Genomic DNA, 55,471 nt, shown 5'->3' on the forward strand with positions numbered 1-55,471 from the left:
CGAACAAGCCCTGTGCCTGTCGCTGGTGACCAACGCCGTGATCACCTGGAACACCGCCTACCTCGAACTCGCTCTCGAGCGACTGTCGCAGCGGCGCGGGCGCATCGACCGGGACCTGTTGACGCACGTCTCCCCGGCGCTGATGGAACACGTCAATCCATACGGGACGTATGAGTTTCCGATCGAGGCCGAGTACGCGCGTAGCGGCTACCGGCCACTACGCAGCCCCAGCGACACGGTGTAGGACTGTTCGCCCGGTGGCGAAAGCCGGGCGGACGCTGATCTCAGGAGTTCTGGAGGTGGGTGTGGGGTCGTTCGTGGCGGAAGACCGGCACGGCCAGGGCGGCGGCGAGCAGCACTGCTGCTCCGAAGGTGCTCAGGGCGACGCCGAATCCGGTCGGCAGCAGGAGGGCTTGGAAGGCGAGGCTGCCCAGGCCCATGCCGGTGAACAGGGTGAAGACGTTGAGTGCCATGGCCAGTCCACCGTGTCCGGGCAGGTTGGTGACGATGCCGCCCAGGGGTGGTTGGGTCATGTCGTAGCCCAAAGAGAGGGCCACGATGCTGGCTTGGACCGCCAGCAGCGGCAGGGGGCTGGCCAGCAGCAGCGCGCAGATCCCGCCGAGGGCCACTCCGGCGGGGATGATGCGGGCACGGCCGTAACGATCGGCCAGCCGGCCGATGACCGGGCCGAGTAGTAGGCCGGGGATGCCGTAGCCGAGCAGGGTCAGTCCGATGCCGAACTCGCCCAGGTCGAACCGTTGCTGCAGATACACCCCGAGCCAGGTGTAGATCCCGGAGTGCAGCAGCGCGTTGATGAGCACGTAGGTGTAGGTGCGCCGCCCGCGGGTCTGACGTAGCAGGGCTGCGTAGCCGGCGGCCACGGTGCGCGGCGCCGGCGGGGATGCCGACCGCGGGGTCGCCGGTAGCACGGCGAGGGCGGCGACCAGCAGCACCAGCCCGGCCGCAGCGGTGGCCAGGAACAGTCCGGACCAGCCGACCAGTGGCTCGCCCAATGCTCCGGCGGTGGCGCCGACGGCGATGCCGCCGGCCATGCCCCCGAACAGCCACCCGAGGGCGTGCCCGCGCCGCTGATACGGAACCAGGTCGCCGACCAGGGCCAGCGCGATCGGCACGACACCGCTGGCGCCGATGGCGGTGGCCAGGCGCATCCCGATGAACGCCCCGGCACTGCTGGCCAGCGCGGTCGCGCCGACCAGGACGGTGAACGCGGCCAGCGAGCCGAGAATGACGGGCCGCCGGCCGAGGTGTTCGGAGGCTGGTCCCCACACCAGCACCATCGCCCCGTAGGGCAGCAGGTAGGCGGGCACGGCCAAGCCGACGAGGCTGGGGGCGGTGTGAAAGACCTCGGCCAGCCGGGGGATCAGCGGCGCGACCATGAAGATCTGCGCGAAGATCACGAACGCGGAGGCGGTCAGCAGCGCCAGCATGCCCCGTGGGGCGGCGGGCATCCTCGGTTCAGACACGTTTGTTTCCTTGTGCGGCAGTGTCGGGACGCGGCAGGAACGGGCGCGCGGCGTGCTCGAGCGGGCCGCGCGCCCGCCTGGTCTGGCGCCAGGGTTGTGTGGACGGTCAGGCCGCCGTGCGGTTTGCGGGTTGCTGCTCAGTTGTCCCGCGTGCGCGGCCGACGCTGGCGATGGCGTTGATCAGCAGCGAGGGTCGGGTGCCGAAGGAGTTCAGGAAGATCGTGGTTACCGAAGCGCCCATGGCCACCATCGCCCACACCGGGGAGATCAGGCCGGTGCTGGCCAGGGGGATGCCGAGTCCGTTGAACGTGAAGGCCAGGCCCACGTTGGTGCGGGTGCGTCGGTAGGCGCGGTCGCTGATCTCGCGGGCGTCGAGCACGGTGTGCACGTCCTCGCGCAGCAGCACGACGTCGGCGGATTCCACGGCGATGTCGGTCCCGCCACCGGCGGCGAGGCCCACGTCGGCCTGCATCAGCGCCGGGGCGTCGTTGATGCCGTCGCCGACCATGGCCACCCGGGCACCGTTGGCTTGCAGCTCGCGCACGAGCTCGGCCTTGCCGTCCGGGCGGATCCCGGCGTGCACCTGTTGGATACCGAGTGCTTCGGCGACATGGTCGGCGGCGCGTTGGTTGTCGCCGGTGACCAGCACCGGTTCCATGCCCGCCTGGCGCATCGTGGTGACGGCCTCGGTGGCGTCGGGCCGCAGCTCATCGCCCAACGCGATCAGGCCCAGGGCGGTGTTCTCGGTGGCCACGGCGATGACAGTGTGCCCGGAGGCTTCGAATCGGTCGATCCGCGTGGTGAGCTCGGCCAGGTCGATGCCGGCGTCAATGAGCAGTCCCGGCCGTCCAATGAGGACTCGCTGTCCGCCGACGGTGGCGCGCACCCCGGAGCCGGTCATCGACGCGAACTCGTCTGCGGTCTCCACGGCCAAGCCCTGGTCCTGGGCGGCGGTGACGACGGCACGCGCCAGTGGGTGTTCGGAAGGGTCCTCGGCTGCTGCGGCCAGCGCTAACACGGCGTTCTTCTCGCCGCCGTCGACGGATTCGACGGCTCGGACGGTGGGCCGTCCTTGGGTCAGGGTGCCGGTCTTGTCCAAAACAATGCGGCGGACGAGTCGGAAGGTTTGGAAGGCCTCGCCGGTGCGCATGACGATGCCGGCATCGGCGGCGTGTCCGGTGCCGCGCACGATCGCCAGTGGTGCGGCGATGCCGACCGCGCAGGGATAGCCCATCACCAGCACTCCCAGGGAGGCGAACACCGCCCGGTGCACATCCGGGTCGCCGGTGACCAGCCAACTGCCGGCCAACCAGGCGACGAGAGCCAGGGCGGAGATGCTGAGCACCGTGGGGGTGTAGACGCGCAGGACCTTGTCGACCAGGTGCAGGATGCCGGGTTTGAGTGCGCGAGAGTCCTCCACATGCCGCACGACCTGGGCCAGGAAGCCTTCCGCGCCGGTGGCGGTGACCTCGATGGTCAGGCTGCCGGTGCCGTTGATCGATCCGCCCACGACGTCCTCGCCGGGACCGCGATCGGCCGGAACTGGCTCGCCGGTGACCAGCGAGACATCCACCGCCGAGGCCCCCTCGCGGATGCGCCCATCCAGCGGGATGCGCTCGCCGGGGCGCACCCGCACGTGCTGGCCGATGGCGACCTGCTCGACCGGCACCTCGGACTCGGCACCGCCGTCGGCTCTGTCCACGAGCCGGGCGAGGTCGGGCTGTAGGTCCAGCAGTTTCTTGACCGACTGACCCGAGCGGGTCTTGACCAGCAGCGACAGCCACTCCGAGAAGATGTGATACGTGGCCACGATCGCGGCGGCCGCGAAAAACTCCGCGGTCGGGTAGTTCTCCAACAAGCCGGTCAGGCCGATGATGCCGCCAGCGATGCCGCCGAACGCGCCGGCCTCCAGCAGCACGTGCTGGTTGAGGATCCCGCGTCGTGCGGATTGATACGCCATGCGCAGAATGTGCGGGGCCACCCCAAAGACCATCGCCCCGGCGAGCACGGCGGCGATCCAGCCATTGACCGGGGACTCCAGTAGCCCGGCGAAACGCGCGGCCAGCGCGAGCGCACCGGGGGCGGCGACCGCGGCGGCCCATCCCGCCGCTCGGGCCTGCCCGGTCGGGCGCAGGATGGAAAAGACCAACCCGAGTGCAGCCACGAGCAGGGTGGCGCACAGCAGCGTCCACCATCCTTCGGCGATCTGGACCATCGCGGTCAGGCTCAGCCCGATCGCGGTGAACAGCCGTTTGCCCTCGGCCAGCAGGTCGGCCTCTTCGTCCTCGAAGGCCCGCAGCTTGCGGGGGTCGTAGAGCTCGTAGCCGATATCGCGCAGCGTGCCCAGGATCTCCTCGGGCTCGACTACATCCGGGTCGTAGTCGACCAGGGCTTGCTCGTGGGTCAGGCTCACCGACACCGTGCCGACCCCGTCCATGCGGCCCAGGGCCTTTTCGATCGTGCCGGTGCACAGCGAGCAGTGCAGCCCCGCGATCTTGGCCCGGATCCGTTGCTGGCCTTCAGTCGTACTCGGCTCCGAGGCCCACAACTGCGGGCGTTCCTCCACCACGGTGCTCACCGACTCGCCCCCTCGGTGACCTCGAAGCCCGCCGCCTCGATCCGCTCGACCAACACGGCACGATCGGCCAACTCCGGACCGAGGCGCACATGCACGTGGCCGCTGCTGTGATCGGCACTCACCTCCCGCACGCCGTCCACGCGGCCCAGCACCTTGGCGATGCGCTGCTCACATCCCGAGCACGACATGCCCGTGACCTGCAACTGCACCGTGTCCATGATCTCGTACTCCCTTGCGTGACCTGCGGTTGTCGTCGTCAACACGCACGCTAGAACCTTGCCCCAGGGGTAAGGTCAAGGATGACGGTTCGCGGCCACACACAGAGGAGGATCTGATGGGTATGACCGTCGGCGCGGCGGCGGCAGCCGCCGGAGTCAGCGCCAAGGCGATACGACTGTGGGAGTCCAAGGGGCTGCTGCCGCCGTCCGAGCGCACCGAGTCCGGCTACCGCGTGTTCACCGAGGACGATCTCGACGTGCTGCGCTTCATCCGCCAGGCCAAGACTCTGGGTCTGACCCTGCCCGAGATCAAAGACATCATCGACCTGCAACGCGACGGTGCCACACCGTGTGGCCGGGTCACAGAACTGCTCGACACCCACATCACCGAGATCGACCGCACCCTGGCCGACCTGCGCGCACTGCGCCGCTCGTTAGCCTCCGCTCGTCGGGCCGCCCGCGAGGGCCAACGCCGCGGCCAGGACGCCGTGGTCTGCCGCATCATCGAAAACCACACCGACCGCGACGACAGCGCGCGCACCGAGGGGTAGGCGGCCACACTCGCCTACCCCTCGGTCCCCGTGGGTTCGGGGCCTCAGGCGGTGACCGTGGCCATCGCCCGGCACTGCTCCGCGCACCGGCGACACGCCGCCGCGCACTCACGGCAGTAATCCATGTCGTACTTATCGCACTCAGCCGCGCACGCCTCACACACCTGGGCACACAGCTGGCACAACTGCGCCGCCCAGCGCGAATCACGGGCCAGCAGCGTCACGCAGGCCGCACAGATCGCCGCACAGTCCAGACACAGCCGGGCGCACTCGGCCATATCCGGATTGCCGGCGCAACAGTTGTAGTTGCACGTCTCACACGCCTGCTGGCATTCGGCACACGCATCCAGACACGCCTGGTTGCGCTGCTCCACCATCGTCGTAGCCATCACGTACCTCCCTGATTCGCTCGTTGGTTCGCTCAACCCCGCTACGGGCGCCCCACCGAGGTACCCATCACCCGAGGCTGCGCACCCCGAGGCGTAAGGGGTTGCCCCGGGAGGAAGGTCAAGGCGTCACGTTCATGGCCACCACATCGAGCCACGTGTCACAGACAACGGTGTCGACGAAAGGAACCTTTCTCGACATGATCAAAACTCTGCCCGGATCACAGCCTCGAGCTACCCGGCAAGTGTCGAAAAAACGCGTTGCAAAGTCGGAGTGTCCAAAAATCCGATCACGGCCCTTTGTCGTACAGTCGGCACGCCCGTGATCATGGAAGGTGCCGCCGATGACCCACGCCCCGCACGAGCTCGTCCTCGACGGCGACCCGCTCGAGGCCATCGGGGCAGGCGCCCGCGTCGGCTACGCCCGGGTGTCCACCGCCGACCAGAACCTGCGCCGCCAGGTCGACGCCCTCACCGGTGCCGGCTGCATCCGGGTGTTCGAGGAGAAGCTCAGCGGGAAGAACGCGGAGCGGCCCGAGCTGTGGACCTGCCTGGACTACCTCCGTAAAGGCGACACCCTCGTCGTCCTGGAACTCTCCCGTCTCGGCCGCAGCCTGCAAGACCTGCTGTCCCTGGTCAGCGAGCTGCGCAGGCGCGGCGTCGAGTTCACCTCGCTGCACGAGAACCTCGACACCACCACACCGGGAGGCAGGCTCGTGTTCCACGTCTTCGCCGCGCTGGCCGAGTTCATCCGCGAACTCATCGTCGACGGCACCCGCGAAGGCCTCGCGGCCGCAAAGGCCAACGGGGTCCGGCTCGGCCGGCCACCGGCCATGACCCCCGAACAGATCCGCCACGCGCGCGCACTGCTCGCCGAACCCGACACCACCGTGGCCTCCATCGCCCGCCTGCTCGGCGTCAGCCGCTCCACGATCTACAAATACCTCCCCGAACTCAGCGCCAACCGGGCTCTCGAACCCGCTGAATCCGGCCCGCCCCCAGCGCTCCCGAGCTAACCGTTGTTTTTTCGGCACCTGCTACCGCTACCCCGTTGAGCACGACCAGATCGACGTGCTTGGCTTGCAGCTGGTTGGACAGCTCGATGAGGTGCTCCAGCGACCGGCCGAGTCGGTCGAGCTTGGTGACCACGAGCTGGTCGCCGGTGCGGTTGGCCGCCAGTAGCGCTTTCTCCAGTTCCGGTCGGCGCGCGAGCGTGCCGGAGGCCTTGTCGACGAAGACCTCGTCGCAGCCTGCCGCAGTCAGCACGTCGTGCTGGGCTTCGGGGTGCTGGTCGCGGGTGGAGACTCGTCCGTAGCCGATCCGCATGGCCCGGACCGTATTGCGAAGGCCCGACAGCGTGACGGTGGCGCGGACACGGGTTGCGTTACAGACCCGACCTGCGAAAACACTCGACGGCTTGCAATGTCTCGTGAACGTTCGTTTGTGCGACGGTGCTCTTCCGAGAAGGTAAGGGCGCCGTCTGGTTGGTGAGAGTGTCGAGCTTTTGCGGATGCGGTCGACGGGAAGTCGGGTCAGGCGCTGGCGCCGTGCGTGATCGTCACCCGGCCCCCGTCAGCGGACCTGGATGGTGGCCATCATGCCGGCGTCTTCGTGGTCGAGGATGTGGCAGTGGAAGACGCTGCGGCCGGGATAGGCGGTGAACGGAATTCGCAAGCGTACCCAGCCTTGTGGTGGCACGAGCACGACGTCTTGCGGTGTTCCGGATAGCGGGGCGTTGTCGCTGGTGGCCAGCACGACGAACGGCCATACGTGCAGGTGGAACGGGTGGGTCATCGGGGTGGTGTTGACCACGGTCCACTCTTCGACTGTGCCGAAACGAACGAGTTGGTCGGTGCGGTCGGGGTCGAAGGCGCGGCCGTCGATTCCGAGGCTCATGCCTGCCGTGCCCATTCCCATGGTGAACGCGACCTCGCGCCGTTTCCCGTCCGTCGTGGCGCGCGGTTGCTCGGCGGGCAGCGCTGGCGGCAGCGGGGCCGGCTTCGCCTCGGGGCCCCCGGCCATCAGAGTGGCCAGCAGCACCCGTTCGCTGCGGACACCGCCGCCCATACCGCCCATGCCCATGCCGCCGCGGTCTACTGGCTCGGACAGAAGGGGGAAACGCCCGGGTGTCGTCGGACGCACCAGGACGTCGGCGCGGCTACCGGGCGGGAGCACGACGCGTTGCTGGCTTTCCGGGGCGGGCAGGAACGCCCCGTCCCGAGCGACGAGGTCGAGTTCGTGTCCGGCCAGCCGCAGCGCCAGTACCCGGGAGGCGCAACCGTTGATCACGCGCCAGCGCTGCGCGGTCCCCGGCGCGGCGCCGAGGGTGGGTTGATGCTGCCCGTTGACCAGGACCAGTTCACCCTCCCGGCCTTGCATCCGCTCCATCCGGTCGGGGCGGGCAACGACGCCGTCCACGGTCATCGTCGTGTCCGTGACCAGCAGAACGCGGTCCTGTTCGACGGGCAGGTCCGGGCCGTCATCGACCAGCAGCGCCCCGCCGAGCCCGCCGAAGACCTGATCGGCGACCAGCCCGTGGCGGTGCGGGTGGTACCAGAAGGTCCCGGTCGGGTGGTCGCGTGGGATACGGAATAGGTAGTCGAACGAGGTTCCCGGTTCGATCCGCAGGAATGGATTGTCGCCGTTGCCCTGCGGCGAAACGCGAAGCCCGTGGGTGTGCAGGTTGGTGGGCTCGGCGAGCCCGTTGATCAGCCGGACTGCGAGGTCGTCTCCCGGCCGGACCCGCAGTGTCGGTCCTGGTGAGCTCCCGTTGTAGCCCAGCGCCTCGGTGTCGCGCCCGGCCAGCGCCACGCCCGCGGCGGCAGCGAGCTCCACCTGCAACCTGCCGCCGCGGCTGCTGAGCACGCGTGGTTCGCGCAGCGGCGCTGCGGTGGCGGCCGGACGGAACCCGCCGCCGGCCGAGTTTGCGCTCCACAGCCATCCCGCGGTGCCGCCTGCCACACTCGCGGCACCCGCCGCGGCCACACCCATCGCGCGCCGCCGGCTGATTGGTCGGCCACTCACTGCAGCTCGTCTCGCATCTGGCGGTACTGCTGCTCGTCGATCTCCCCACGAGCGAACCGCTCGTCCAGGATCTGGCGCGCCGACGGCACCGAACGCGGCGGAGCGGTTGCCCCACCCCGGACAAGCCGGAAAGCCACGTACCCGAGCAGGATGAGCCCGACCAGCACCAGCAGTGGCCAGACCAGCATCCAGCCCATCATGCCATCCATCATCGTGCTCACCTCACTGCTCTGAGTGCCGGGTCACCCAGCGGGGCTTGCGGCGGCCAGGCGTTCGACGATGCCGAGCTTAACCACTCATGCTGGTGGTGACCGTGCCGTCGGAGCCGACCACGGCCAGCTGATCCGGCGTCAGGTCCCGCACCACAGTGCCCCTCGGAGTTACCGCGTCAGCCTGCCTGCGTGGGCAGGTCTGCCTGTTTCCAGGCGGTCATGCCGCCGAGGACGTTGCGCACGTCGGTGTGCCCGTGGCGTTGCAGCAGGCTGGTGGCCACCGAGGAGCGGTAGCCGCTGCCGCAGGTCACCGCCACCGGCTTGCCGTCGGGGACCTCGTCGAGGCGTTCGGGCAGTTCGGCGCCGGTGATGTAGGCAGCGCCGGGCACGTGTCCGCCAGCCCACTCACTGGGTTGGCGCACGTCCAGCAGCTCGGTCTCGCCGCGGGCGAGTTCGTCGTTGAGCTCGTGCACGGTGATCTGAGGAGTTTCCTCAAGGGGTTTGGCGGCCGTACGCCAGGCGCTCATGCCGCCGCGCAACCACCCCAGCGGAGGTGGGTAGCCGATCCGCAGCAACTGCCACGTGGCCTCCCATAGCTCCCCTGGTTGGTCGAGGATCAGCAGCACCTGCGCGTCCGCGGGTAGCACCGTGCCCGCCCAGGTGGGAAACGCCGTGCCGAGACCGACGTTGAGGGCACCGGGGATGTGTCCTCCGCCGAAGGCTTCCGGTGAACGGGCGTCCAACACGATCGTGCCGGTTTCGCGGTGTTGTTCGAACTCAGCGACGGTCAAGGCCGGTGGCTCGGCCAGCACTCCGAGTGGCTGGACACCGGTCATGTTGCGGCTGCGCATGCGCAGCCAGTACGGCGGTACCGCAGGCAGGTTGTCTAGTCGGAGGCATTCGCGGACGAAGCCCTCAGTGTTGTCCACTTCGGATAGGATCGCGTTCGAGTGCCGCTCGTAGCCCAGGGTGGTCGAGAGGCGGCTGCCGATGCTGCCTCCGCACAGCGAGCCCGCCACGTGGGTGGGAAACACCTGCACGTGGTCGGGCAGGGCCAGCAGCTTGTCCTGAATCGTTGCGCAGAACGTCCGCGCGGCTTCCTGTGCTTTCTCCTGACCGCCGAGCAGGTCCGGGCGAGCCAGGTCTCCGACCAGCAGGGCCCCACCGGAGAGCAACAGCGCCGGATGATCGGCGCTCATGGCACGGTCGTAGACCAGCAGGCTGATGTGCTCCGGTGTGTGCCCCGGGGTGTGCAGCACTTCGAGCCCGACGTCGCCGATCTCGATGACCTGCCCGTCGCTGATCGGCTGGTGGGAATAGCCGAACTCGCCGGCTGCTGATCCCCACACCTGGGCACCGGTGCGTTCGGTGAGCTCGGTCAGCCCGGACAGGTAGTCGTTGTGGCCGTGCGAATCGGCCGTGTAGGCGATGCGCATGCCATGAGTGCGTGCTGCTTCCGTGTAGACGTTCACGTCCCGGCGCGGGTCGAACACCAGCGCCTGCCCGGTCTTCTCATCCCCGATGAGGTAGGAGGCGTGTCCCAGGGACTGCAGGTAGAACTGCTGGAACAGCATGGTCTCACGCCACCTCTCCCGGCTGCTCATCGTCGGGAGTGCGCACCGGTAGATCCTGCTCGGACCAGGCCTGAATGCCTCCGTCGAGATTGTCGGCGCGATAGCCGTGCCCAGTCAGGAACTCGGCCATCTTGCCGCTCCGGCTGCCGCTGCGGCACACCGTGACAACCGGTTGCTGCTGATCCACCTCCTCGAGCCGCCCGGGCAGTTCGTTCATCGGGATCCACCGCGAGCCAGGAATCCGCCCGGCCTGCCACTCCTGCGGCTCCCGAACATCGACCAGCTGTATCCGATCTTGTTGCCCGTACAGGTCCTTGGGATCCATGGCCACTCCCTTTCCGAAGCGATCCCGCAAGTCGGCGACACCGACATGCCGGAAGGACGAACCGATTCCGGTCCCTTCCTCGTCCGTTACCCGGTAGCCGCTCCCCCCATGCAGGCACACACCCTGTCCTTCCGATGTTCCCAAGCCCCGGAGAAGGGGGCCGCTGGTCACAGGCATGGCCCCGGAGACGGTGGGCCGCCCGGCAGTCGCAGGGGACGGGTCAATACTCGAGTTGTTTTCTGCGCGCGCTACCGCGGTGGCTTGGTGACGAGCACGAACTGCGCGGCACTTATCCGAGTGCGGTGGGATTGAGGATGGCCGCCGTGGCCACACCGGCGGCGACGATGAGGACGATGTAGGCGAACCAGCGGCGCAGGGTGGCTGCCGGCAGGCGGGGTGCCAGCCGGCCCGCGAGTGTGGAGATGACCAGGGCGGTGCCGGCGAAGACGGCGAGGAGGGTGTAGTCGAGCGAGGCTGCCGTGGTGGCGTGGGCGGCCAGCCCGGCCAGGGAGTTGATGAGCACGATCACCAGTGAGGTGGCCACGGCCGCGTGGGCCTCGAGCCCGAGCAGGGCGGCAAGCGCGGGGACGATGACGAAGCCGCCGCCGACGCCGAACAGGCCGGTGAGCACCCCGACGCCGGCGCCGGCGCCCAGGGATTTGGGCAGGCAGCTGCGCCAGTCGATGCCGCCTTCGCCGGTGCGGCAGGCGCCGGCGTGGTTCTCCCCGCCGCGCAGCATGCGCACGGCCACCACGACCATGAGCGCGGCGAAGGCCAGCAGCAGCCAGCGCTGCGGAACCAGCCGTCCCAGAGCGGTGCCGGCGAAGGCGGCCGGGATGCCGGCGGCACCGAAGACCAGGGCCACCGGCCACCGCACGTGGGCGCGCCGTGTGCGGGGGGCGATGCCACCCACCGAGGAGACCGCGACCACGGCCAACGAGGTGGGAATCGCCATCTGCAGGGGTTGTCCGACGCCGTAGACCAGCGCCGGCACCGCCAGGATCGACCCTCCGGCACCCAGCAGCCCCAGGGCCAGCCCGATGACCGCGCCGAACAGACCCGCCAGAACCATCATCGTCTCCTGCTTCCTCGAGAACGCGCGGACGCGCCTCGGAACTCACACCGGGGGAGGGAAAGAGAAGGGCGGGCACGCCCGGGGCGGTCAGGTCAGCGGGACGGGGAACCCGCTGGGGCCTGCCCGCTGGTCAGGGCTTGAATCATGCTCGCCCCGTCGAAGTTCGGGGTGCGGTTGTGCGGCAGCAGGCCCAACACGCGCGACATGGCGCAGGTGTTGGTGATCGCGGCGACGGTCAAACCGCCGCCGACGAAGCCGGCAAGCCACTTCAAGGGTTCGTAGGCGGTGCTGGCGAGTACGCCGGTGAGCACGAGCAGCCCGGCGGCGAGCCGCACCTGGCGTTCCATGCCCCAGGTGCCCGAGCCGCGGTTGACGGGCGCGTCGTGCTGCTGCCACCCGGTGATCCCGCCGGACAGGACGCTGAGCTGGTCCAGTCCTGCAGACTCCAGCACGCTGCGTGCTTGATCCGCACGGACGCCGGAGGCGCACACCAGCACGATCGGATCCTCGTGGTCGGCGGTGAGCTCGGTGCGGTGCTCGCGCAGCAGGTCCAGCGGCACGTTGTAGGAGCCGGGAATGTGGGTCGCGGCGAACTCGCCGGGGGTGCGCACGTCGATCAGCCGGGTGCGCGGGTTGTTCTCCAGCAGGCTGCGCACCTGCGGGGTATCCATGCTCACCGGTGTCGTGCGAGACATCGGTCTCCCTTCCTTGTTGGTCCTGTGGCGTGGTCAGTCGGGTTCTCGGTGCCGTGTCTCAGCGGGCTGGGGTCAGGTCGAGGCCGGCGTCCTCGGCGTTGGCGAAGAAGTCGTCGACGAGCACGACGTCACGAGCGGCGTGCTCCAGCAGGGAGGCCGCTGCGGTGGCGCGGTAGCCGCTGCCGCAGTGCACCCACACCGTCCCGGTGGGGACCTCGTCGACGCGGTCCTTGAGCTCGTACAGCGGAATGTGCACGGAGCCCTCGATGTGCGCGGAGCGCCACTCGTTGTTGGTGCGCACGTCCAGCACCACGTCCGCTGCGGGGAACCCGTCGACGCCGCCGTCGCGGACGGCGGCGAGGTCGGGGAAGGTGGCGGTGGTGGTGCTGCGCAGCTGATCGACCTCGGCGGCCAGCTCCCGCGGGCGTCCTGATGCGGCCGCGGAGAACGTGTCGATGCCGATGCGGGCCAGTTCCCGCTGAGCGTCGGCGACCTGCTCGGGTGTCTCGCCGAGCAGAGTGATCGGTGCGCCCCAGTCGATCATCCAGCCCAGCCAGGTCGCCATCGGCCCGTCCAGGCCCAGGCTGACCGTGCCCGCCAGGTGCGAGGCCACGTAGGCAGTCCGCGAGCGCAGGTCCACCACCCACTCACCGGCCTGCAGGCGCCGCCGCAGTTCGTCCGGCGTGGCCCGGGCAGGCATGCGCAGGTCCAGCGGCTCGGGACCGGTGGTGTTGTGCACGCCCATGTGGGCGTAGTAGGCGGGATAGGCATCCAGACCGGACAGCATCTGCTCGACGAACTCGCCCTCGGCCAACGTCAGCGCCGGGTTGACCTGCTTCTGCTCGCCGATGGTGGCCGAGTCGCCGGAAGCCTGGCTGGCCGAGCAGAAGCTGCCGAACCCGTGGGTCGGCCAGATCTGCGCCCCGTCCGGCAGGGTCTCCACCAGCTTGCGCGTCGAGGCATGCTGGTGCCGGGCCAACTCGTGGCTGTGCTGCTCCCCCAGCAGATCGGTGCGCCCGGTGGTGCCGAACAGCAACGACCCCCCGGTGAACACCCCCACCGGGCCCTGCTCGCCCTCCAAGACGTAGGACAGGTGGTGATACGTGTGCCCCGGTGTGGCCACCGCCCGCACCCGCATCCGTTCCGACACCTCGACCACGTCACCGTCGGCCAGCGGTGTGTGCGCGAACGGCGCCTCGTCCGCAGCGGCCACGCCGTAGTCGGCGCCCGTCAGTCGGGCCAGTTCTAGCCCGCCGGAGACGTAGTCGTTGTGCACGTGCGTCTCCAGCACCAGCGCGATGCGCACATCCAGGCGCCCGGCCGCGGCGAGGAACCGATCCACATCACGTTGCGGATCCACCACCACCGCCAGCGCACCATCGGTCGCCAGGTAACTGCGATCGCCCAACGACGAGGTGGCGATCACCTCCACACCCAGATCGCCGGCAAGCTGATGGTCGAGTTCTCGTACTGCCGTCATCGTTGCGTTCCTCCTTCGATGTCACACGGAGTCGATCCACGTCGCGGTTTCGCCTGCCATCGACACCGCTCGTACTCCTGCCTCGTCATCGCTCCGAGAATAATATACCCAGTGGGGTATATATAAGTTATACGAGTGGGCATGCACGAGAGCACACCCATCAGCGGCTAAGCGGGGCTTGAATCAAGCCAGCGCCAGGAACAACCGCTCCAGCTCCTGCTCGGTCATCTCCGGCTCATCGCCGTCATCGCGGGCCTGCTGGCAGTGCCGCATCCCACTGGCCACGATCTTGAATCCCGCCCGGTCCAGCGCCCGGGACACGGCGGCCAGCTGGGTCAGCGCCTGAGCGCAGTCACCGCCCTCCTCGATCGACTCGATCACACCGGCCAACTGTCCCTGTGCGCGGCGCAGACGCGTCAACGCGTCTCCGACCAGCTCCGGCTTCATCTCCACGGCAATCACCTCCACTGCCCGCAACCAATATACCCACCGGGGTATTCATGTCAAAAAAAGGGAGCAACGAGCAGCCGCAACCACCTCGCCCCGCCTGTAATAAGACCCAACGGGAGACCGGGCGGATGGGGTGATGTCGTCGGAGTACTCGTGGTGTCGACGCGAGTTCGGCAGGTGTGGTCTTGGATGAAGACTCCGGTGGTCAGGAACAGTGGGTGTGCCGAGGTGCCGCCGCAGCGGTGCCCGGTGCTGGCGCCGATGATCGAGCCGAGGGCGAAGATCAGTACGACCTGGGTCAGGCCGAGGGGCTGCTGCAGCGGTCGTTCCCGGAGGTGCGGGCCAAGCATTCCCGTCCTCGGCCGGCATTCCTGCCTGGCTGGCCCTGTACTCCCGAAGTTGTCCTGAGGGGCAAAGTAGCCGCGAGCGCTGGACATCAAGTCTTGGCTGAGCTCTGCTCCCGTTGCAGGGTGCGGTAGACGGTGGCCTTTCGGTAGCAGGTGCGCAGAAACCAACGCTTAGCTCTGGGGGCTGTCGAGGGTGAGTTGGCGGCGGTGGAAGTCGAAGTGCTGGGTGGGGAAGCGGTAGACGTCGGCCAGCGTCATGTAGTCGGCAAAGAACGGGTCCCATTGGGTGGGGTAGTGCATGCCGCGGGTGAGGTCGGCATCGGTTTCGGCATCCAGTCGGCGGTGGAGCGCGGTGATCACGCGGTCGAACAGGGTGGTCATCTGAGTACGGGTGAGGGTGGTTCCACCGAGGGCGGAGCCGAGGTAGTTCACGGCGTCGAACGCAGCCGTGGCCGCGTTGAGTCCGCGGGCGTAGACGCGGCTGATGCCGGTGGGTAGCCGGCTGAACACCCGCACCAGGGTCAGCAGGGCGCGCAGGATCAGATAGCCCAGCAGCATGTGAAACAGCAGCTGCTTGTTGGTCCAGCGGGTGCCGTTCGACGGTCGCCGCAGCTCAGCATCGTCGGCGTTGTCGAGCAGCTGGTGGAACGCGGTGCGGGCGCGCTCCATGTCGTCGTGAACGGCTTGTTTGTCCACGTGCTGAGTATCCGTCCTGTGGGCCGGGAAGCGCTGCTCAGGTGCCGAGCTCGGGCTCCAGCGTGCGGGTGCTGAGTTCGGGGACGTACTTGTAGAGCGTGGAGCGGGACACGCCGAGCAGGCGGGCGATGGAGGCGACGGTGGTGTCGGGTTCGGCGAGCAGGGCGCGGGCGTGGCGGATTTGCTCGGGGCTCATGGCCGGGGGTCGGCCGAGCCGGACGCCGTTGGCGCGGGCGGCGGCCAGGCCCTCGCGGGTGCCGCCGGCGATGAGCTCGCGCAGGAACTCGGCCAGTGCGGCGAAGACGTGGAACACGAGCCTGCCGCCGGGGGTGGTGGTGTCCAGTGCTTCGTGCAGTGAGGTGAATCCGATGCCGCGTTTGCGCAGTCCGCTGACGAGGGAGAGTAGGTCGGCGAGGCTGCGGCCCAGCCGGGAGAGTTCGAGGACGACGAGGGTGTCGCCGCTGCGGAGGTAGTCCAGGCAGGCGGCCAGCTCGGGGCGTTCGGCGTTTTTGCCGGACAGTTTCTCCTCGAAGACCCGGATGCATCCGGCCTGGGTGAGGGCGTCGACCTGGCGGCGCAGGTTCTGCTCGGTGGTGGACACGCGGGCGTAGCCGATGCTGGCGCCGCCGCCGATCGCGTCGAGTGGGTTGCCGTCGAGGGCGAGGTCGTCCGAGGTGTCGGCCATCGGGCACCTTCCATGATCGCGAGCGTGCCCGGAGTGTACGACAAAGGTCGGGGTCGAGGTTGTTGGACACTCCAGGTTTGCAACGCATTTTTCCGACACCCTCGAGCGGGTCTCGGGCTGGGTCAGCCGCCCGTGGCCGATGCTGTTGAGAAACGATCCTTTCTTGAACGCTCGGACTTGACTCGGTAGCTGGGTACAAGGTCTAGCGTCGGTGCATGAGGACCGGAGAGGTTGCCGGGCAGGCCGGCGTGAACATCCAAACGTTGCGCTACTACGAACGTCGGGGGTTGCTGCCGGAGCCGCCACGCCGCGAGTCCGGCTACCGGTCCTACGGGCGCGATGCGGTCGACGTCGTGCGGTTCATCAAACGCGCCCAGCAGCTTGGGTTCAGTCTCGACGAGGTGGACGGTCTCTTCGGGCTGATGGTCGGCGGTCCCGACGACTGTGCCCAGGTTGAGCAGCTGGCGCTGGCACGTCTGGCTGAGCTGGAGGACCGGATCGCCGATTTGCGCGCGATGCGGGACTCGCTGGAGCAGCTGGTGGCCACCTGCCATCTGCCGCGTGCCGAGCGGCACTGCCCGCTGCTGCGCGCCCTGGGCTGCGATCCAGACCGGCACGACACCCACGAAGGAGATGAGTTGAGATGACCACCACCGAACGCCACATCCAGGACGGTGTGCAGAGGTTCCTGGCGTCGATGCGGGGCAACCTGGACGCGACCGAGCGAGACCTGCTCCCGGTGCTTGCCCGCCTGGCCGCCGACGACGAACCGGTGACCCTCGCGCGGCTGGCCGCCGCCACCGCTTGGGAGGCCGACGAGGTTCGGGCCGCGCTGGCCACGTTCTCCCAGCTGGGCTACGACGAGCACGGTCGGATCACGGGGCTGTTCACCCGCTCGTCTGCCTGGTCGGTCGCGTTCACCGTCGATGGCACGACCCTGTATGGCTGCGCCAGTGACACTCTGGTGCTGCCGGTGATCCTCGGCCGTGCGGGTGTGGCCGAATCGACCTGCCCCGCCACCGGCGAGCCCATCCGCGTCGAAGTCACCCCTACCGAGGTCGTCAGCGTCGATCCGCCGCAGGCCGTGGTGTCGAAGGTTCGTCCCACCGAGGGGGTGACGGATCTGCTCACCGAGGTCTGCGGGCTCGGGCATTTCTACAGCTCGCCGGAGGCCGCCGCCGGCTGGCTGGCTGAGCATCCCGAGGGCTTCGTCGACACCGTCGCCGACGACTTCGATATCCACCGCCGGGCAGCCATCGAGCTGGGCTGGTCCGCCGCGGCACACGGCAAGCCCAGCCCCGCCGGGTAACGACATCGACAAACCACTCGCCATGTCAGCCGAGCTGAACGCTGGTTGGCTGTCGGACCGCGCTCGGTCGGCCGGACCGGCTGTCCGTCAGGCGCGGCGTCCGCGGAGGCACCAGGTGGCTTCGGTGACGCTGGCCACGGCCAGGCCGAAGGCCAGGTGGGCGGCGTAGCCGCGTGCGTGGGTGACCAGGGGGTAGGCGCGGTTGGGTGCGGAGAAGCCGACCAGCGGGGTGAGGAGTTCGTCGGCGATGAGGCTCATGGCCGTGCCCATGGTCAACCCTGCCGGGAGAGGTGGCAGCGTTGTGTGGCGGCGCAGCAGCGCATACAGCGGAGCCCAGGAGATCCCCAGTCCGTAGTGCAAGCCCATGGAGGCCTGCTGCAGCCGTTGGTCGTGCAGTGTGACCCCAAGCAGGTGGGCGGTTTTCTCGGCGGCGACCTGGAACGGTGGTCCGGGGCGGGCTTCGTCCTCCTGGGCGCGGTGTTGCTCGGATTCGCGGTGGTAGAGCGCCATGCTGATCGGTTCCATGACCTTGGTGCCCAGGTAGCCGGCCACGGCACTGACGGCCAGGTCCTCGAGGACGGTGGCTGCGGTGCGCATCGTGTCGTCCTCCTTGTCCTCGTTGCGTGGGGCCAGCGGCAGGCCTGATGTCGGAGCCAGACCTGCCGCGTTGGGTGTGCGGTCTTCTAGCAGCAGTCGGTGCCCATGTGCTGCTCGGCGAGCTGACGGCCGAGGGTGAAGGCCTCGGCCACGGGAAGCACGGCGGCTTCGGGGTGTTCGGACAGCCACGGTTGGGCGGCCTCAGGCGAGGCGAAGAAGTGCACCTGGTTGCAGAAGGCCGAACGCACCGACGTGCACTGCCCCGGTGTGACCAGCGAGACCACGGCGCCGGCCGGCTCGACGCCGACGACCCTGTCCGGCTCGACGGTCAGCCGCACGGGTGTGGTGGTGGCGTGGCAGGGCGATTCCACCTCGGCGGGGCGGTCGAGAACGGCCGGGAACAGCAGCGTGTCCAGCGCGCACCACGTGTACAGCTGCCGGCCGTCGACGGTGAAGTGGTGCGGAGTCCGGCGGTGGGTGAGACCGTAGCCGACGAGGCGGCAGTGTTCGTCGTATTCGGCATCCGGCAGCGCTGCCAGGGCGTGGCGTACCTCGTCGGTGCTGTGGCCGATGGCTGCGGCGAGCTCGTCGGCGGTGACCGGGTGGCCGCGGGCCAGTAGTCGCAGCAGTGGTGGCCACAGCCACGCCATGCCGCCCTCGGTGAGGGCGGAGCTCAGGGTGGCGTTGAGCCGCTCGGCCAGAGGGTTCTGTTCGGTGGTCATCACGCGGTCCTTCCTGGGGTGGCTGAGCGGGTCAGGCGGCGCAGCAGGACAGTTTGGACACGTCGCGGGTGAAGGTCTGCGCGGCGAGTTTGAGGGCTTCGGCCATGGTCAAATAGGGGCACCACAGCTCGCCCATGCCGTGCACGGTCATGTGGTTGTGCAGGGCGTAGACGGCGGTGGCGATGATGTCGCCGGCGCCGGCGGCCAGCACGTGCGCACCCAGCAGCCGCCCGGTCTCGGCCTCGGCGACGAGTTTGACCAGCCCGCGGGTGTCGCGGTTGACCAGCGCCCGCGGCACGTGCTCCAGCGTGAGCACGCGGCATTCACAGTCGTAGCCGGCCCGCTCGGCTTCGACCTCGGTCATCCCGGCAGCGGCGATGCTGGGGGTCGTGAAGGTCACCCGCGGCAGATGGTGGTAGTCCAGTGTTCGTCCGGCGTCGTGGAAGGCGTTGTCGACGACGACGGCGCCGTGCGCGCCCGCGACGTAGACGAACTGCGGGTGCCCGGTCACGTCCCCGGCGGCCCAGATCCGCGGGTTGTCGGTGCGCAGCTGTTCGTCGACGCGGACGTGGCCCCGGTTGCCGAGCTTGACCCCCATGGCTTCCAGATTGAGTTCGTCGGTGACCGCACGGCGTCCGGTAGCGATCAGCAGTTGCTCGGTGCGGACCTCGTGCGGGTGGCCGTCGCTGTCGGCGACCGTGGCGAGCACGTGGCCGTCGCGGTCTCGGCGCACGGTGCGCACCTGGGAGTGGGTGTGGGTGGTGATGCCTTCATCGGCGAAGACCTGCTCGACACCGGCGGAGACCTCAGGTTCCTCGGCCGAGGCCAACTGTGAGCGGGCGACGACGGTGACCTCGGTGCCCAGGCGGGCGAACAGTTGGGCCTGTTCCAGGCCGACGTAGCCGCCGCCGAGCACCAACATCGATTCCGGCAGCGCGTCCAGTTCCATCGCCGTGGTCGAGGTCACATAGTTCATCTCGTCGAGCCCGTCGATCGGCGGTGCCCACGGGCTCGAGCCGGTGGCCACGAGGTAGTGCTCGGCCTCGATCCGCTGGGAGCCGCCGTGGGCCAGCTCGACCTGCAGGGCCGGGCCGTCGACGAAGCTCGCCTGGCCGGCCAGGATCTCCCAGCCGTACTCGGTGGCCAGGCCGGTGTACTTGTCGGCCTGCATGTCGGCGACCAGGCTGTCTTTGCCGGCGATGAGCTCGCCGAAGGCGACCTCGTCGGCGCTGGTCCGAATGCCGGGGAAGTGCTCGGCCGAGAGTGCGACGTGGCGTGCCTCGGCGGCGGCCAGCAGCGCCTTCGACGGCACGCACCCGGTGTTCACGCACGTGCCGCCGATGGTGCCGCGCTCGACCATGACCACCGAGTAGTCCTGCCGCCGGGCGGCGATGGCCGCGGCGAAGGCCGCCCCGCCGGAGCCGATGATCGCCAGATCGAAAGCCATGCTTGCTCGCCCTTCTTCGGATGTGATGGGTTCTGCCCACCCGTCGTTGTATCCGCGTGAGCGGATGTATGCTGACACCATCGTATCCCCGCAGGCGGATATGTGCTCGACGGTGGGAGGAGATCCATGACCAGCACCGCACATCCCGATCCCGGCACACCGTTGCTGCCCGACGACGGCCAGCAGGTAGGCACGGTGGCGAAGTTCTTCCGCGCCCTGGGCGATCCCACCCGGCTGCGCCTGCTGGAGTTCCTGCTCGACGGTGAGCACTCCGTCAGTGACTGCGTGGCCCACGTCGGGCTCGCCCAGGGGCGGGTGTCGACGCATCTGGCGTGTCTGGCCGACTGCGGCTACGTGCAGGCGCGCCGCGAGGGCCGGTGGTGCTACTACCGCGTGACCGACCCGCGCGTGGCCGACCTGGTGACCCTGGCCCGCTCGCTGGCCGCCGACAACTGCACAGCCCTGGCCACCTGCGAGCGCATCGACGGGCCGCAGTCAACGCAGACAGGGATGTGATCAGCGATGAGCGATTCGGACACACGTGGCCTGCTCGCCGGACTCGGCATCGGCGCGGCCTTGATCCTCTGCTGCGCGGGCCCGGTGCTGATCGCGGCCGGAGCCCTCGGCGCCCTGGCCGGAATCTTGTCCAGCCCGTGGCTGTGGGCCGCCGCCGGCGTACTCCTGCTGGCCGCCCTGCTCACCACCATGCTCCGCGTGCGCAGCCACTCCCATTCAGCGGGCGCCTCGCCGTCTGAGCACACCGCCCGCACGGATGCGCCGCACCCACGCCGCGACCAGCCGTAACGACGGCTCTCCCCGCCAGTCAGGGCAAAGACTCCTGCCCTGTGCCGGAACTCCGCTTCGAGGAAGGAATGCCCACTCGTGCCGTCTGACTCCGACACGTCCGCTGCTGCCGCAACACCCATGCCTACGACCACGGTGCTGGCCCGACTGGCTCAGGATCGTGCCTCCCAGCTGATCTTCGCTGTGCTGGCCGTGGTGGCTTTCGGCGTCTACGGCAGCGTGCTGCCGGCCGAGGCCGCCGGAGGCCACCTCGGCCCGACCAACATCGTCCTGCTGAGCCCGCCGCTGCTGGCCTTTGCCCTCATGCTCGCTCTCGGGGTGGCGGTGGTGCTGACATTGCAGGTGTACTCGATGCGCCAAGCCGCAGCGGCACGGCGCTCCGCCGGCGGCCGCAGCGCTGTCGGCGCGGGTGGGTTCCTGGTCAGCCTCGTGCCCAGCCTGTGCTGCAGCCCCGTACTCCCGGCCGTGCTGGCGATCTTCGGCATCGGAGCCAGCGGAGCCACCGCGACGATGCAAGCCATCGTGCCGTACACATTCGCCATCCTGACCGCGATTCTGGCGCTCTTCGCCGCCACCGGTTGGGTGACGCTACGCCGCATCGCCGCCGCAAGCCCAGCCTCCTCTTCCAGCAGCGGCAATTGCTGCAGCCCGAGCAAGTAGGTCCGCATCACGCGCGGCATCCTCCTCGCCCCACGGGCCCGTAGCTAGGGCAACACGGTCCCCACGAATCAATGGTTGCGATGAAAGGTACGACCCCATGACCGTCCCCCGACCCCGCCGCGTGCACGGGGTGGTGGCGCTGGTCCTGTTGGCCGGGCTCGGCGTGGCCGGCTGCGGCACCAGCACTCCTCCCCAGACCGGGGCGGGCTCCGCCCCCCAGCAGCAGACAACTGCAGGCCACACCGGCACGGTGACAGCGCTGGACGGCACAAAACTCACCATCCCCGCCACAGGCCGGGTGACGGTGGCCTACTTCTTCGCCCCCGGCTGCGTGACCTGCGTCCCGGCGACCAAACAGCTCGCCCGAGCACAGCAGCAGACTGGGCAGCAGGCGCGGTTCGTGGCGCTGAACCTCATCCCCGACGTTCCGGCCGGTTCCGTGCGGAGTTTCCTGCGCTCGGCCGGAGATCCGCAGGTGCCCGTCGTCAAAAACGGCGTGCCGCTCGCACGGGCACAGCAGGTGACGTCCCTGGGCACCACCATCGTCTACGGCCCCAACGGGCAGGAGGTCTTCCGCGGCGTCGATGCCAGCGCCGGCGCCATCACCACCGCCATCCAGAAGGCTCGCTCATGATCGCGCTGCTGGCGATGGCCTTCGGCGCCGGGCTGATCTCGCCGGTCAACCCCTGCGGATTCGCGCTGCTGCCCGCGATGCTGGGCACTGTGGCCGATCCCGGCCGGCGACCCACCGCGAGCACCAGCACGATCGCACGCCTGGGCGCCGGCGTGAGTTCCGGACTGATGATCACGGCGGGGTTCGCCGGCACCCTCACCGTCGCAGGGCTCGCCCTATCCGCGGGCCTACGCGCGATCACCGGGCTCGCGCCCTGGTTCGCCGTCGCCGTCGGCATCCTGCTGGCCGTGGCAGGCCTGGCGATGCTCACCGGATGGCACCTGCCCTTACGCCTGACCAACCGGATCCAGCCGCGCCGGCACGGCGGCCGGTGGGGCCTGTTCGCCTTCGGCATCGGCTACGGCATCGCCTCGCTGTCCTGCACCGTGGCCGTACTGCTGGCCGTGGTCAGCCAAGCCCTCGCCACGACCAACCCGGCGGGCATGCTCGCCGTGTTCGCCGCCTACGCCACCGGCGCCGCCACCCTGCTGCTCCTGCTGTCCGTCTCGGCCGCCTTCGCCAGCAGCCTGGCCACCCGGTGGGTGCATCGGCTGCTGCCGCACACGCACCGCATCACCGCAGTCCTGCTCACCCTCAGCGGCGCCTACCTGCTCGCCTACTGGATCCCCGTCACCACCGGTGGACAACCCCCCACAGCCCTGAGCCTGGGACCGGTGGCCGGCGCCGCAGCCACCTGGATCACCACCCACCAAACCCTCGTCGTCATCCTGGCCCTGGCCACCCTCACGGCGGCTACGATCATCGCCACCCTGGGACCCCGACGACGGCCCGCCCCCGCGCGCGAGCACGAACCCGCCAGCCAGCCGATAGAGGACACCCAATGCTGACACGTGCCCTACTCGGGGTCTGAGTAGTAGCGGTACAGGATCCTCCGGTTAGCTCTGCTCCAGCGACGCCAATAGACCGCCGGGCTCGCCCATCTGTGCGCGAACCCCTACTCGACCGGTCGATCACCTTGGGATGGCTTTCGACGCCGTGGCCCATGAGTTCTGGACGCCCTGACACACAACTCCGGCCCCGGGACACCGCACGAATCTCGTCTGGTGCCTGCACACGGTTGTACGCACCGGGGATGGACCCGCTCAGGATGACAGTCGGTGGGCTGTCGTTTCTCGAAGCCGCAGTCAGCCAGGCCGTGCAGGGCTCACACGAGACCGACAGCGAGCCCCCGCTGCGCCCCTACGCCCAGCAGGGCTGACCTCGCACGACTGGTGTTAGCGGGCACCAGTGCGTGTCACTAGGCGATCGCTCAACGAGACGGGGCCAGGAGGTCGAGTCGTTTGGTCATGTCCAAGCGGAAGCGTCCGTAGGGGTTGATGTTGGACCAGAACAGTGGGCTGAGCGCTCGGCGCTCATCCGGACCGAGCAGTTCGTCCCAGCCCGGGCTGTCCAGGACGTTCTGCAACAGTAGGGTGTTGACGTGCACCAACGCCGACTGCAGCAGGTGCAGCGCGAGCATGGAGACCTCGGCGTGCTCGCGATCCGGCCCGGTCAGGTCGCCGTCCTTGCCGTAGAAGATGACGCCGTTGCCGGAGTTCCAGTTCTCCACCACTTGCAGCCCGCCGTGGATCTCGCGGCGCAGCGTGGGATCGGCGAGATAGTCGCAGGCGAAAATGGTGCGCACCGCCCGGCCCAGTAGAGGGCCGTGGCGTTTTCGGACAGGCAGCCAACTAAAATCGCTCCTTCGAGGGAAGGTTGTCTGTGTCTGGAACGAAGCGTCGGTCGTATTCTCCCGAGTTTCGGGATGAAGCGGCGAAGATGGTGACCGAGACCGGTCGTACGGTGGCCGAGGTTGCTCGCGAGCTCGGGTTGAATCAGCAGACCCTGCGGAACTGGGTGAACGCGTACGAGGCCGCGCACGATGCTCCGGAGCCGTCGTTGAGCGTGTCCGAGCGTGCGCGACTGCGTGAGCTGGAAGAAGAGAATCGTCAGCTGCGCATGAAGACGGAATTTCTGGGAAAAGCAGCCGCCTTCTTTGCCAGCGAGTATCGGTGAGCCAGCGGTACGCGTTCATCGCTGCAGAGAAGGACACCACGGACGAACACGGCGTGAAGAGCTACACCGTGGAGAACATGTGTGCCTGGCTCAACGTGTCGAAATCTGGATTCTACGACTGGCTGTCGCGACCCGAGTCGGACACCGACCGGCGCCGTCGCTACCTGGGCACGTTGATCAAGAAGTGTTTCGACGACTCCGATGGCACCTACGGCCACCGGCGCATCCACGCGTGGCTGGCCCGCTGCGGAGAGCCGGCCACGCCGGAGCTCGTGCGCAGCATCATGCGGGATCAGCAGCTCGTCCCCTGCCAGCCTCGGCCCTGGCGCCCGAGCCTGACCCAGGCGAGCACGCACGTGCTGCCGGACCTGCTCAAACGTGACTTCACCGCCCGTGAGCCGGGCGAGAAATTGGTTGGCGACATCACCTATATCCCGACCGGACAGGGATGGGTGTATCTGGCCACGGTCATCGACTGTTATTCGAAAGCCGTCGTCGGATGGGCCATCGACGACCACTACCGCACACCACTTATCGAGAAGGCGATCCACATGGCTGCCCGCAACCACACCCTTCCCGCCCGCGCGATTTTCCATTCAGACAGGGGCAGCAACTACACGTCCGCCGACTTCGCGATGACGCTACGCTCGCTCGGCATCCGACAATCCGTCGGACGCACCGGGATATGCTTCGATAACGCCATGGCCGAATCCTTCTTCGCCACCCTGAAAAATGAACGCGTTCATCGAGTTACCTACCTCACCAAAGACCACGCCAAGGCTGACATTGCTTCCTATATCGAGCTTCGATACAATCACCGCAGGCTCCATTCCGCTATCGGATACAAGGCCCCGAACGAAGCCCATGCCGAGTACTACAACCATGCGAACGCGGCATAAAATAACCCACTAACAAGCCGTCCGAAAACAGGCCGGCCCCTCACAGCTCTTCGAGGGCTTGGTAGGTGGGATGCTTGGGTCCGCCGCGGGTGAACCGGCGCAGGATCGACTCCGACTCGGCGGTGCCCAACCGCAAGGCGGTGGCGTATTTGACCATTTGGTCGTACTGCTGGGCAATGAGGTCCCACTTGATCGGCCTGGTGGTCACTGCGCCGAGGTGGGCCCAGGATCCGCCGTCGTCAGGCCGGTACAGCCGGATGGAGCCGATGTTTTTCAACCGGGGCAGTAGCCGGAACCCGAGCAGTTCGGTGAAGGCGAAGCCGACCACGCTGGCGCCGTGGGTGTCGACGTAGTTGGCGTCGATCTCGGCGTCGGTGCAGTGCCGCAGCAGCCCTTCGATCATCGCCGCGACCTCGGAGGAGGAGCAGGACTTGAGTTGGGAGTAGATGCAGGTGTGCTGACGTTCAACGTGCCAGTAGATCATCACCCCGGGCCCGCCGTAGCGCTGATGCCACTCGGTCATCAGGTTCGACTCCCACGAGCCGAACTTCTTCGAATCCGACGCGCAGGCGGTGCCCTGGCCCCACCACTGGGGATCGCGGGCGTCGAAGGTCGCGTTGACGAGCTTGGCCACCGCCGCGCGGAGGTTGTCGCGGGTGATGAAGTGCCGGCGTACGTGCCGTAGCTCGCGTTCGGTTTCCTCGTGCTCGCCGGTGGCCACGAGCTGGCGGATGCCGATGTTGGTGCCCAGGGCGAATAGGCACAGCAGCAGCCGCCGCCGCAGCGTGTCCCGGTCGAGCGTTTCGCGGGAGGCCACCGAGGAGAACTCGCCGGTGAAGTCGGTGAGGAAGTCGGCGTCCTTGAGCACGTCGAGCAGATCGAGGGTGCCCCAGCGGCGAATCACCTCGTCCTTGACCGCGGACAGGGTGCGGGGTTCGGGCAGCGGGTCAAGCTTGGGCACGGTGATCCAGGGCTCGCCGCGGCGCCGGGTGATCCGGACTCCGCCGGCGGTGCCGCCGGCCAGGGCGCTGTCGAATCGGTTCAAAGCAGTGGTCATGCGCTGCTTGAGGTCGGCGACGAACGCCTCGGCCTCGCGGGGCTTGCGCAGGGCCTCGTAGTGCACGTCGCGGGTGGATTCGAAGTCGGCCGGCAGGTCGTCTTCGGGATTGCGCCACCGGTTGCCGCCGGCGACATACAGCTCGCGGCGCCGCAGCGCATCACGCAGGGACACCAGGACACACAGCTCGTACGGGATGCGCTCGATGCGGCCCCGTTCGTCGACGACTGCGTCCCGCCAGGCCTTGGGCACCACTCCGTCGATGGGCACGCCGTTCTCCTCGGCGTAGAAGCGGGTCTTGCCGTCGGTGTCGCGATACCGCTGAAGCAACTCCAGGGCCTGCATGATCGGCCGGTAGGTGGTGTTGTTGCAGCGAAAGCCCAACGCGGCCAGCAGCGACGGCAGCATCCGGCGGTAGTAGTTCGAGTACGAGCTGCGCAGCACTGTGCGCACACGGGCCTGAAACGCCTGCTGGTTGGCCTTGGCTTCCTTGACCAGCTCCTGCAGCGTCGCCTCACCCACCACCGGGTACAGCGCGGTACGCACGTGCTCGTCCGGATGCTCAAGAGCAGCATCGGCCAGCCGAAACAGGATGCCTTCCTTGCCCCGTACCCGGCGCAGATCGTCGGTGAGTTCGCGCTCGACCTTCCGATCCGCCTTCGCGTTGATCTTGTGCACCAGGGCGATCAGCAGATCCACCAACGCATCGGTGATCTCGCTTTGGCGTGTCCAGCACAGCGCCGCCAGCAGGGTCAGCCGCACCTCAAGAGGTGATTCCCGCAGGTCGGAGGGATACGAGCGCATCGCCCGCGCCCGCCAGGCATCCACCAGCTTCTCCGAGGCATCGACGAACAATCCCTCCGGCAACCCAAGCTGGCGCACCGCCGAGAGCTTGTCGATCTCGCGCAGTAGCGTTTCCAGCCCGATCTGACCGGGGTCAGCCTTCAACCCCGCGAGCAACCCCCGCGAGCTGTGCTCGTCGGCAACCAGCTCCTCCAGCGCGGCTACACACTCCGCGGACAGCCGTTCCACGGTGCGCTGGCAAAACCGCTGCTCGAACGTCGAACGGGCCGAACCGACGATGCGGTCCAACCGCCCGGGAGGCTCCAGCCCCTCGGCGCGGCAGCGCACCAGCACCGCTTGCCGCAACCCCTCCTCGGTCAGCTCGACCGGGCAAACCTCCTCGGCCAGCCAGTCGGCAAGCTTGTCCTCATCACCCCGGGAGAACTCGCGAAAGCCGAACGCCGCCCGGATCTGCGCTCGGTGTCCCTTGATCGAGCGTGACCGCCACGAGTAGTGCCCGAACTCCTCGACAGGCACGCCGACCTGTTCAGCCACGTAGTCGACCGCCTGCGGAGGAATCTCCTCGGCGTAGCGCGGAAACCGCGCCTCGATCTCGAAGAACTTCAGCAGCAGGGCAAAACCCAGTCGGGTGGAGCCGGACTTGTTACCCACCAGCCGCCAGTCCGCGCCGACCAGCGTCCACGACCCCACCAGCTCATCCCGCCGCCACTCGCGCTGCATTCAGGAACGCTACCGCCCCGTGATCGGCACGAGCGCTGGCCCTACTTTGCCCCTCGGGCCAGCTTCGGGAGTCCAGGGCCTCCGGAGCCCGGTTCGAGCGCCTGAGCCGGAACTGGCGCCTGGAACTCGACCTCAGTGACGCGAGCCAAGTCGCGGCCTCGCTGGCTGAGCTGTGCGTGGCCGCCCGCAACTACGGCACCACCGTGCTCGTCCTGGACCCCGCCAGCGGAATGCCAGCGATGACGGTGCTCAGCGACTCGACGGCCCACTGACGTCTCGCATGTCTCGCAGAACTGCGAGACATGCGAGATCTGCGAGAGGCGGTGTCGGACGCTGTCGCTGGGGCGATGCGGTCTCCGACCGCGCCGGCGCCTCCGGCGGGAATGTCGCATCGGCGCGAGCTGCTGGTAGCGGGCCGGGTCGAACCCGAAGGGTGGCTCGACCGGCCCGCGTGACCGGATCGGCGGGACTCCCCTCCCGCGCCCGGTCCGCGCAATAATCGTACTCGTGTTCGACAGATCGCCAGGTATGTGCGCGGCCGGTCATGTCCTGCACGGCGGTCGGGTGCTCGCCGGGTGGCAACCGTGCGGCTGCCCGGGCGCGACCCATGGCGGCCCGGCCATCGCACCTACACCTGCCTCGCGTGTGTGGAAGCCGGGCGGGCCGCCGAAGCCAACCCTCTATGAGGGTCGCCACGCCCCAAGTGGCGATCAGCCGCAATACGGGCCACGGCTGCGCTGAGGTCTCTCGCATATCTCGCATTACTGCTAGGTCTGCGAGATCTCGCAGAGCTGCGAGAACGGCGCGTAATACGTGTTTGCGCAGCGTGTGACCTCGCAAGTCTCGCAGATCTGCTAGCTCTGCGAGGTCTGCGAGAGTCGGTGTCTGACGTCGTCGCTGTGGGCGATGCCGGCTTCCAGGAGCGCGGCGAGTACTTCGTGTTTGCTGGTGCCGGGCAGCTCTCGCCACAGCTGGTCGGCGGTGGCGGTGAGGTGTGCAGCGGTCTCGGCGGGCAGGTACCAGGACCGCGTCACCATCCGCGGTTTCTCTCGGGGCGGCTCGGCCGCCGGCGGGGCGCTCGTCGACGTCTCGTCGGGTCGGGACTCGGCGTAGCGGCCGGCCAGCCGGTTTCCGACCGCGCCGGCGCCTCGGGAGGACCCGAAGTCCTTCTTGCTCATGCCGGAGTCCCTTCGATCGCGTCGGCCACGGTGCGGTACGCCTGGGCGTGTTCGGAGTCGGGGGCGTAGTCGGTGACGGTGCGCCCGGCGTCCCAGGCCTCGGTGACGGTCACCGACAGCGGCAGGTGCGCCAGCAGCGGCAGGTGGTCGAGTTGGCCGAACTCGCCCATGACCGAGGAGGCGAGCTTGCCCAGCGGGCGGCGATACACGCTGGGCACCAGGCCGTGCAGGTGTAGCCGCGGCCGCCGCAGCGCGGCTTCTAGGGCCTCGATCTGATCGAGCAGTAGGCCCAGCGCCCGCATCGAGGTCCGTTCGGGCTGCACCGGGATCACCACGCCGTGCGCGGCGGCGAGCGCGTTGTCGGTGAGGATGTCCAGCGCGGGCGGGCAGTCGAGCACGCACGCGTCGTAGTCGTCGGCTAGTTCCTCCAACAGTCGGGCCAGTCGCCACTCGCGGGCGGGTAGCTTGTCCAGCTCCCGGCCGGCGACGAACATCGCCAACGCGTGCGGCAGCACGTCGAGCACCCCGCCGGCCTGCGAACTCGAGTGCCGCGCGATGAGTTCCTTGGCTGGCCCCCGATAGACCCCGGTCAACGCGTCCGGCAGCGTTGGCCCGTCCGGCGACGCCTCGGACAACCCGAGTGCCTCGGTGGTCAGATGCCCCTGCGGGTCGAGATCGACCAGCAGGACCCGGCGGCCCCGGTCGGCCAATGCACCGCCAATGCCGGCGGCCAGGCCGGTCTTACCGACGCCGCCCTTCTGATTGAGCACGCTCGTGATTCGCACGTCTCGCACACCTCGCAGTCCTCGCAGGTCTGCGAGATCTCGCAGACCTGCTATGTCTATCAGACCTGCGAGAAAACGCGCGCCGATGTGCTGTTTCGCCGAGCCGTCCGCACATAACCCGTCGTGGCCGACGCGAGGCTTACCAGGACATTTCCGGCGCCGGCAGGTGTTGACTCCCTCATTTGTGTAGGACAGTATTCGGGAGTGGGTCAGGTCCGGTTCGCTAAATCGGCACGCAAGCACAAGGTCGCGGCGGGACGGGCCCGGGCGGTGCTCGCACAGCCGTACGTAGTGGTGCCGGAGCCGCGCCCTGGCGGACTCCCGGACATGCTCATGCACCTGGGTGACGACCACACCGGCCGCGCCTTGGAAGTGGGCGACGTCGAGCTCGCCGACGGCACCGGCGTCCTGGTAATCCACGTGATGGACCTGCGGAAGAAGTACCGGGGCCTCTACGAACGCGGCAAACAGCAGACCGAGGACGGGGGCCAGCAATGACCACCAAACGCAAGCGCCACACGCCACCGGCGCAGCAGGTGGCGCGCAAGAAGACCTCCGCCGGCGGCACCTACCGACAGGGGAAGGCGACCAAGCCGACGGACGAGCCGGTGGACCTCAACGCCGAGGAGCTCTACGACACCGCCGGCAACCGCATCACCGAGGACTACGTCGCCGAGGCGGTCGCCGAACTCGAAAGCGACGAGCTGGTCGTCGACGAGACCCGCGCCCAGTTCCCCGGCCGCGGCCGACCGTCGCTGACCGCGCCGGGCACCCGCTCCCCGCGAGTCGACGTCCGGGTGTCGAACTCAATCAAGGTCGAGATCGAAAAGATCGCCCACCAGCAGGGACGCCGCGAGTCGGAGGTCGTCCGCGACGCGCTGGAGCAGTACCTCGCCAGCCACTGACCAGCTGCTCACCGAAGGTTTACTGGTTCGACCGGCACCGAAGGGGTATCGGTAGCACATGCCGAAAAACCAACGGTTAGCTCTGTTTCGCCAGGTCAGGAGCGGGGTTGAGTGGTATGTGCTTGATGATGCCAGCGGCTACTGGCCGCTGCGCGAATCGTGACGTCAGCCAGCTGCGGCGATGGCCCGTTCCCGCTGCGGCGGAGACTCGATCACTACTCTCGGCTGTCCGCCAAAGCGGGAACGGTCCACAAGTGGGAACACTTCACTTCATGCGTTTTGTAGGGTCCGTTTGGCGAGGCGTTGTGGTGTGGGCCAGCGGACCTTGTGTACCCACCCGAGCTTTTCGAACACCCAGATCGTTCGGGCGGAGATGTCGAGTTGCCCGCGTCCGACCCCGTGACGGGCGCAGGTGGGGTCGGCGTGGTGCGAGTTGTGCCAGGATTCGCCGAAGGACACCAGGGCCAGTGGCCAGAAGTTCGCGGCTTTGTCCCGGCTTTTGAACGGCCGTTCGCCGATCATGTGACAGATGGAGTTCACCGCCCAGGTGACGTGGTGCAGCAGTCCGACCCGGACGAGCCCGGCCCAGAACAGCCCGGTCAGCATGCCCCACCAGGACCAGCTGAGCACTCCGCCGAGCACGGCGGGCAGCAGCAGCGTCGCCGCCGTCCACACCGGGAACAGGCCGTTGATCCGGGTCAGTGTGCGGTCCTTGAGCAGATCGGGCGCGAACCGCTCGGTATTGGTCTGATTCCGGTCGAACAGCCAGCCCATGTGGGCGTGCCAGAATCCGCGGGCGACCGCGAGCGGAGTGGTGCCGTACAGCCACGGTGAATGCGGGTCGCCTTCCTTGTCTGCGTAGGCGTGGTGCCGGCGGTGGTCGGCGACCCATTGGATGATCGGGCCCTGCACGGCGAAACTGCCCGCCACGGCCAGGAACGCTCGCAGCGGGCTGTTGGCTTTGAACGCCCCGTGGGTGAAGTGGCGGTGAAAGCCCACCGTCACTCCCAGGCCGGTGAGGCAGTACAGGGACAGGGCCAGGGCGAGATCCACCCAGCCCAGGCCCCAGCCCCAGGCGACGGGCACGGCAGCAATGAGGGCCAGTAGTGGTGCCACCGTAAAGACCGCGATCACAGCGATCGCGGCCCGGGACTGCCGTTTCCCGCTGATCGGGGGGCGGGCGGTGCCGAATCGGGATGTTCGCGAAGTATCGGCCTGGTCCACGGGTGAGGTCGTCATCGCCTCTCACTTCACACGTCGGTACGTACTGTCGGAGCCCTCCGGTTGGCCGGCCCACCCTCTGCTGCCGCGGCGTCCTGCACGCCTCTGCGAGCGGGTGGCAGATGTGTGCTCACGGGTGCCCGATACGGACCGCGCCAACCAACGAGGGGAGGTTCCTCGGAGTCTTGGGCGTGCCTGCGGGGTGTGCGACCTTTCCTGCCAGTTGCGTCGGGTAGCGCAGTGCCGAATGCGGCTCAGCCGGCGCGCGAAGCAGGAACGAGGCGTTCAGCTGCAGCTGCAGGCCCGGCTGTGCCAGCATTGCCCCTCGTCAGGCGTACCCGGAGCAGGGATTCGGGGAAGCTGCGACATGCATCGTTGGGCACGGAGTCGGCCGCGGGCTTTCCGGTGCGGGGCTGACTGCTCAACCACTGGTATGTGGGTACCCGCAACGAGCACACCGTCAAACCGGGCTGCGGCGAGACGCGGTCGATGCTTCGACCGGCAGGACAGGGGCGACCGCGGCACCGCGGGCACAAACCCCAACCACGGCAACCAGCCGCCATCGACGCAGACACCCTCGCCGTCGCTCGCGCCCGCCGCGCCCGCGGAGAATCGGTCACCACCATCGCGAACCACCTCGGCATCGGCCGCTCCACCCTCTACCGAGCCCTGGGCTCCGAAGACAAGACAGCACCAGCAGAGCCGAGCGCGTCATAGCTCCCGCGTCTATCCCATCGCTCGTTTGCGGCTGGTGACAGCTTCCTTACCAACACCCCCGTCACGCGGGAGCGGTTGCGTCGGCTGTTGGGCGAGGTCGAGGGTGCCGCCCCGGAGCAGGGTGTGGCGGCGGAGCGGTTGGCGGTGGTGCGTCAGGTCCGCGAGGGGCTGGACCTGTTCGAGGCGGATGCGTTGGTGGCCGCGCGGCAGGCGGGGCTGGACTGGGCCGAGATCGGGGCCGCGTTGGGCATGAGCGGGCAGGCCGCCGGTAAGCGGGCGCGGCAGCGCTATCAGCTCACCGATCCCCGCACCGACCGGGACACCGGTCGGCCCCGCACCCGGGGCACATACCGTCCCCGCACACCCCGCAACGCCGACGGCGACATCACCGCCAACCGACTGACCCTGCCCATCCGGCCGATCCAAGGTTCTGAGCTGCGGTGACGGCAAAACTTACATTTTTGACATATCTTGCTCTGCCGCACGGTGTAGAGTGCATGGTGGTCGTTGTATTTCTGGGTTCGTGTTTTGCGCATGCTCGCAGGATGTTGATGCGGGCGAGCTTCTTTCTTTGGTTGCAGCTGGAGTGGAGTCGCCGTCTGAAGACTCGGCCCGGGCTTCCGCACGGTGTGGTTGCCCGTCATTCCCCAGCTCCCGAAGGAGACAGACATGACCAACGGAACCGTGAAGTGGTTCAACTCGGAAAAGGGCTTCGGCTTCATCGCCCCGAACGAGGGCGGCCCGGACGTGTTCGTGCACTACTCGGCCATTGACGCCTCCGGCTTCCGCACCCTCGAGGAGGACCAGCAGGTGGCCTACGACGTCAGCCAGGGCCCCAAGGGCCTGCAGGCCGACACCGTGCGCGCGGTCTGAGACTCCGCTGAGTTTCTTCCCGGGCCGCACCGCGTGGTGCGGGCCGGGGACGGCGGTTTCACCCCGGCATAGCTCCCGTACTCGCCACTTTGCGGTGCGGTTGAGGCAGGCCGAACCGATCTAGTCCCGCAGCACGCTCGTCGCCGTGACGACGCTGCCCGCCACTGGGCGCGCAACGAAGCGGCTGGCTGCAGCCTGCTGCAACACCAGTTCCTCTCTCTTCCGGTTGAGCCGAGCGCGTTTCCACGGGCCGGGTTCCCGGAACCCTTGTTTCTGTCTGCGGCCTGCAGCGGCAACTCTCTGCGTTGCGCCAGTCCACAGGATCCTTCGACGTGCATTGGAGCCCGATGCGGGTTAACTACAGCCTGATCACGACCCTGCCCACAGTGTTCACAGTGGATGGTGACCTCGCCGGCGAGGGAGTCGCCCTGCTGGCGGAGCGGCTCTGGCCGCATGTGCTGACCGGACCACCGGCAACGCTCGTGGACCTGGCCCTGGCCACCACCATCGATGCCGCCGGGCTCGACCTCCTGGTCGCCGCACACGCCTACACGGCCCATCGCCGCATCCCTCTTCGCATCGTCAACGCGGCGCCCCGCGTGCTCCGCGTGCTGCATGCGGCCGGAGTGAGCGCGCTCCCGGCCCACAACCCCCGCGCTGAGTTCGCGACCACCACGGCCACGACCCCGGCACTCCAGCAGAACGCCGCGGTGGTGTCGGCTTGATGCGGCACTGCCGCCACGTCGCGCGGACGTTGTCCGATGATGCTTGGCAGATCACCGATGCCGAAGGCCAGCACACGGCGCGCATCGCCGGCACCGAACACGATGCGATCGCCCGCGCCCACCACCAGCTCGCCGCCTACGGCGGAGGACACGTGTCCCTCACCGACGCCGACTGACCACCGCCCCCAACCACTGGCCGCACACGTGAAGCCCACGGGTGCGACCGAGGGCATCAGACCTCCCGAAAGGACCTTCCTGTGAACCTCTCCACCTCCCTCCGCCCCGGCAACGGACCTCGGAGCGGCTCTGTACGCGCGGGCCGGCGCGGCAAGATCACACAGGGCAAGACCCACAGCGAAGCCATGCGCTGCCTGAAACGCCGCCTCGCCGACCACGTCTGGCGCACCATGATCACCGACGAACGACGATTGGCGGCAGGCCCGGGAGGACATTCGGGGGCGTCTCTATCGTCCAGCGCGGTCGGCTCAACCCCGAACACCGACTCTTCGGACCAGTCACTTCCCGGGCCCACCAGTGCTCACCATACCGAACCAGTCCTCACCGGTTGACAAACACAGAGGAACCCCGTTTTACGGACTCGTTGTGTGGGGCGCGTGGGGAATATCCAAACGAGAAGTGGCGCTTGTCCGTGACTATCACGGACAGCCACGGACTATCTGCGGTACAGCCCGTCCCGTAACCTCACTGACCAGTGTGGACGGATCGGGAGACCAGGTCGACACGGCGTGTTTATCTGCGATAGGACGATCGCATCCGATGCGGAATCGCGTACCAAGCGCGGTGATGCCGACTCGCGGTGTCAATGGACCAGCACGTTGAACTGCACTGACAGGCCTTAGCGGGAACCAGAAGTGCCAAACAAGCGCCACTTCTGGTTCCGCTACTACTCAGACCCCCCATCGGGCGCGTGTGTCGACGCAAAACAGCCCCTCTCCGGTGGAGAGGGGCTGTTGTTTTCCTCGCGATGTCCCCGCCGGCGCTGGGCCGGTCGAAGCACCGAAAGAAAGGGGGGGATCAGACCTGGACGTTGCTGGCCTGTGCGCCCTTGGGGCTCTGGGTGACCTCGTAGGTCACCTGCTGGTTCTCAGCCAGGCTGCGAAAGCCGCTGGCGTCGATGTCCGAGTAGTGTACGAACACGTCCGGACCACCCTCGTTCGGGGCGATGAACCCGAAGCCCTTTTCCTCGTTGAACCACTTCACGGTTCCCTGTGTCATGCTCTGCCTCCTCTGGGAGCTGGGATGACGGGTGGCCACACCGTGTGGCAACCCGGGCCGGCGTGTTTCACAGACGACCCACTACTCCAGCTACAACCAAAGACAGCACAGCGCGCCCGCATCAAACGTCTGAACGAGCGTGCACAAACACGAGCCCAGAAACCAACGACGGCCACCCCCTGCAACCCCACACCCCCCTGCGTTATTCCTCCACCAGCGGCACCGCCAGTCCCGAATCCCGTTAACGGAGGATCCTGTTCCGCTGCTACTCAGACCCGATATTGGGGCCTGTCGGCGCCGGAGACGTGGCGCCCGGTGTTGGGGTTAGAAGAACCGGGAGAAATTAAACGGTAGCGATCATCGCAGCTGGTCAAGCTGTCGCGTGTTGCTCGGCGAGGTGCTGCTCCCCTGCAGCGCGGGCAGCCGAGGAGGTATCGGCGAGACCGGTGTCTCCGCACTCGCTACACATCCAGCGATACTGCACCCACGCGGAATCATTGCCGGTTCTGTCGCTGCGTTCGGTGTGCACGTCGACCGTGGGGTGCTCGACCATACTTCCTTCGCCTGTGTCCTCGGCTTCGAGACCGCCAGTATAGGGCGTTCACGAACGCGGCGCGGCGGTTCCGGTTCTTCCCCAGACCCCTCGGGGACCCCGCGCATGCTGGGACCGTGCCCAGAACCTCGACACGTCGCTGCGCGGGATGCGGGTCTCGACTACCGCGCGGGGCCGGCCCCGCGCCGGCGGGTGTGCGGCAACGCCCGCGCCTACCGGGCCCGCCGCCGGCGGGAGAACGCGCTGCTGCGGATGCTGGAAGCATTTCCGGCGGTGCTGACCACGGGCACGCCCGGTGCGGCCGGGACCGTCTGCCCGGGCTGTGGTTGGGCGATCTATCCCGGCGGCCGTCGGCTGCGCGCCGACGCCCGGCACTGCTCAGACACCTGCCGCCAGCGCGCTCACCGCGCCGCAACCCGGCCCGAACGATCATGACGGGAAGCCGTGACAGCACCCGGGACAGAACGCGTCGCTGCTGCGCGCGATCCTCAGGCTGAGTCGCGTAGCTCGTGTTCGACGGCGCGGCGGATCCACGCCGACAGGGACCGGTCGTCGTCCTCGGCGGCGCGGCGCGCCCGGTCGAGCACATCCAGGGGCAGTCGCACGGGCACCGGGTCCGACAGCTGCTGGCGGCGCCGCCGGGCGGGGCCCTGCGGCTGCTGGTTCTCGGCCCTTGCGTAGAAGTCGTATTCCTGCTCGGGGGTCATCGCGGTGTTGTTGGTCATCGGTCCCTCCGGTATTGCGCGGCGAGGCCCGGAGCGGCCTCGTAACAGCCAATCGGGCGGCAGCGACGGACATCGCCGCTGCGCGCCGGTGCCAGCGGCACCATGAGCACCCGGCCGGCCACCTCGGCGACCATCAGCCAGTGCGCCGGCGGTTTGGCCGGGTAGAACAGCGGATCGGCCGCCCACACCTCGGCGACGTCGTCGACACCCAGGTGCGGGTGTTTGAACAGGTGTGCGGCCTGCGAGTCGATCTCGAACGGATCCTGTTCGTCGAGCAGATCAGGGTCGAACAGCTCCGCCTCGGATCGCTCGCCAGCCACCTTCCAAGGGTACTACAGTCGAATACGCTCGACTACAAGCGACTACACGCTACTCGGTTCACTGGCGCTCCGGCGTGTCGGGAAACGGTCGTTTGCAGACACCTTGCGTCGTCTGTCAGTTTCCGAAGTCGACTGCACGAGCGACCTGGGGTTTCGCCCGTGAGTGCAGAGGAGTTCGGACAGCCGAGCTGCTCGAACTCGTGTGCACGGCCGTCGCTTTGGTCAGCGACCCTTCACTCGCGGAGCTTTGCCGTCCTCGATCCGCCAGTCGTCTCACGAAGGATCCTGCTGTGACACGGGCCTTGTGCCGGGTCAGCGTTGGGTGGCGAAGCCGATTCCGAGCGATGAAGGTGCCTCCGGTCGCGGTGTCGAGTCGACGGCGAGCGCCACGCATCGTCCACTATCTGTGCTGAGCCGAACCACGTGGCCGCAGACGAAGCCTCGCCGAACGTCCGAAAGGGGATCCGCCGCAGTGGTACGCCGGTCGACGGGGTGGGTTCAGGCGTCGGGGCTGGTGTGCGGGGTGTGGGGTTGGGCCAGGATCGCCTCGAGTGCGTCCATGTTGGTGGTGGTGGCGATGTGGCGGGCGAGTGCGGACAGGTGTTGGCCCTGGCCGCGGGCGTAGTCGCGCAGCAGCACGTAGGCGGTGTGTGGGGGGAGTTGGCCGTGTTCGGCCAGGGTGCCTTTGGCTTGTTCGAGCACGACGCGGTGGTGCAGGACGGCTTGGAGTTGTTCGGCCAGCAGGTCGCCGCGGTGGAGGGCGGGTTGTTGCAGCAGTCCGATGGTGGCCATGTCAGCTAGGGATTGGCCCAGTTGCAGGCTTGCCTCGTCCACCCCGTCGGGGGTGGTGTTGAGTAGGGTCAGGCTGCCGATGATCTTGCGGTGGGACCGCATCGGCACCGCGGCGGCGGCCTGGTAGCCGGCCTGGGTGGCGTGCTCGGCGAAGGCGGGCCAGCGTTGGCCGTGGTCGGCCAGGTTCGGGATGGCGACCGTGCTGCCGGTGCGGACGCATTCCTGGCACGGCCCGGCATAGGTTTGGGCGGTGAACAGCGCCACGAGCTCGGGTGTCTCGTGTGAGGTGGCGGTGGGGTGCCAGCCGCCGCGCTGGTCGGACAGGATCACTCCGGCCGCGGCGACGTTGAGGTGCTGGCTGGCCTTCTCGGCCAGGAGACCGAGGAAGTCCAGCAGGTCGAAGTCGTCGACGAGCGTGTCGGCCAGGGACACGAAGGTGTCGGCGAGGTGCTGCTGTTCTTCGGTGCTCATCACACGGGGGCCTTTCGCTCGTGCTCGCGCTGCTCAGGACAGCGGGTCCGGGTCGGTGTCGGCGGAAAACCGCAGTTCGCGGGCCACGATGTGGCGGGCGACGTCGGTCAGGGCGAGTTCGTGGGTGTAGGCGTGGGCGCGCATCCGCAGCAGCGCCGCCTCGGTGCTCGACCCGAGTTGGATCCGGACCATGCCCGAGGCTTGGTGGATCTCGGCGTGCGGGTCGGCCAGCCAGCTCACGTCGTCGGTGGCGTGCCCGTCCAGTTCGGTCATGATCGTGTGGGTGGCCAGATCCGCCAGGATCAACGCATCAGTGATCGCCGCCTGACCCAACGGGCCCGTGGCGTCGCGGTAGCAGTCCAGCGATCCCAGCCGGATCACCCCGACCTGCAGTGGGAAGGAGAACACCGCCGCAGCCCCCAACGTGTGGGCCTGCTCGGCGAAGGCCGGCCACCGCTGGTGCGCCTGGGCCAGGTCGTCGACGAGCACCGGTCCCCCGGTGGTGAACGTGTCCAGACACGGGCCCTCACCCACGGTCAGCTGCAGATCTTCCAATCCGGCGCTGACGTCGTTGCTCGCGTGGACCAACCCGCGGCGGGTGGCCTGCCCATCCCCGTCGCCGTCGCCGTCGCTGAGGTGGGTCAACACCGTGGCCCCGGCCCCGGAAACGCCCAGCTCGGAGACACACCGCCCGCAGAGCAGACTCATCCGCGAGGCCCCGGGCTGCTGCTCGGCGTCGGTGGCCAGCAGCGCCTCGAGCGCCTGGCGCCGCTGCTCACTCATCCTCTGCTCCACTCCTCGAGCGCTCGGTGCGGGCGGTTGTGCCCGCACCTGGGTCTGAACGGGCACAACCTCGGCCGGTCCACGCTCCCGGGAACGCAGGCGACCTACTGTGTGTGTTCCCCGGGAGCGGGGCTGTCATGCTCCGGATTGGGTCCGGGATTACTGCCGGTCAACCACTGTGCCACGGCGAGCAGTTTCAGGTTTGTCTGCTGCGAGGACTGCACCAACATCGCAAAGGCCTGCTCGGCATCAAGACCGAATCGTTCCATGAGTATGCCCTTGGCCTGCCCGATCACATCCCGGCTGGCCAGGGCTTGATTCAGCTGACCCGTGTGCTGGGCCTGCCCCAACGCGGAGGATGCATGCGTCGCGAACAACCCACCCAGCACCCGGGAATCGTCGCTGAAGCCGTGCGGGCTGCTGGCATACAGGTTCAACGCGCCCAACGAGTTCTCCCGCGCGAACAGCTGGAACGAGAGCATGCTGCCCACCCCGGCCTCGACCGCGGCCGGACCGAACCACGGCCACCGCTCGGCCGCAGAGGCCATATCGTCAACGGCGACGGTGTGCTCGTCCCACAACGCCGTCACGCACGGGCCCTCCCGATAGCTCGCCTGCGCCTGGTCGATAGCCGACACGGTGTCGTGGCTGACCGCCTGCGAGATGATCTCCCCATCGGATTGCAGCAGCGAGACCCCCGCGTACTCGGCGCCAGGCACCGTGCCCACGGCCGCGGCCACGATCCACGCCACCGTCTCGGCCTCACTCGCCTCCTGCGAACCCGTCATCTGCTGGGCCGCCGCCGACAGCACTTGCACCAAATCCGGCGCGCCCGCCGGATCCTCCTGGCCGTGCACCATCACCAGACCTCACTCTCGCTACGTCTGGTTCGTCCGCACCCTGCTGAACGCACTGCACCAGCTTCCTACCCCCAATTGTGTCAAACCTCGCTGTAGTGCCCAGAGCCGCAAGCTCCCGCCGGGATGCGGTGCTTACGTACGCAAGCGGAACCCCCACTGAGACAGCACCGCCCGGCCGATACTGACGCGAGACGAAGCCACGAGCTGGCGTTCCGCTGACCAGGGTTGTCTCAGATACCTGGTACGGTGAAACTCTCACTGAGGGGTGGCTAACCGTTACACTGCCGATCATGTCCGGCACCCTGGTTGGCTACGCCCGCTGCTCCACCGACGAGCAAGACCTCACCGCCCAACGCCAGCGCCTGGCCGAACTCGGCGTGGACGCCGACCGGATCTATCTCGACCACGGACTCACCGGCACCAAGAGAACGCGGCCCGGGCTCGATCAGGCCCTGGCCGCCGTCCGAACTGGCGACACCCTCGTGGTGCCCAAGCTCGATCGGCTGGCCCGGTCGGTGCCGGACGCCCGCGCCATCGGCGACGACCTCGCCGAGCGCGGCGTCGCGCTGTCGTTGGGCGGACAGGTCTACGACCCGGCCGACCCCATGGGCAAGATGTTCTTCAACATCCTGGCCACCTTCGCCGAATTCGAAGTCGACCTCCTACGCATGCGCACCCGCGAAGGCATGGCCGTGGCGAAGGCGAAGGGAAAGCTGCGCGGCAAGCAACCCAAGCTCTCGCCGAAGCAGCAGACCGAACTGAGGCGCATGCATGACAGTGGCGACTACACGATCACCGACCTCACCGAGCTGTTCTCCGTCTCCCGGCCGACCGTCTACCGCACACTCCAGCGCGGCCAGTCGTCCCAGGCGGAGTGAAGCCATGCCCGATCAGCAGCCCAGACCTCATATCCGCCCGATTTTCGGCGAGTACTACGGCTACCCCTAGTAGCGCTGCAGCCACCGCCGCGGCGGGGAGTTGATCAGCGCGGTCTCGACCCGGTTCATCAACATCGCAACACCTCGATTGCATCGCACGGAACTGCTATCATCGGGATATGACGATGAATAGCACGGAGAGGTGCCTGGCGTCGAACCCGCCGGGCGCGAACCTGGATCCGGCGGTGGCGTTGTTCCACAGCCTGTCCGATGCCGCGCGGGTGGCGATCGTGCAGCGTCTGGCCTCCGGTGAGGCCCGCGTCGCGGACTTGGTCGCCGAACTGGGACTGGCGCAGTCGACGGTGTCAGCCCACGTGGCGTGCCTGCGTGACTGCGGGCTGGTCGTGGGCCGCCCGCAAGGGCGGCAGGTGTTCTACAGCCTGACCCGCCCGGAGTTGCTGGACCTACTGGCCTCTGCCGAGACGCTGCTGGCCGCGACCGGCAACGCGGTTTCGTTGTGCCCGAACTACGGCACCGACACCACCGGCGAGCCCCAGAACGAGGAGATCGTGCGATGAGCGATGCTTGCGGCTGCGGCAGCGACGAGCCCCGCACCGGCGAGGAAGCCGAAGAACACGAGCCGGAACGGCTCTGGCAAGTCACCGAACTGCGCGCCGCGGCCGTCGCCGGGGTGCTGCTGATCGCCGGATACGCGACGGAGTGGGCAGGCGCGGCGCCGATGCTGGCGCTGATCCTCAAGTCCTTGGCTCTGGTCGCCGGTGCCTACACGTTCGTGCCCTCCACACTGAAGCGGCTGGCCAAGGGCAAGATCGGTGTCGGCACGCTGATGACGATCGCGGCCATCGGCGCGGTCATCCTGGGTGAGGTCGGCGAGGCCGCGATGCTGGCCTTCCTGTACTCCATCAGCGAGGGCCTGGAGGAATACTCCCTCGCGCGGACCCGCCGGGGCCTGCGCGCGTTGTTGTCGCTGGTGCCCGATGAGGCCACCGTGCTGCGCGACGGCAGCGAGGTCGTGGTGGCCCCGTCCGAGCTCCGCGTCGGAGACCGGATGGTGGTCAAGCCCGGCGAACGCATCGCCACCGACGGCGTCATCCGCACCGGCCGCACCGCGCTGGACACCTCCGCGATCACCGGCGAGTCCGTGCCCGTCGAGGCCGGTCCCGGCAGCGAGGTGTTCGCTGGGTCGATCAACGGCACCGGGGTGCTCGAAATCGAGGTCACCACGACTGCCGAGGACAACTCTCTGGCGCGGATCGTGCGGATCGTGGAGGCCGAGCAGTCCCGCAAGGGCGCCAGCCAGCGCCTGGCCGACCGCATCGCCAAACCCCTGGTGCCCGGCGTCATGATCGCCGGCGCCCTCATCGCCGGCATCGGCAGCCTGCTCGGCGACCCGGCGACGTGGATCGAACGCGCCCTGGTGGTGCTCGTGGCCGCCTCGCCCTGCGCGCTGGCGATCTCCATCCCCGTGACGGTGGTCGCTGCCATCGGCGCGGCCAGCAAGATTGGCGTGCTGGTCAAGGGCGGTGCCGCGCTGGAAGGACTGGGACGTGTGCGGGGGGTGGCGCTGGACAAGACCGGCACGCTGACCCGCAACCAGCCGAGCGTGGTCGACGTCGCCACCACCGACGGGATTTCGCGGGAGCGGGTGCTGGGACTGGCCGCGGCGCTGGAAGCCCGCAGCGAACACCCCCTCGCACGAGCGATCCTCGCCGCCGTCGACGGCGACATCGCCTCGGCGACCGACGTCGAGGCCGTCACCGGCGCCGGGCTGACCGGGCAGGTCGACGGACGCACCGCGCGGCTCGGGCGCCCGGGCTGGCTGGACTCCAGCCCGTTGGCTGGCGACGTCGAGCGGATGCAGCACAGCGGGGCCACCGCGGTGCTCGTCGAGGACGACGGACAGGTGATCGGCGCCATCGCCGTGCGCGACGAACTCCGCCCCGAAGCGCGCGAGGTGATCACCCGGCTGCACTCGGGTGGCTATCACGTCGCCATGCTCACCGGCGACAACCAGGCCACCGCCGCCGCACTGGCCGCCGAGGCGGGCATCGACTCGGTGCATGCCGAACTGCGGCCGGAGGACAAGGCCCGCATCGTCGGCGAGCTGGGCCACCAGCGATCGATGGCGATGGTCGGTGACGGTGTCAACGACGCCCCGGCCCTGGCCACCGCCGACCTGGGCATCGCCATGGGCGCGATGGGCACCGACGTGGCCATCGAAACCGCTGATGTCGCGCTCATGGGCGAGGACCTGCGGCACCTGCCGCACACCCTCGACCACGCCCGACGCGCCCGGCGGATCATGCTGCAAAACGTCGGACTGTCCCTGGCGATCATCACGGTGCTGATGCCCCTGGCCCTGTTCGGCATCCTCGGGCTGGCGGCGGTGGTGCTGGTGCACGAGGTGGCCGAGGTCGTGGTCATCGCCAACGGCGTCCGGGCCGGCCGCGCCAAGCCGCTGCCCGGCGGGAAGCCCGCGGCAGTGCGGCCTACTACGACAGTGGGAGCCTCGGCGTGACCCGCACCGAAACCCCGGTGGTGAGGGTGGCCCGGCGCCGGGCCACCCTGGCCACCGGGGCCGTGCTGCTGGCTGGCGGGGACCTGGGGATCAAAACGTGGGCCGCCCAAGCGTTGACCGACGGCCACTCGATCGATATCGGACTGCTGCAGCTGCGGCTGGCCTACAACCCCGGCGTGGCCTTCAGCCTCGGCGCGACCCTGCCCGCCTGGATCGTGTTCACCGCCACTGCACTGATCACCGCAGCCCTCGCGGTCTACGCCTGGCGGGCGGCCCGCACCGGGAGCCTGATCATGCGGCTCGGTCTGGCCGCGGTGCCGGCCGGAGCCGTCGCCAACCTCATCGACCGCGGCGTCGACGGCGCGGTCACCGACTACCTGCACACCGGCTGGTTTCCCACCTTCAACCTCGCCGATGTATTCATCACCGGTGGTGGGGCGTTGCTGGTCCTTGCCTCGCTGCGCACCACGTCCCCATCGCCAGACAGGAGTGAATCCGGTGCGTCGTGATCCGCGCAGCGCTCCGCACCCCCTTCCAGAGCCTTCTCGGGCAGACAAACACACCCGGCGGTTGCGCCCATCATGTGCCGCCACCGGTCTGAGGGCGCTGGGTGCGATCGCCGGTGGCCTGACCGTCTACGCCAGTGCTCCTCCACACCACCTGTGGTGGCTGGCACCGCTGGGTGTGGCCCTGTTCGCGCTCGCGCTGCACCACCGGCGTGCCCGAGGTGGCTTCGGGTATGGCTTCCTGTTCGGCCTCGCCTACCTGCTGCCCCTGCTGAGCTGGCTCTACGACACCGTCGGCGAGGAATTCGGGGTGTGGCCGTGGTTCGGCGTGGTCACCATCGAAGCAGTGTTCTTCGGTCTCGCCGGCGCGGGCATGGCCCGTGTCAGCCGCCTGCCCGGCGCTGCGATCTGGATGGCCGCGGTCCTGGTCGCGACTGAAACCCTGCGCTCGCACGCCCCCTACGGCGGATTCCCCTGGGGACGGCTGGCCTTCACCCAACCGGAAGGCGCGTTCGGGCCGCTGGCTTCTTTCGGCGGGGCCGCGCTGGTGACCTTCGGGGTGATGCTGTCCGGGTGCGGACTGGCCGCGCTGACGCGACACCTGCGGGACGGGATCCGGGAGAGGCCGTGGCCGGCGGTATCGGCAGCCACCCTCACCGCGTTGCCGATCACCGCCGGGCTGGCGAGCATGTCCACCCTCCCCCCCCCCCACCCTCGATACCGCACCCAGTGCGGGAACAGCCACCGTCGCCATCGTCCAGGGCGGCGCTCCCAACATCGGCATCGGCCTGATGGGCAAGAACGAGCTGCTCCGCGCCAACCACATCCAGCAGGCCACCAAGCTGGTCCAAGGGGTGCGCTCCGGGCGGCTCCCCCGACCGGACCTCGTCATCTTTCCCGAATCCTCGAACGTCTGGGGCCCCTCACGCAGCGACCCCGCGCTGGATCGGATCGCCGACCAACTCGGCGGGCCCATAGCGGTCGGCGGTATCACCCGTGAGGCCAACGGCGCCATCAGCAACCGCGTGATCCGCTGGGACCCGGCTCTGGGCGCCACCGACGAGTACGTCAAGCAGCACCTCGTCCCGTTCTCCGAGACCATCCCTCTACGCGAGCTCGCCTCGGCCGTCACCCCATTCGTCAAACAGTTCTCGCGAGACATGACCCCGGGGACGAGCCCGGGCCTCTTCGACATGGGCACGACGCGAGTGGGCTTCGCGATCTGCTACGAGGTCGCCTACGACTCGGTGCTGACCGAAGGCGTGCGCGGCGGTGCCGAACTGCTGGCCGTGCCCACGAACAACGCGTGGTTCGGGCGCAGCGAGATGACCTATCAGCAGCTGGCCATGGCTCGGCTGCGTGCTGTCGAGCACAGTCGCTCGGTCGTTGTCGCCTCCACCAGCGGGGTCAGTGCGATCATCCGTCCCGACGGCACTGTTGCCGAGCAAAGCCGGCAGTACACCGCCGACCTGCTCATCCAACAAATGCCGCTGCGCTCAACCACCACCCCGGCCACAAGGCTCGGCTCCCTACCGAAATGGATCACCACCAGTCTCGGGGCCGCCGCACTCCTCGCCACGCTGCGCCGCCCCGAACGACGTCGACACAACCCCCACCACAACCCCGACGCCGAGAACTGAGCACAGCCGGCACACAGTGATCAGCACCCGGCAGGCGCACTCGAACACAGGACCACGCCGCCAGCGGCGGTGCCTGCCAGTCGTGCGCCCTGCCTCCTCGTGAGGGGTGGTTCCGCACGTGACCGCAGCCTCCCTCTGCGACCGATGAGGTTCACGAGTGCTCGGGTGCGTCCTCCCGTTCGGCGGGCGGGGTGAGGTCGACCGGGACCCGCTCGGGCCATCGCAACGAGCCGGACGCGGTGACCTGCGGAGAGTCCGGTTCGTGCGTGGAGTCGGGCGCCGGGTCGGCGTCCGTCAGGCGCCACGACTGGTCCCCGTCGGCGAGCAGGGCGTGGACCTCGCGGAGCCGTTCGGCGATCTGCGACCGCGTGTGGCGCACCGCGTCGGCCTGGTCGTTGGCGTGTCCCACGACGCGATCCGCCTCGGCCACCGCGTCGTGCAGCACCTGGCCCGCCTCGTGCTTGCTATCGGCGAGGCGCCGGGCGTGCCGCTCGTCGTCGTCGATCCGGCGGTGTTGCAGCCAGGCCGAGAACTCCTCCTCGATTCGTGCTCGCCGTTGTTCGGCCTGCTCGTCCGCCCGGTGTCGCTCGTCCTGAGCCTGGATGTCGGCGGTGCGGCGTTGCTCGTCGGCTTCGGCGGTGAGAGCTTCGGCCTCACTCCGGGCGCGGTGCACCAGCTCGCGCCCGGTGGTCTCGGTCTCCGACCGCTGGCGCTGGGCGTCGGCGAGCAGGTTCCGGTACGTCGCCAGCAGTTGGTCGGCGGTGCGCTGTTTCTCCTCGGCATCCATGCGGGCACGGCCGACGATGTGTTCGGCGGAGTGCTCGGCGAGTTCGACCTTGCGCCGCAGCAACGGGTCCAGCGCCGTGGCGTCGACGGGTTCGCGGCTGACCTTGTCCAGTTCGGCACGCAGCCGCGCCGCTTCGTTGCGGGACTCGTCGAGCCGTTGCACCAGTTCGTCGACGTGGGCGAGCGCGGCGTCGCGGTCGGCGACGAGCGTCTGCACGTCCGCTTCCACCCGATCCAAGTACTCGGTCACCTGGTCCGGGCGCCAGCCCAGCCACGTCTTGTCGAACCCCGGCTCCAGGGGCACGAGGTCCCGATGTCCGGCCGAGTGTGTACCCATGTCGACCCCCGTCCACTCGACGTCCGGGCCGCGGCGCCCGGTGGCCTCCCCGGTGTGTCCGGCCGGGAAGGACACCCTGCTCAGGACACCGCCCGAGCGCAAGCCCGACTGTGTGCGCTCGCCCGAGTACGGACCGTTCACCGCCTATCCTGCGCGAAACCCCGGCTCCGGTCGAGCGCCACGCCGCAGCCGGAAGGAGGACGTCCTCAGAGTGCATTGGAGAACTGGCGTGTGTGCCCGTAAGGCACTCCTCGTACGTGACCAGCCGCGGTACGGCGAGCGGCTCCGGCGGAGGTACCGGACCACCTCCCCAAGTTCCACCATGCGGTCTCAGCTTCGGGGAGTGACGCGGAGGACCTTGTCGTCGCTGCCGTTGGAGGTGGTCACGTACAGCGCGCCGTCCGGGCCCTGCTGAGCCCCGCGTAGCCGCCCGTGCGTGTCGTCGAGTTCCGGCGGTATCGCGAGTTCCCGCACCTCGCCGGCATCGTCCAGCCGGAAGAGCATCAATTTGCTGCCTTTCAGCGCGACCACCGCGAGCATCCCGTCGAGCGCACCCCACTGATCGCCGGTGAGGAACGAGGCACCCGCGATCGCCTCGGTGGCCTCACCGGATGACCACTTCGCCTCGACCGCGTCCGGGAACCGCTGCAGGTCGGTCATCGGCACCGACTCGTCGTAGTCGTCGCTGGTACCGCCGCGCGACGGGTCCCAGCCGTAGTTGCCGCCGGGCTCGACGCGGTTGATCTCGTCGTCGATGTCGGGCCCGTGCTCGGAAAGGAACACCGTTCCGCCGGGGCGCACGGCCACGCCTTGCGCGTTGCGGTGGCCGTAGGAGTAGATCAGCCGTTCGTTCGGGTTCGGTGAGTCCGCGAACGGGTTGTCGGGCGGCGGCTCGCCGGTGTCGATGTTCATGCGCAGCAGCTTGCCGCCGAGGCTCTGCCGGTCCTGTGGAGTCGTGGGGTTCGCGGAGTCTCCGGTGCTCACCAGCAGCGACCCGTCCTCGGCGACTGCGGGGCGGCAACCGGAGTGCCGCCCGCTGGAGTTGAGGGGGATGCCGGTGAGCAGCGGTTCGCCGACGCGTTGGGCGCTGCTGCCGTCGTCGGCCAGGCGCCACTTGACCAGACGGACGTCGACGGGTGAGCCGTCCTCCTGATGCGCCTGGCAGGTGACGAACGTCCGGTTCCGCGCGAAGTCCGGGTGCACGGCGATCCCCATCAGGCCGCCCTCGCCCTGGGCGTACACGTCGCCCAGGTCGGCCTCGACCGGAGCAGCCTGCGCCCCGGCGGTGTTGTCGGTGAGCAGCGCCAGCGCGCCCGATCGCTGAGTGACGAGAGCCGTGCCGTTCGGCAGGAACCCGAGCCCCCACCCGTGTTCGAGTCCGCCTGCCACGACCTCGACCCGCAGGCCGGACTGTGGCGGCGGAGCGCCGTCGGCTTCCGTCGGCGACGGGCTCGAACAGGCTGCGAGCGGGAACAGGGTGACCAGCACCAGGGCGGCGAGGCGACGCATAGGCGGCAGTGTGGCAGCCGTGACTGTGTGATGACTGTGTGATGATCGTCAGGTCGCGACCGGCGCACCGGATGCCGGGGCGAGTCGTTCCCCGTCGGCCTACGCGGACCGGCCACCGGAACCGCCGACGCAGATCAACCCAGCGCACCCTCTAAGCTGGATACCGAACCCCTCCGGAAGCAGTCCCGGGCAGGGGTGTGTCTGTGCTCGCCCTGCGCTGCTTTCTCACGAGGTGCTTGCCCGATGCCCGAGACCGGCTCCCCGGTCGCACCCCTCGCGGGGTTGCTCGACCCGTTGCTCTCCGACGCGACGTTCCGCACCGTCGTGGAGTCCGCGGGACAACCGCACCTCGTCCTGGAAGGGCCGATTTCGGCGCGCCCGCTGGTCGCGGCGAGCGTGGCCGCCGGGGCCGTACGTCCGGCGCTCGTGGTCACCGCCACCGGCAGGGAGGCCGACGAGGTCGCCACCGCGGTCTCCGGCCTGATCGGGTCCGGTGGTGTCGAGGTGCTGCCCTCGTGGGAGACGCTGCCGCACGAGCGACTCTCCCCACGCGCGGACACGATCGGCGGGCGGCTGGCGGTGCTGCGTCGGCTCGCGCATCCCGAGGAGCATCCGCAGGGCTCGATCCGGGTACTGGTCACCACCGTCCGCAGCCTCATTCAGCCGATCGCCCCCGGACTCGGCGAACTGCGGCCGGTGCGACTCGCCGTCGAGGAGGAGCACGACTTCGAGGAGCTCGTCGAGCGCCTGGCCGGGCTCGCCTACACGCGCGTGGACATGGTCGAGAAGCGCGGCGAGTTCGCGGTGCGCGGCGGCATCGTGGACGTGTTCCCGCCGACCGAGGAACACCCGCTGCGGGTGGAGTTCTGGGGCGACGAGGTCACCGAGATCCGCCCGTTCTCGGTCGCCGACCAGCGTTCCCTCGACGCCGAGGCGGACGAGGACGCCGTCTTGTTCGCCCCTGCTTGCCGCGAGCTGCTGATCACCGACTCGGTGCGGGAACGGGCCACGAAACTCGCCACCGAGCACGAGGCGGACGCGCACCTGACCGACATGCTCGGCAAGATCTCCGGCGGGGTCCCGGTGGAGGGCATGGAGGCCCTGATCCCCGCGCTCTGCGACGGTGAGATGCAGCTGCTGACGGATCTGGTGCCGGAGTGCACGCACGTGCTGCTCGCCGACCCGGAGAAGGTTCGCGCGCGTGCGGCCGACCTCGTGCGCACCGGCGAGGAGTTCCTCGAGGCCTCGTGGATGGTCGCCGGTGACGGCGGGCGAGCACCGATCGACCTCGGTGCCTCCGCGTACCGGGCGCTGGGCGAGGTCTCGGCGTACACGACCGGTCTGGGGTTGCCGTGGTGGCAGCTCACCCAGCTCAGCAGCGATGCCGACATCGCCGACGGCGCGGCGGACCGGACCGTGGTGCGGTTGCCGCTCAAGCAGGTCGAGTCCTACCGCGGCGACGTCGAGCGGGCGTTCACCGATCTTCGCGCGCACACCGCCTCCGGCGGCGCGGCAGTGCTCGTCGTCGCGGGCACGGGCACCGCGCAGCGGGCGGTCGAGCAGATGCGGGAGGCCGAACTGCCGGTGCGGCTCGCCGACGGCCTCACCGAGGGCCCCGAGAGCGGAGTGATCACGGTGGTGCGCGGCGGGCTCGAGGACGGCTTCCTCGCTCCCGACGTGGCGCTGGTCGTGCTCACCGAGACCGACCTCACCGGTGACCGGGGTGCACCGTCGACCCGGGACATGCGCCGGATGCCGTCGAAGCGGCGCAACGCGGTCGATCCGCTCGCGCTGAAGGCGGGCGACTTCGTCGTCCACGAGCAGCACGGCATCGGCAAGTACGTGGAGATGGTGCAGCGCACGGTCAGCGGCGCGACCCGCGAGTACCTGGTGCTGGAATACGCGTCGTCGAAGCGCGGCCAGCCCGGCGACCGGTTGTTCGTCCCCACCGACCAACTCGACGAGGTCTCCCGCTACGTCGGCGGTGAGCTGCCCACGCTGAACAAGCTCGGCGGCTCCGACTGGAAGAACACCAAGGCCAAGGCGCGCAAGGCGGTCAAGGAGATCGCCGCCGAGCTGGTCCAGCTCTACGCCGCCCGGCAGTCCGCGCCCGGCCACGCCTACGGCACGGACACCCCGTGGCAGCGGGAGCTGGAGGACGCGTTCCCGTTCACCGAGACCGCCGATCAGATGGGCGCCATCGACGAGGTCAAGGGCGACATGCAGAGCGCCGTTCCGATGGACCGGGTGATCTGCGGCGACGTCGGCTACGGCAAGACCGAGATCGCGGTACGCGCCGCGTTCAAGGCGGTCCAGGAGGGCAAGCAGGTCGCCGTGTTGGTGCCGACGACCCTGCTGGCCCAACAGCACCTCACCACCTTCACCGACCGGATGCGCTCGTTCCCGGTCACCATCCGGGGGCTGTCCCGGTTCACGCACCTGCCCGATGCCGAGCAGGTGATCAGCGGGCTCGCCAAGGGTGAGGTGGACATCGTCATCGGCACGCACCGGCTGCTGCAGACTGGTGTGCGCTACAAGGACCTCGGGCTCGTCATCGTCGACGAGGAGCAGCGCTTCGGTGTCGAGCACAAGGAGCACATCAAGGCACTGCGCACGCACGTCGACGTGCTGACGATGTCGGCGACGCCGATCCCGCGCACGCTGGAGATGAGCATGGCGGGCATCCGGGAGATGTCGACCATCCTGACTCCGCCGGAGGAGCGGCATCCGGTGTTGACCTACGTCGGCGCCTACGACGAGAAGCAGGTCGCCGCCGCGATCCGGCGGGAGCTGCTGCGCGACGGCCAGGTGTTCTTCGTGCACAACCGGGTCCAGTCCATCGAGAAGGCCGCACGTCACCTGCGCGAGATCGTGCCGGAGGCCCGCATCGTCACGGCGCACGGCCAGATGAACGAGGACCGGCTGGAAAAGATCATCCAGGGCTTCTGGGAGCGCGAACACGACGTGCTGGTGTGCACCACGATCGTCGAGACCGGCCTGGACATCTCCAACGCGAACACCCTCATCGTGGAACGCTCCGACACGCTCGGCCTCTCCCAGTTGCACCAGCTACGGGGCAGGGTCGGCCGTGCCCGGGAGCGCGGCTACGCGTACTTCCTGTACCCGAGCGACAAGCCGCTGACCGACACCGCGCACGACCGGCTGGCCACGATCGCGCAGAACTCCGAGCTGGGCGCGGGCATGGCTGTGGCGATGAAGGACCTCGAGATCCGCGGCGCGGGCAACATCCTCGGCGCGGAGCAGTCCGGGCACATCGCCGGCGTCGGGTTCGACCTCTACATGCGGCTGGTGGGCGAGGCCGTCGAAGCGTTCAAGCAGCACGCCGGTGCCGAGCCGGCGGACGGGGAGACCGAACTCGCCGAGGTCCGGGTGGATCTCCCGGTGGACGCGCACATTCCGCACGACTACGTCGCCGGTGAGCGGTTGCGGCTGGAGGCGTACCGCAAGATCGCGGCGGCAGCGGACGCGGACACGTTGGACGCGGTGCGGGGCGAACTGCACGACCGCTACGGGCCGCTGCCGGAGCCGGTCGAACGGTTGCTCAAGGTCGCCACGTTCCGGCAGACGTGCCGCAGGCACGGGGTCACCGAGGTGACGTTGCAGGGCACGTCGCTGCGGGTGGCGCCGCTGGATCTGTCCGACTCGCAGCAGATGCGGCTCAAGCGGCTCTACCCGAAGGCCGTGTACAAGGCGGCTGTGCGCACGGTGTCGGTCCCGCACCCGACCGAAGGTGCTGCCGGGGGACGCATCGGAGCGCCGAAGCTGCGGGACGACGCTCTGCTCGAGTGGTGCACCGAACTGTTGGAGGCGCTCGCGGGCAAGCCCGCGCCTGTCGGCTGAGTCCTCCGCCTGAATTCTCCACAGCCTTTGTACGCTGCGGTTTCGACCGTCGGCTCGCCCAGCAGGGTGAGTGGGCGAGTGGCGCCGCTCCTCGACTCCCGGGATCCTGGTCTCACAGCGTCATGGTCGCGACACGCAACGCGATCGGGTGATGAGGCGTGGGTGACCGGCCTGCGTCGTGCGGCGAGGGGGCGGTGTGGCGGAACGCGGCGGACCACCCACGGGCGACGCGCGCAGGGAGCCTGTGGGCGACGGGCCGGAACCACCGGAACCGCCTTCACCCCCGGGAACGAGGTCGCGACGACGATGGTCGGTGTTCCGGATCGGCCTCGCCCTGGTGTCCACCGTGGTCCTGGTGTTCACCGGATACGCCTACTGGACGCTGCGGGATCTCGCCGGTGGGCTCACCAGCACCGACGTCATCGGCTCGGAGCTGAGCGAACCCGACGGCGCGACGGACATCCTGCTCGTCGGCAACGACTCGCGCACCGACGCGCAAGGGGACCCGTTGCCGGAAGAGGTGCTGCGAGAGCTTCGTACCACCGACGAGGGCGGCAATCTCACCGACACCATGATCCTGGTGCGGATCCCGAATGGTGGCGGGCGAGCCAGTGCGGTGTCCTTCCCGCGGGACACGATGGTGCGGCTGACCGACGGCTTCGGCACGCACAAGCTCACCGAGGCGTACTCACGGGCGCAGAACGATGCGCGGGAGGACCTCGCCGCCCAAGGGGTCAGCGACGAGCGCACCCTGGATCGACGGTCCCGAGCCGCGGGGCAGCGGTTCCTCATCGAGAACATCGAACGGTTCGCCGGCGTGAGCATCGACCATTACGCCGAGGTGAATCTCCTGGGCTTTTACCAGATCACGAAGGCTGTCGGCGGTGTCGACGTGTGCTTGCGCGCCCCGGTGGACGACAGCGAGTTCTCGGGCGCGGTGTTCCCGGCGGGTCCGCAACGGATCGAAGGTGCGGACGCGTTGTCGTTCGTGCGTCAGCGTCACAACCTGCCGCGTGGGGACCTCGACCGAGTGGTGCGCCAGCAGGTGTTCATGTCCGGGTTGGTGCGCAAGATGCTCTCCACGGGCACGCTCGCGAATCCGGCGAAGCTCGCGTCGCTGTCGGAGGCGATGCAGGACGCGGTGATCCTCGACAAGGGCTGGGACTTGGTGAGCTTCGCCCAGCAGATGCAGGGCATCGCGGCCCGCAACGTCGAGTTTCGGACGATCCCGTTGCAGGACAACGGGGACGGCACGATCGACGCCGACCCGCGCGAGGTGCGGCGGTTCGTCGACGACATGCTGCTCAGCCCCGAGGAACGCCAAGAGCAGGCGCGCAGCGACCCGGAGCGCGTGAACGTCGTGGTGAGCGTGTTCAACGGCTCGGGCGTCGCCTCGCTCGCCGATCGGGTCTCCGAGGAGATCGCCGCCGAGGGTTTCGGTGCGGGCACGGTCGAGGCGGTGGATTCGGTGTCGCGGACCGTGGTGGCACACGCGCCGGAGGAGGCGTCGACGGGTGCGCTCGTCTCGAACGCGCTCGGCGGCGTACCGGTGGAGGTCGACGAGGAAGTGGCTCCGGGCACGGTCGCCGTGTTCCTCGCTCCCGGCTATGACGGGCCGGGCAACCAGAACTTCGCGGGAGAGGGCCCGATGCGCCTCGACGGTTCCGCCTCCGGACAGGAGCAGGAGGCGGTGGGCTCGCCGCAGAACCCGATCACCGCGAACGGCGTCCCCTGCGTCAACTGATCCTTCGTCGGGACGGTGTGCGGGTTGGTCCGTGGGGGTGGCGCCGTCGCGGAGCCTCACCTCGCGGCTGTGCGCGCGAACACTCGGCACTATTACTGAGTGTTTCCGTCTCATAGCGTCGCTGGAACGAGGGACTCGTCGGTGTGTCGGATGCGGGGGTGTTCGCGCTCGTCGTGGCTGGTCCCGCGCGTTTCGTCGGGGGACGGCCGTCCGGAAACGACCGGTCCGCCACTGATCCTCTGCCAGACTCGGTGCACGACGAGCGAGGAAGTGGTGGTGGGTGCAGTGACGCGGTCCCGGCCCGAGAGTGTGATGTTCGGTGCCGGCCGTGCGGTTGGTGTCGTGGGTCTCTCGCTGGCGGTCACCGCGTGCGGCGGCGGTGCGGCGGAACAGGTGGTGTCGGAACCGGCGCCGCGCCCGCCGCCCGGTTCCGGGCCGGCGACCTCGACGACGCCATGGGATCCGGGTCCTCTGCTCGAGAATCCGTGTCGTGCGCTCACCGCCGAACAGCTGCTCGACCTGGGCATCGCGAGCGGAACGGGGGAGCGGCAACCGGACGCGCCGGACGGCCCGACGTGCCGATGGAGCGACCGGTTCACCGGACCGACGGACTCGAGTACCGACGTGACCTTTCCGGAGCCGGGTGAGCCGTCGCCGGAAACGGGCGGGCAAGAGCGGGAACTTCGCCCGGTGGGCGGACGTCTCACGGTGGCGACGATTCGAACGGCCGATGTTCCGGATGCCGCTTCCGCGTGTGACGTCTCGGTCGACGTGGACGGTGACGACGCGGTGCTCGTGCGGGTCGTCGCGGGAGGTTCGTCTCCGTTCGGCGCCGACGTGTGCGCACGTGCGGTGACGGTGGCGGAAAACGTACTGGCCACAGCGGAATCGGATATGTGAAACGCGGGACACGGTCGTCGCGTGCCGAGCGAACGGACGCGGGTGCGCGGCACCCGCTCGAACGGGGAGTGCTGGAGTGGGCTGGGGAGCGGATCTCGTCGGCGGCATCGTCGACACGGTGCGGGAGCGCGACGGCGGGCGCGTGGGCGTGGCGCGCGACCTCCCTTCGGACACCGACGAGTCGTTCGACTCGGCGGTCGAGGCGGTGAGCGCCGAGTTGCCGGACGTGCCGCGGCCCGAGGGAATCAACGGAGCCGACATCTTCTCGTGGTTCCACCATGGGGCTGGCACCGGCAGCGCCGACGCCGCGGTGGCCGGGTGGGACGAGCTGGCGCGGTATCAGCAGGACGTGGCTCGTGCGGCGTACTCCGCGCTCGCCGAACTCGACCCGGCACGGCAAGACGCACGGCGTGAGTCGGCACACGCAGGTACGGACTTCTTGGCGCGCACTGCCGATCGCGCGAGTGAGACCGCGACACGGTGCGTGGCAGTGGTGCAGGCGCGGAGCGAAGACTTCGACCGGGCCAACAAGCACGTCGTGCCCGTTCCTGCAGAACCCCCGCGGCTGACGTTGTCCTCGCCAGTACATCCGCTGGACGCAGGAGGGCAGGCGCACCGGTCTCACGAGTTCCAAGCCCAGCAGCGGGCGAACCGGGCCGTGCTCGTGGAGTACGCGAGACGGACCGCGGCGAACACCCCTGAGGTGCCGTTCTTCTCAGAACCGGACCCTGCCGATCACGATTGGTCGGGAGGTTCCGCGAGCGCGTACGGAACCGGCGAGCCATCGAGCGTGTCCACGGCCGAGACGTCGATGCTCGGTACGTCCTACGCGAGCGAGACTCTGCAACGTTCGCACCCAGATGTCCCCGGCGAGCCGGTGCCGCCGCGCGTGGTGGCCACCCCGCCGGGATGGCGGGATTCTCCGCCATGGGCGGAGGCATCGGTGAGTCGCTTCGGAGGCCATCAACGCGCGGAGGAGACGCGTCACGACCAGCCGGAATATCTCGTCGACGCCGATCCGCACGAGGTCTTCGGCAGCACTGAACCCGTCGGTCCGGCGGCGCTGGGTGCGCCGTCCGACGAACCCGCGGCACCGGACCCGGAGACGACATGACGACGCCCCAGCGGGCCGGGAGAGG

Annotated in this window: 59 protein-coding genes and 2 pseudogenes (1 of these 61 cut by a window edge); 29 read left to right on the plus strand and 32 right to left on the minus strand. The window is 68.8% G+C overall.

What is annotated here, in order from left to right; all coding sequences use genetic code 11:
* On the plus strand, positions 1-244 hold the end of the coding sequence (locus GIY23_RS03235; protein ID WP_154075306.1) for a Tn3 family transposase. 2,762 nt of this gene lie to the left of the window's left edge; 244 of the gene's 3,006 nt are visible here — the last part of the coding sequence; its start codon lies beyond the left edge, outside the window; the stop codon is at positions 242-244.
* Between the two features lie 40 nt (positions 245-284).
* Here GIY23_RS03235 and GIY23_RS03240 read toward each other — a convergent pair whose 3' ends face one another.
* From GIY23_RS03240 to GIY23_RS03250, 3 genes are all read right to left on the minus strand, one after another.
* Positions 285-1,484 (minus strand): MFS transporter, encoded by a 1,200-nt coding sequence (locus GIY23_RS03240; protein WP_228717519.1) that lies wholly within the window; start codon positions 1,482-1,484, stop codon positions 285-287.
* A gap of 106 nt (positions 1,485-1,590) precedes the next feature.
* Positions 1,591-4,062 (minus strand): heavy metal translocating P-type ATPase, encoded by a 2,472-nt coding sequence (locus GIY23_RS03245; RefSeq protein ID WP_154075307.1) that lies wholly within the window; start codon positions 4,060-4,062, stop codon positions 1,591-1,593.
* A complete protein-coding gene (locus tag GIY23_RS03250; protein ID WP_207630407.1) occupies positions 4,059-4,325 on the minus strand; it encodes a heavy-metal-associated domain-containing protein in 267 nt (88 codons plus the stop codon). The genes GIY23_RS03245 and GIY23_RS03250 overlap by 4 nt, the downstream gene beginning before the upstream one ends.
* A gap of 71 nt (positions 4,326-4,396) precedes the next feature.
* On the opposite strand from GIY23_RS03250, the gene GIY23_RS03255 reads away from it, so the two are divergent.
* On the plus strand, positions 4,397-4,831 hold the full coding sequence (locus GIY23_RS03255) for a MerR family transcriptional regulator (RefSeq protein WP_154075309.1): 435 nt from the start codon (positions 4,397-4,399) through the stop codon (positions 4,829-4,831).
* A gap of 44 nt (positions 4,832-4,875) precedes the next feature.
* Here the strand turns inward: GIY23_RS03255 and GIY23_RS03260 are convergent, their stop codons facing one another.
* Positions 4,876-5,220 (minus strand): four-helix bundle copper-binding protein, encoded by a 345-nt coding sequence (locus GIY23_RS03260; RefSeq protein WP_187352005.1) that lies wholly within the window; start codon positions 5,218-5,220, stop codon positions 4,876-4,878.
* A 341-nt stretch (positions 5,221-5,561) separates the two neighbouring features.
* Here GIY23_RS03260 and GIY23_RS03265 point away from each other — a divergent pair, with 341 nt between their 5' ends.
* Positions 5,562-6,233: a recombinase family protein gene (locus tag GIY23_RS03265; protein ID WP_154075310.1), complete on the plus strand. Its 672-nt coding sequence runs from the start codon at positions 5,562-5,564 to the stop codon at positions 6,231-6,233.
* On the opposite strand, the gene GIY23_RS03270 is transcribed toward GIY23_RS03265, so the two are convergent.
* The 11 genes from GIY23_RS03270 to GIY23_RS03320 all read right to left on the minus strand — a co-directional run bounded on the left by GIY23_RS03270 (position 6,172) and on the right by GIY23_RS03320 (position 15,780).
* A complete protein-coding gene (locus tag GIY23_RS03270) occupies positions 6,172-6,543 on the minus strand; it encodes a recombinase family protein (protein WP_222850226.1) in 372 nt (123 codons plus the stop codon). The two genes, GIY23_RS03265 and GIY23_RS03270, sit on opposite strands and share 62 nt — an antisense overlap.
* Positions 6,544-6,789: 246 nt before the next feature.
* Entirely contained in the window at positions 6,790-8,241 is a 1,452-nt protein-coding gene (locus tag GIY23_RS03275) for a multicopper oxidase family protein (protein ID WP_154075311.1), read from the minus strand.
* Positions 8,238-8,453, minus strand: a complete 216-nt coding sequence (locus GIY23_RS03280) for an SHOCT domain-containing protein (RefSeq protein WP_075850067.1) — start codon at positions 8,451-8,453, stop codon at positions 8,238-8,240. Before GIY23_RS03280 ends, GIY23_RS03275 begins: the two co-directional genes overlap by 4 nt.
* 176 nt (positions 8,454-8,629) lie before the next feature.
* Positions 8,630-10,057: an MBL fold metallo-hydrolase gene (locus tag GIY23_RS03285; RefSeq protein WP_222850227.1), complete on the minus strand. Its 1,428-nt coding sequence runs from the start codon at positions 10,055-10,057 to the stop codon at positions 8,630-8,632.
* Positions 10,032-10,352: a rhodanese-like domain-containing protein gene (locus GIY23_RS03290; protein WP_075850118.1), complete on the minus strand. Its 321-nt coding sequence runs from the start codon at positions 10,350-10,352 to the stop codon at positions 10,032-10,034. The genes GIY23_RS03285 and GIY23_RS03290 overlap by 26 nt, the downstream gene beginning before the upstream one ends.
* 289 nt (positions 10,353-10,641) lie before the next feature.
* On the minus strand, positions 10,642-11,424 hold the full coding sequence (locus GIY23_RS03295) for a sulfite exporter TauE/SafE family protein (protein ID WP_075850069.1): 783 nt from the start codon (positions 11,422-11,424) through the stop codon (positions 10,642-10,644).
* 95 nt (positions 11,425-11,519) lie between these two features.
* On the minus strand, positions 11,520-12,122 hold the full coding sequence (locus GIY23_RS03300; protein WP_075850070.1) for a rhodanese-like domain-containing protein: 603 nt from the start codon (positions 12,120-12,122) through the stop codon (positions 11,520-11,522).
* Positions 12,123-12,180: 58 nt separating this feature from the next.
* Positions 12,181-13,602 carry an MBL fold metallo-hydrolase gene (locus tag GIY23_RS03305; RefSeq protein WP_154075312.1) on the minus strand — a complete coding sequence of 474 codons (1,422 nt, stop codon included), beginning with the start codon at positions 13,600-13,602 and terminating at the stop codon, positions 12,181-12,183.
* Between the two features lie 183 nt (positions 13,603-13,785).
* Positions 13,786-14,055 carry a metal-sensitive transcriptional regulator gene (locus GIY23_RS03310; RefSeq protein WP_075850119.1) on the minus strand — a complete coding sequence of 90 codons (270 nt, stop codon included), beginning with the start codon at positions 14,053-14,055 and terminating at the stop codon, positions 13,786-13,788.
* Positions 14,056-14,570: 515 nt separating this feature from the next.
* Complete coding sequence (locus GIY23_RS03315) at positions 14,571-15,095, minus strand: DinB family protein (RefSeq protein WP_154075313.1); 525 nt, start codon at positions 15,093-15,095, stop codon at positions 14,571-14,573.
* A 37-nt stretch (positions 15,096-15,132) separates the two neighbouring features.
* On the minus strand, positions 15,133-15,780 hold the full coding sequence (locus GIY23_RS03320) for a recombinase family protein (RefSeq protein ID WP_154075314.1): 648 nt from the start codon (positions 15,778-15,780) through the stop codon (positions 15,133-15,135).
* A 215-nt stretch (positions 15,781-15,995) separates the two neighbouring features.
* Between GIY23_RS03320 and GIY23_RS03325 the strand changes: the two genes are divergently transcribed.
* Both GIY23_RS03325 and merB (GIY23_RS03330) read left to right on the plus strand, forming a co-directional pair.
* Positions 15,996-16,427 (plus strand): MerR family transcriptional regulator, encoded by a 432-nt coding sequence (locus GIY23_RS03325; protein WP_154075315.1) that lies wholly within the window; start codon positions 15,996-15,998, stop codon positions 16,425-16,427.
* Complete coding sequence (gene merB / locus GIY23_RS03330) at positions 16,424-17,089, plus strand: organomercurial lyase (protein WP_154075316.1); 666 nt, start codon at positions 16,424-16,426, stop codon at positions 17,087-17,089. Before GIY23_RS03325 ends, merB (GIY23_RS03330) begins: the two co-directional genes overlap by 4 nt.
* 87 nt (positions 17,090-17,176) lie before the next feature.
* On the opposite strand, the gene GIY23_RS03335 is transcribed toward merB (GIY23_RS03330), so the two are convergent.
* The 3 genes from GIY23_RS03335 to merA form a co-directional block, all read right to left on the minus strand.
* Positions 17,177-17,686, minus strand: coding sequence for a DUF1440 domain-containing protein (locus GIY23_RS03335; RefSeq protein ID WP_154075317.1), 510 nt, complete (start codon positions 17,684-17,686; stop codon positions 17,177-17,179).
* Positions 17,687-17,772: 86 nt separating this feature from the next.
* Positions 17,773-18,408, minus strand: coding sequence for an organomercurial lyase MerB (gene merB / locus GIY23_RS03340; protein ID WP_154075318.1), 636 nt, complete (start codon positions 18,406-18,408; stop codon positions 17,773-17,775).
* Between the two features lie 31 nt (positions 18,409-18,439).
* Positions 18,440-19,855, minus strand: coding sequence for a mercury(II) reductase (gene merA / locus GIY23_RS03345; RefSeq protein WP_154075319.1), 1,416 nt, complete (start codon positions 19,853-19,855; stop codon positions 18,440-18,442).
* Between the two features lie 126 nt (positions 19,856-19,981).
* Here merA and GIY23_RS03350 point away from each other — a divergent pair, with 126 nt between their 5' ends.
* From GIY23_RS03350 to GIY23_RS03370, 5 genes are all read left to right on the plus strand, one after another.
* Complete coding sequence (locus GIY23_RS03350; protein WP_154075320.1) at positions 19,982-20,371, plus strand: ArsR/SmtB family transcription factor; 390 nt, start codon at positions 19,982-19,984, stop codon at positions 20,369-20,371.
* Positions 20,372-20,377: 6 nt separating this feature from the next.
* Entirely contained in the window at positions 20,378-20,659 is a 282-nt protein-coding gene (locus GIY23_RS03355; protein ID WP_154075321.1) for a hypothetical protein, read from the plus strand.
* Between the two features lie 120 nt (positions 20,660-20,779).
* Complete coding sequence (locus GIY23_RS03360) at positions 20,780-21,319, plus strand: hypothetical protein (protein ID WP_154075322.1); 540 nt, start codon at positions 20,780-20,782, stop codon at positions 21,317-21,319.
* Positions 21,320-21,416: 97 nt separating this feature from the next.
* Positions 21,417-21,953 (plus strand): TlpA family protein disulfide reductase, encoded by a 537-nt coding sequence (locus tag GIY23_RS03365; RefSeq protein ID WP_154075323.1) that lies wholly within the window; start codon positions 21,417-21,419, stop codon positions 21,951-21,953.
* A complete protein-coding gene (locus GIY23_RS03370; protein WP_154075324.1) occupies positions 21,950-22,840 on the plus strand; it encodes a cytochrome c biogenesis CcdA family protein in 891 nt (296 codons plus the stop codon). Before GIY23_RS03365 ends, GIY23_RS03370 begins: the two co-directional genes overlap by 4 nt.
* 422 nt (positions 22,841-23,262) lie before the next feature.
* Here the strand turns inward: GIY23_RS03370 and GIY23_RS03375 are convergent, their stop codons facing one another.
* Positions 23,263-23,637, minus strand: coding sequence for a transposase (locus GIY23_RS03375; protein ID WP_228717520.1), 375 nt, complete (start codon positions 23,635-23,637; stop codon positions 23,263-23,265).
* 134 nt (positions 23,638-23,771) lie between these two features.
* Between GIY23_RS03375 and GIY23_RS03380 the strand changes: the two genes are divergently transcribed.
* Positions 23,772-24,907 (plus strand): IS3 family transposase gene (locus tag GIY23_RS03380; RefSeq protein ID WP_154075325.1). Its coding sequence is split into 2 segments (ribosomal slippage): positions 23,772-23,970 and positions 23,970-24,907, totalling 1,137 coding nucleotides; the frame shifts between segments, so codons are not numbered across the junction.
* Between the two features lie 43 nt (positions 24,908-24,950).
* Here the strand turns inward: GIY23_RS03380 and GIY23_RS03385 are convergent.
* The 3 genes and pseudogenes from GIY23_RS03385 to GIY23_RS22575 all read right to left on the minus strand — a co-directional run.
* Positions 24,951-27,488, minus strand: a pseudogene (locus GIY23_RS03385) (Tn3 family transposase); the annotation flags it as partial.
* Between the two features lie 854 nt (positions 27,489-28,342).
* Positions 28,343-28,666 (minus strand): hypothetical protein, encoded by a 324-nt coding sequence (locus GIY23_RS03390; protein WP_154075326.1) that lies wholly within the window; start codon positions 28,664-28,666, stop codon positions 28,343-28,345.
* Complete coding sequence (locus GIY23_RS22575; RefSeq protein WP_187352006.1) at positions 28,663-29,451, minus strand: ParA family protein; 789 nt, start codon at positions 29,449-29,451, stop codon at positions 28,663-28,665. Before GIY23_RS22575 ends, GIY23_RS03390 begins: the two co-directional genes overlap by 4 nt.
* 270 nt (positions 29,452-29,721) lie before the next feature.
* Between GIY23_RS22575 and GIY23_RS22580 the strand changes: the two genes are divergently transcribed.
* Together GIY23_RS22580 and GIY23_RS03400 are read left to right on the plus strand one after the other, a co-directional pair.
* Positions 29,722-29,949 (plus strand): hypothetical protein, encoded by a 228-nt coding sequence (locus GIY23_RS22580; protein WP_187352007.1) that lies wholly within the window; start codon positions 29,722-29,724, stop codon positions 29,947-29,949.
* Positions 29,946-30,356, plus strand: a complete 411-nt coding sequence (locus GIY23_RS03400) for a ribbon-helix-helix domain-containing protein (RefSeq protein WP_154075328.1) — start codon at positions 29,946-29,948, stop codon at positions 30,354-30,356. Before GIY23_RS22580 ends, GIY23_RS03400 begins: the two co-directional genes overlap by 4 nt.
* A gap of 270 nt (positions 30,357-30,626) precedes the next feature.
* On the opposite strand, the gene GIY23_RS03405 is transcribed toward GIY23_RS03400, so the two are convergent.
* Complete coding sequence (locus tag GIY23_RS03405) at positions 30,627-31,595, minus strand: acyl-CoA desaturase (RefSeq protein WP_154075329.1); 969 nt, start codon at positions 31,593-31,595, stop codon at positions 30,627-30,629.
* A 112-nt stretch (positions 31,596-31,707) separates the two neighbouring features.
* Positions 31,708-31,896: a hypothetical protein gene (locus tag GIY23_RS03410; protein ID WP_154075330.1), complete on the minus strand. Its 189-nt coding sequence runs from the start codon at positions 31,894-31,896 to the stop codon at positions 31,708-31,710.
* A 170-nt stretch (positions 31,897-32,066) separates the two neighbouring features.
* Between GIY23_RS03410 and GIY23_RS23365 the strand changes: the two genes are divergently transcribed.
* The 5 genes from GIY23_RS23365 (at position 32,067) to GIY23_RS22585 (ending at position 34,068) form a co-directional block, all read left to right on the plus strand.
* The gene (locus tag GIY23_RS23365) at positions 32,067-32,294 is read left to right on the plus strand and encodes a helix-turn-helix domain-containing protein (protein WP_154078576.1); all 228 of its coding nucleotides are present in this window, start codon (positions 32,067-32,069) and stop codon (positions 32,292-32,294) included.
* Positions 32,295-32,381: 87 nt separating this feature from the next.
* Positions 32,382-32,738 (plus strand): hypothetical protein, encoded by a 357-nt coding sequence (locus tag GIY23_RS03420; protein WP_154075331.1) that lies wholly within the window; start codon positions 32,382-32,384, stop codon positions 32,736-32,738.
* A 225-nt stretch (positions 32,739-32,963) separates the two neighbouring features.
* Positions 32,964-33,167 (plus strand): cold-shock protein, encoded by a 204-nt coding sequence (locus tag GIY23_RS03425; RefSeq protein ID WP_154075332.1) that lies wholly within the window; start codon positions 32,964-32,966, stop codon positions 33,165-33,167.
* A gap of 347 nt (positions 33,168-33,514) precedes the next feature.
* Positions 33,515-33,892 (plus strand): STAS domain-containing protein, encoded by a 378-nt coding sequence (locus GIY23_RS03430; RefSeq protein WP_154075333.1) that lies wholly within the window; start codon positions 33,515-33,517, stop codon positions 33,890-33,892.
* Entirely contained in the window at positions 33,892-34,068 is a 177-nt protein-coding gene (locus tag GIY23_RS22585) for a hypothetical protein (protein ID WP_187352008.1), read from the plus strand. Before GIY23_RS03430 ends, GIY23_RS22585 begins: the two co-directional genes overlap by 1 nt.
* An 859-nt stretch (positions 34,069-34,927) precedes the next feature.
* On the opposite strand, the gene GIY23_RS03435 is transcribed toward GIY23_RS22585, so the two are convergent.
* Entirely contained in the window at positions 34,928-35,128 is a 201-nt protein-coding gene (locus GIY23_RS03435) for a cold-shock protein (RefSeq protein WP_154075334.1), read from the minus strand.
* A gap of 658 nt (positions 35,129-35,786) precedes the next feature.
* Here GIY23_RS03435 and GIY23_RS03440 point away from each other — a divergent pair.
* Positions 35,787-36,116 (plus strand): hypothetical protein, encoded by a 330-nt coding sequence (locus tag GIY23_RS03440; protein WP_154075335.1) that lies wholly within the window; start codon positions 35,787-35,789, stop codon positions 36,114-36,116.
* A gap of 53 nt (positions 36,117-36,169) precedes the next feature.
* On the opposite strand, the gene GIY23_RS03445 is transcribed toward GIY23_RS03440, so the two are convergent.
* The 5 genes from GIY23_RS03445 to GIY23_RS03465 form a co-directional block, all read right to left on the minus strand.
* Positions 36,170-36,406 carry a YlcI/YnfO family protein gene (locus GIY23_RS03445; protein ID WP_154075336.1) on the minus strand — a complete coding sequence of 79 codons (237 nt, stop codon included), beginning with the start codon at positions 36,404-36,406 and terminating at the stop codon, positions 36,170-36,172.
* Entirely contained in the window at positions 36,403-36,726 is a 324-nt protein-coding gene (locus GIY23_RS03450) for a hypothetical protein (protein ID WP_154075337.1), read from the minus strand. Before GIY23_RS03450 ends, GIY23_RS03445 begins: the two co-directional genes overlap by 4 nt.
* 498 nt (positions 36,727-37,224) lie before the next feature.
* The gene (locus GIY23_RS03455; RefSeq protein ID WP_154075338.1) at positions 37,225-37,989 is read right to left on the minus strand and encodes a GAF and ANTAR domain-containing protein; all 765 of its coding nucleotides are present in this window, start codon (positions 37,987-37,989) and stop codon (positions 37,225-37,227) included.
* A 33-nt stretch (positions 37,990-38,022) separates the two neighbouring features.
* Positions 38,023-38,772 (minus strand): GAF and ANTAR domain-containing protein, encoded by a 750-nt coding sequence (locus tag GIY23_RS03460; protein WP_154075339.1) that lies wholly within the window; start codon positions 38,770-38,772, stop codon positions 38,023-38,025.
* A gap of 104 nt (positions 38,773-38,876) precedes the next feature.
* Entirely contained in the window at positions 38,877-39,632 is a 756-nt protein-coding gene (locus GIY23_RS03465) for a GAF and ANTAR domain-containing protein (protein ID WP_154075340.1), read from the minus strand.
* Positions 39,633-39,922: 290 nt separating this feature from the next.
* On the opposite strand from GIY23_RS03465, the gene GIY23_RS03470 reads away from it, so the two are divergent.
* From GIY23_RS03470 to lnt, 6 genes and pseudogenes are all read left to right on the plus strand, one after another.
* A complete protein-coding gene (locus tag GIY23_RS03470) occupies positions 39,923-40,510 on the plus strand; it encodes a recombinase family protein (RefSeq protein WP_075850063.1) in 588 nt (195 codons plus the stop codon).
* Between the two features lie 179 nt (positions 40,511-40,689).
* On the plus strand, positions 40,690-41,088 hold the full coding sequence (locus GIY23_RS03475; protein ID WP_075850064.1) for an ArsR/SmtB family transcription factor: 399 nt from the start codon (positions 40,690-40,692) through the stop codon (positions 41,086-41,088).
* Positions 41,085-43,049 carry a heavy metal translocating P-type ATPase gene (locus tag GIY23_RS03480; protein WP_154075341.1) on the plus strand — a complete coding sequence of 655 codons (1,965 nt, stop codon included), beginning with the start codon at positions 41,085-41,087 and terminating at the stop codon, positions 43,047-43,049. The genes GIY23_RS03475 and GIY23_RS03480 overlap by 4 nt, the downstream gene beginning before the upstream one ends.
* Positions 43,046-43,558 carry a signal peptidase II gene (lspA, locus tag GIY23_RS03485; protein ID WP_228717522.1) on the plus strand — a complete coding sequence of 171 codons (513 nt, stop codon included), beginning with the start codon at positions 43,046-43,048 and terminating at the stop codon, positions 43,556-43,558. Before GIY23_RS03480 ends, lspA begins: the two co-directional genes overlap by 4 nt.
* Positions 43,464-44,072: pseudogene (locus GIY23_RS22910) on the plus strand (hypothetical protein); the annotation flags it as partial. The gene lspA and the pseudogene GIY23_RS22910, both read left to right, overlap by 95 nt.
* Before the next feature lie 271 nt (positions 44,073-44,343).
* Positions 44,344-45,195 (plus strand): apolipoprotein N-acyltransferase, encoded by an 852-nt coding sequence (lnt, locus tag GIY23_RS22915; RefSeq protein WP_267313249.1) that lies wholly within the window; start codon positions 44,344-44,346, stop codon positions 45,193-45,195.
* A gap of 151 nt (positions 45,196-45,346) precedes the next feature.
* Here the strand turns inward: lnt and GIY23_RS03495 are convergent, their stop codons facing one another.
* On the minus strand, positions 45,347-46,459 hold the full coding sequence (locus GIY23_RS03495) for a DivIVA domain-containing protein (protein WP_154075342.1): 1,113 nt from the start codon (positions 46,457-46,459) through the stop codon (positions 45,347-45,349).
* Positions 46,460-46,648: 189 nt separating this feature from the next.
* Positions 46,649-47,827, minus strand: a complete 1,179-nt coding sequence (locus tag GIY23_RS03500; protein WP_154075343.1) for a PQQ-dependent sugar dehydrogenase — start codon at positions 47,825-47,827, stop codon at positions 46,649-46,651.
* Between the two features lie 243 nt (positions 47,828-48,070).
* Here GIY23_RS03500 and mfd point away from each other — a divergent pair, with 243 nt between their 5' ends.
* From mfd to GIY23_RS03520, 4 genes are all read left to right on the plus strand, one after another.
* Positions 48,071-51,688 (plus strand): transcription-repair coupling factor, encoded by a 3,618-nt coding sequence (gene mfd, locus GIY23_RS03505; RefSeq protein ID WP_154075344.1) that lies wholly within the window; start codon positions 48,071-48,073, stop codon positions 51,686-51,688.
* Between the two features lie 313 nt (positions 51,689-52,001).
* Positions 52,002-53,432, plus strand: coding sequence for an LCP family protein (locus tag GIY23_RS03510; protein WP_154075345.1), 1,431 nt, complete (start codon positions 52,002-52,004; stop codon positions 53,430-53,432).
* A 276-nt stretch (positions 53,433-53,708) separates the two neighbouring features.
* A complete protein-coding gene (locus tag GIY23_RS03515) occupies positions 53,709-54,332 on the plus strand; it encodes a DUF3558 domain-containing protein (RefSeq protein ID WP_187352009.1) in 624 nt (207 codons plus the stop codon).
* Positions 54,333-54,408: 76 nt separating this feature from the next.
* Complete coding sequence (locus GIY23_RS03520) at positions 54,409-55,446, plus strand: hypothetical protein (RefSeq protein WP_154075347.1); 1,038 nt, start codon at positions 54,409-54,411, stop codon at positions 55,444-55,446.
* Positions 55,447-55,471 lie beyond the last annotated feature (25 nt).

Source organism: Allosaccharopolyspora coralli (assembly GCF_009664835.1).
GTDB lineage: Bacteria > Actinomycetota > Actinomycetes > Mycobacteriales > Pseudonocardiaceae > Allosaccharopolyspora > Allosaccharopolyspora coralli.

Bases quoted from the DNA above. Each gene is read 5' to 3' on its own strand.
- GIY23_RS03255 (WP_154075309.1), top strand. From the start codon at position 4,397: ATGGGTATGACCGTCGGCGCGGCGGCGGCAGCCGCCGGAGTCAGCGCC.
- GIY23_RS03260 (WP_187352005.1), bottom strand. From the start codon at position 5,220: ATGGCTACGACGATGGTGGAGCAGCGCAACCAGGCGTGTCTGGATGCG.
- GIY23_RS03265 (WP_154075310.1), top strand. From the start codon at position 5,562: ATGACCCACGCCCCGCACGAGCTCGTCCTCGACGGCGACCCGCTCGAG.
- GIY23_RS03270 (WP_222850226.1), bottom strand. From the start codon at position 6,543: ATGCGGATCGGCTACGGACGAGTCTCCACCCGCGACCAGCACCCCGAA.
- GIY23_RS03280 (WP_075850067.1), bottom strand. From the start codon at position 8,453: ATGATGGATGGCATGATGGGCTGGATGCTGGTCTGGCCACTGCTGGTG.
- GIY23_RS03285 (WP_222850227.1), bottom strand. From the start codon at position 10,057: ATGAGCAGCCGGGAGAGGTGGCGTGAGACCATGCTGTTCCAGCAGTTC.
- GIY23_RS03290 (WP_075850118.1), bottom strand. From the start codon at position 10,352: ATGGATCCCAAGGACCTGTACGGGCAACAAGATCGGATACAGCTGGTC.
- GIY23_RS03295 (WP_075850069.1), bottom strand. From the start codon at position 11,424: ATGGTTCTGGCGGGTCTGTTCGGCGCGGTCATCGGGCTGGCCCTGGGG.
- GIY23_RS03300 (WP_075850070.1), bottom strand. From the start codon at position 12,122: ATGTCTCGCACGACACCGGTGAGCATGGATACCCCGCAGGTGCGCAGC.
- GIY23_RS03305 (WP_154075312.1), bottom strand. From the start codon at position 13,602: ATGACGGCAGTACGAGAACTCGACCATCAGCTTGCCGGCGATCTGGGT.
- GIY23_RS03320 (WP_154075314.1), bottom strand. From the start codon at position 15,780: ATGGCCGACACCTCGGACGACCTCGCCCTCGACGGCAACCCACTCGAC.
- GIY23_RS03325 (WP_154075315.1), top strand. From the start codon at position 15,996: ATGAGGACCGGAGAGGTTGCCGGGCAGGCCGGCGTGAACATCCAAACG.
- merB (WP_154075316.1), top strand. From the start codon at position 16,424: ATGACCACCACCGAACGCCACATCCAGGACGGTGTGCAGAGGTTCCTG.
- GIY23_RS03335 (WP_154075317.1), bottom strand. From the start codon at position 17,686: ATGCGCACCGCAGCCACCGTCCTCGAGGACCTGGCCGTCAGTGCCGTG.
- merB (WP_154075318.1), bottom strand. From the start codon at position 18,408: ATGACCACCGAACAGAACCCTCTGGCCGAGCGGCTCAACGCCACCCTG.
- merA (WP_154075319.1), bottom strand. From the start codon at position 19,855: ATGGCTTTCGATCTGGCGATCATCGGCTCCGGCGGGGCGGCCTTCGCC.
- GIY23_RS03350 (WP_154075320.1), top strand. From the start codon at position 19,982: ATGACCAGCACCGCACATCCCGATCCCGGCACACCGTTGCTGCCCGAC.
- GIY23_RS03355 (WP_154075321.1), top strand. From the start codon at position 20,378: ATGAGCGATTCGGACACACGTGGCCTGCTCGCCGGACTCGGCATCGGC.
- GIY23_RS03360 (WP_154075322.1), top strand. From the start codon at position 20,780: ATGCCTACGACCACGGTGCTGGCCCGACTGGCTCAGGATCGTGCCTCC.
- GIY23_RS03365 (WP_154075323.1), top strand. From the start codon at position 21,417: ATGACCGTCCCCCGACCCCGCCGCGTGCACGGGGTGGTGGCGCTGGTC.
- GIY23_RS03370 (WP_154075324.1), top strand. From the start codon at position 21,950: ATGATCGCGCTGCTGGCGATGGCCTTCGGCGCCGGGCTGATCTCGCCG.
- GIY23_RS03390 (WP_154075326.1), bottom strand. From the start codon at position 28,666: ATGAGCAAGAAGGACTTCGGGTCCTCCCGAGGCGCCGGCGCGGTCGGA.
- GIY23_RS03400 (WP_154075328.1), top strand. From the start codon at position 29,946: ATGACCACCAAACGCAAGCGCCACACGCCACCGGCGCAGCAGGTGGCG.
- GIY23_RS03405 (WP_154075329.1), bottom strand. From the start codon at position 31,595: ATGACGACCTCACCCGTGGACCAGGCCGATACTTCGCGAACATCCCGA.
- GIY23_RS03410 (WP_154075330.1), bottom strand. From the start codon at position 31,896: ATGCTGGCACAGCCGGGCCTGCAGCTGCAGCTGAACGCCTCGTTCCTG.
- GIY23_RS23365 (WP_154078576.1), top strand. From the start codon at position 32,067: ATGCTTCGACCGGCAGGACAGGGGCGACCGCGGCACCGCGGGCACAAA.
- GIY23_RS03425 (WP_154075332.1), top strand. From the start codon at position 32,964: ATGACCAACGGAACCGTGAAGTGGTTCAACTCGGAAAAGGGCTTCGGC.
- GIY23_RS03430 (WP_154075333.1), top strand. From the start codon at position 33,515: ATGCGGGTTAACTACAGCCTGATCACGACCCTGCCCACAGTGTTCACA.
- GIY23_RS22585 (WP_187352008.1), top strand. From the start codon at position 33,892: ATGCGGCACTGCCGCCACGTCGCGCGGACGTTGTCCGATGATGCTTGG.
- GIY23_RS03435 (WP_154075334.1), bottom strand. From the start codon at position 35,128: ATGACACAGGGAACCGTGAAGTGGTTCAACGAGGAAAAGGGCTTCGGG.
- GIY23_RS03440 (WP_154075335.1), top strand. From the start codon at position 35,787: ATGCTGGGACCGTGCCCAGAACCTCGACACGTCGCTGCGCGGGATGCG.
- GIY23_RS03445 (WP_154075336.1), bottom strand. From the start codon at position 36,406: ATGACCAACAACACCGCGATGACCCCCGAGCAGGAATACGACTTCTAC.
- GIY23_RS03455 (WP_154075338.1), bottom strand. From the start codon at position 37,989: ATGAGCACCGAAGAACAGCAGCACCTCGCCGACACCTTCGTGTCCCTG.
- GIY23_RS03460 (WP_154075339.1), bottom strand. From the start codon at position 38,772: ATGAGTGAGCAGCGGCGCCAGGCGCTCGAGGCGCTGCTGGCCACCGAC.
- GIY23_RS03465 (WP_154075340.1), bottom strand. From the start codon at position 39,632: ATGGTGCACGGCCAGGAGGATCCGGCGGGCGCGCCGGATTTGGTGCAA.
- GIY23_RS03470 (WP_075850063.1), top strand. From the start codon at position 39,923: ATGTCCGGCACCCTGGTTGGCTACGCCCGCTGCTCCACCGACGAGCAA.
- GIY23_RS03475 (WP_075850064.1), top strand. From the start codon at position 40,690: ATGACGATGAATAGCACGGAGAGGTGCCTGGCGTCGAACCCGCCGGGC.
- GIY23_RS03480 (WP_154075341.1), top strand. From the start codon at position 41,085: ATGAGCGATGCTTGCGGCTGCGGCAGCGACGAGCCCCGCACCGGCGAG.
- GIY23_RS03500 (WP_154075343.1), bottom strand. From the start codon at position 47,827: ATGCGTCGCCTCGCCGCCCTGGTGCTGGTCACCCTGTTCCCGCTCGCA.
- mfd (WP_154075344.1), top strand. From the start codon at position 48,071: ATGCCCGAGACCGGCTCCCCGGTCGCACCCCTCGCGGGGTTGCTCGAC.